At 41.2% G+C, this 57,671-nt stretch carries 56 protein-coding genes and 1 other RNA gene (2 of these 57 cut by a window edge); 46 read left to right on the top strand and 11 right to left on the bottom strand.

Annotated features, from left to right (window positions below; all coding sequences use genetic code 11):
- A protein-coding gene (locus C4B60_RS02660) for a zinc-dependent alcohol dehydrogenase (protein WP_104056445.1) crosses the window boundary here: on the top strand, nt 1-31 show its final stretch. The gene continues 1,109 nt to the left of window position 1, outside the view; 31 of the gene's 1,140 nt are visible here — the last part of the coding sequence; its start codon lies beyond the left edge, outside the window; it ends in the stop codon at nt 29-31.
- A gap of 45 nt (nt 32-76) precedes the next feature.
- Here the strand turns inward: C4B60_RS02660 and C4B60_RS02655 are convergent, their stop codons facing one another.
- On the bottom strand, nt 77-688 hold the full coding sequence (locus C4B60_RS02655) for a DUF3298 and DUF4163 domain-containing protein (protein ID WP_104056444.1): 612 nt from the start codon (nt 686-688) through the stop codon (nt 77-79).
- A 202-nt stretch (nt 689-890) separates the two neighbouring features.
- Nucleotides 891-1,316 (bottom strand): hypothetical protein, encoded by a 426-nt coding sequence (locus C4B60_RS02650; RefSeq protein WP_104056443.1) that lies wholly within the window; start codon nt 1,314-1,316, stop codon nt 891-893.
- 154 nt (nt 1,317-1,470) lie between these two features.
- On the opposite strand from C4B60_RS02650, the gene C4B60_RS02645 reads away from it, so the two are divergent.
- The 5 genes from C4B60_RS02645 to ssrS all read left to right on the top strand — a co-directional run bounded on the left by C4B60_RS02645 (nt 1,471) and on the right by ssrS (nt 4,029).
- Complete coding sequence (locus tag C4B60_RS02645) at nt 1,471-2,589, top strand: NAD(P)/FAD-dependent oxidoreductase (protein WP_104056442.1); 1,119 nt, start codon at nt 1,471-1,473, stop codon at nt 2,587-2,589.
- Nucleotides 2,590-2,933: 344 nt separating this feature from the next.
- Complete coding sequence (locus C4B60_RS21335) at nt 2,934-3,095, top strand: hypothetical protein (RefSeq protein ID WP_167578555.1); 162 nt, start codon at nt 2,934-2,936, stop codon at nt 3,093-3,095.
- Complete coding sequence (locus C4B60_RS02640) at nt 3,095-3,283, top strand: DUF3813 domain-containing protein (RefSeq protein ID WP_104056441.1); 189 nt, start codon at nt 3,095-3,097, stop codon at nt 3,281-3,283. The genes C4B60_RS21335 and C4B60_RS02640 overlap by 1 nt, the downstream gene beginning before the upstream one ends.
- Before the next feature lie 127 nt (nt 3,284-3,410).
- Nucleotides 3,411-3,785 (top strand): nucleotide excision repair endonuclease, encoded by a 375-nt coding sequence (locus C4B60_RS02635; protein ID WP_104056440.1) that lies wholly within the window; start codon nt 3,411-3,413, stop codon nt 3,783-3,785.
- 60 nt (nt 3,786-3,845) lie between these two features.
- Nucleotides 3,846-4,029, top strand: a non-coding RNA gene (gene ssrS / locus C4B60_RS02630) — 6S RNA.
- A 174-nt stretch (nt 4,030-4,203) separates the two neighbouring features.
- On the opposite strand, the gene C4B60_RS02625 is transcribed toward ssrS, so the two are convergent.
- Together C4B60_RS02625 and kynA are read right to left on the bottom strand one after the other, a co-directional pair.
- Entirely contained in the window at nt 4,204-4,575 is a 372-nt protein-coding gene (locus C4B60_RS02625) for a hypothetical protein (protein ID WP_104056439.1), read from the bottom strand.
- A gap of 97 nt (nt 4,576-4,672) precedes the next feature.
- The gene (gene kynA / locus C4B60_RS02620; RefSeq protein WP_104056438.1) at nt 4,673-5,530 is read right to left on the bottom strand and encodes a tryptophan 2,3-dioxygenase; all 858 of its coding nucleotides are present in this window, start codon (nt 5,528-5,530) and stop codon (nt 4,673-4,675) included.
- A 59-nt stretch (nt 5,531-5,589) separates the two neighbouring features.
- Here kynA and uvsE point away from each other — a divergent pair, with 59 nt between their 5' ends.
- The 24 genes from uvsE to C4B60_RS21330 all read left to right on the top strand — a co-directional run bounded on the left by uvsE (nt 5,590) and on the right by C4B60_RS21330 (nt 28,500).
- Nucleotides 5,590-6,513 (top strand): UV DNA damage repair endonuclease UvsE, encoded by a 924-nt coding sequence (uvsE, locus tag C4B60_RS02615; RefSeq protein ID WP_245153848.1) that lies wholly within the window; start codon nt 5,590-5,592, stop codon nt 6,511-6,513.
- Between the two features lie 203 nt (nt 6,514-6,716).
- Nucleotides 6,717-8,042 carry a phenylacetate--CoA ligase family protein gene (locus C4B60_RS02610; protein ID WP_104056436.1) on the top strand — a complete coding sequence of 442 codons (1,326 nt, stop codon included), beginning with the start codon at nt 6,717-6,719 and terminating at the stop codon, nt 8,040-8,042.
- Nucleotides 8,043-8,171: 129 nt separating this feature from the next.
- Nucleotides 8,172-9,089 carry a 1,2-phenylacetyl-CoA epoxidase subunit PaaA gene (gene paaA, locus C4B60_RS02605; protein ID WP_245153847.1) on the top strand — a complete coding sequence of 306 codons (918 nt, stop codon included), beginning with the start codon at nt 8,172-8,174 and terminating at the stop codon, nt 9,087-9,089.
- Between the two features lie 17 nt (nt 9,090-9,106).
- On the top strand, nt 9,107-9,460 hold the full coding sequence (gene paaB, locus C4B60_RS02600) for a 1,2-phenylacetyl-CoA epoxidase subunit PaaB (protein ID WP_104056435.1): 354 nt from the start codon (nt 9,107-9,109) through the stop codon (nt 9,458-9,460).
- Entirely contained in the window at nt 9,457-10,260 is an 804-nt protein-coding gene (paaC, locus tag C4B60_RS02595; RefSeq protein WP_104056434.1) for a 1,2-phenylacetyl-CoA epoxidase subunit PaaC, read from the top strand. Before paaB ends, paaC begins: the two co-directional genes overlap by 4 nt.
- Before the next feature lie 12 nt (nt 10,261-10,272).
- Entirely contained in the window at nt 10,273-10,782 is a 510-nt protein-coding gene (gene paaD / locus C4B60_RS02590) for a 1,2-phenylacetyl-CoA epoxidase subunit PaaD (protein ID WP_104056433.1), read from the top strand.
- A 23-nt stretch (nt 10,783-10,805) separates the two neighbouring features.
- Nucleotides 10,806-11,114, top strand: coding sequence for an EthD family reductase (locus tag C4B60_RS02585; RefSeq protein WP_104056648.1), 309 nt, complete (start codon nt 10,806-10,808; stop codon nt 11,112-11,114).
- Nucleotides 11,107-11,886 carry an enoyl-CoA hydratase/isomerase family protein gene (locus tag C4B60_RS02580; RefSeq protein ID WP_104056432.1) on the top strand — a complete coding sequence of 260 codons (780 nt, stop codon included), beginning with the start codon at nt 11,107-11,109 and terminating at the stop codon, nt 11,884-11,886. The genes C4B60_RS02585 and C4B60_RS02580 overlap by 8 nt, the downstream gene beginning before the upstream one ends.
- Nucleotides 11,887-11,896: 10 nt before the next feature.
- Nucleotides 11,897-12,670 (top strand): enoyl-CoA hydratase-related protein, encoded by a 774-nt coding sequence (locus C4B60_RS02575; protein WP_104056431.1) that lies wholly within the window; start codon nt 11,897-11,899, stop codon nt 12,668-12,670.
- A gap of 16 nt (nt 12,671-12,686) precedes the next feature.
- Nucleotides 12,687-14,204, top strand: a complete 1,518-nt coding sequence (locus tag C4B60_RS02570) for an aldehyde dehydrogenase family protein (protein WP_104056429.1) — start codon at nt 12,687-12,689, stop codon at nt 14,202-14,204.
- Nucleotides 14,205-14,289: 85 nt separating this feature from the next.
- Entirely contained in the window at nt 14,290-15,162 is an 873-nt protein-coding gene (locus C4B60_RS02565) for a 3-hydroxyacyl-CoA dehydrogenase (RefSeq protein ID WP_104056427.1), read from the top strand.
- The gene (locus C4B60_RS02560; protein ID WP_104056425.1) at nt 15,159-16,361 is read left to right on the top strand and encodes an acetyl-CoA C-acyltransferase; all 1,203 of its coding nucleotides are present in this window, start codon (nt 15,159-15,161) and stop codon (nt 16,359-16,361) included. Before C4B60_RS02565 ends, C4B60_RS02560 begins: the two co-directional genes overlap by 4 nt.
- A gap of 109 nt (nt 16,362-16,470) precedes the next feature.
- Nucleotides 16,471-17,349 (top strand): phenylacetic acid degradation operon negative regulatory protein PaaX, encoded by an 879-nt coding sequence (paaX, locus tag C4B60_RS02555; RefSeq protein WP_104056423.1) that lies wholly within the window; start codon nt 16,471-16,473, stop codon nt 17,347-17,349.
- Nucleotides 17,350-17,377: 28 nt separating this feature from the next.
- On the top strand, nt 17,378-18,328 hold the full coding sequence (locus C4B60_RS02550) for an NAD(P)H-dependent flavin oxidoreductase (protein ID WP_104056422.1): 951 nt from the start codon (nt 17,378-17,380) through the stop codon (nt 18,326-18,328).
- 129 nt (nt 18,329-18,457) lie between these two features.
- Entirely contained in the window at nt 18,458-18,838 is a 381-nt protein-coding gene (locus C4B60_RS02545) for a thioesterase family protein (protein ID WP_104056419.1), read from the top strand.
- A gap of 57 nt (nt 18,839-18,895) precedes the next feature.
- The gene (locus C4B60_RS02540) at nt 18,896-19,999 is read left to right on the top strand and encodes a Glu/Leu/Phe/Val family dehydrogenase (RefSeq protein WP_104056647.1); all 1,104 of its coding nucleotides are present in this window, start codon (nt 18,896-18,898) and stop codon (nt 19,997-19,999) included.
- A gap of 29 nt (nt 20,000-20,028) precedes the next feature.
- The gene (pdhA, locus tag C4B60_RS02535) at nt 20,029-21,096 is read left to right on the top strand and encodes a pyruvate dehydrogenase (acetyl-transferring) E1 component subunit alpha (protein WP_104056417.1); all 1,068 of its coding nucleotides are present in this window, start codon (nt 20,029-20,031) and stop codon (nt 21,094-21,096) included.
- Complete coding sequence (locus C4B60_RS02530) at nt 21,093-22,088, top strand: alpha-ketoacid dehydrogenase subunit beta (RefSeq protein ID WP_104056415.1); 996 nt, start codon at nt 21,093-21,095, stop codon at nt 22,086-22,088. Before pdhA ends, C4B60_RS02530 begins: the two co-directional genes overlap by 4 nt.
- A gap of 18 nt (nt 22,089-22,106) precedes the next feature.
- Nucleotides 22,107-23,306, top strand: coding sequence for a dihydrolipoamide acetyltransferase family protein (locus tag C4B60_RS02525; RefSeq protein WP_209020052.1), 1,200 nt, complete (start codon nt 22,107-22,109; stop codon nt 23,304-23,306).
- Nucleotides 23,306-24,769, top strand: coding sequence for a dihydrolipoyl dehydrogenase family protein (locus tag C4B60_RS02520; protein WP_104056412.1), 1,464 nt, complete (start codon nt 23,306-23,308; stop codon nt 24,767-24,769). The genes C4B60_RS02525 and C4B60_RS02520 overlap by 1 nt, the downstream gene beginning before the upstream one ends.
- Nucleotides 24,770-24,795: 26 nt before the next feature.
- Nucleotides 24,796-25,911, top strand: coding sequence for a 4-hydroxyphenylpyruvate dioxygenase (gene hppD, locus C4B60_RS02515; protein ID WP_104056410.1), 1,116 nt, complete (start codon nt 24,796-24,798; stop codon nt 25,909-25,911).
- A 118-nt stretch (nt 25,912-26,029) separates the two neighbouring features.
- Nucleotides 26,030-26,959: a fumarylacetoacetate hydrolase family protein gene (locus C4B60_RS02510; RefSeq protein ID WP_104056408.1), complete on the top strand. Its 930-nt coding sequence runs from the start codon at nt 26,030-26,032 to the stop codon at nt 26,957-26,959.
- Nucleotides 26,960-26,963: 4 nt separating this feature from the next.
- Nucleotides 26,964-28,118, top strand: a complete 1,155-nt coding sequence (locus C4B60_RS02505; protein WP_104056406.1) for a homogentisate 1,2-dioxygenase — start codon at nt 26,964-26,966, stop codon at nt 28,116-28,118.
- A gap of 211 nt (nt 28,119-28,329) precedes the next feature.
- The gene (locus C4B60_RS21330) at nt 28,330-28,500 is read left to right on the top strand and encodes a hypothetical protein (RefSeq protein ID WP_167578554.1); all 171 of its coding nucleotides are present in this window, start codon (nt 28,330-28,332) and stop codon (nt 28,498-28,500) included.
- A gap of 39 nt (nt 28,501-28,539) precedes the next feature.
- On the opposite strand, the gene C4B60_RS02500 is transcribed toward C4B60_RS21330, so the two are convergent.
- Entirely contained in the window at nt 28,540-29,793 is a 1,254-nt protein-coding gene (locus C4B60_RS02500; RefSeq protein WP_104056404.1) for a YeeE/YedE family protein, read from the bottom strand.
- 445 nt (nt 29,794-30,238) lie between these two features.
- On the opposite strand from C4B60_RS02500, the gene C4B60_RS02495 reads away from it, so the two are divergent.
- Complete coding sequence (locus C4B60_RS02495; protein WP_104056402.1) at nt 30,239-30,406, top strand: CsbD family protein; 168 nt, start codon at nt 30,239-30,241, stop codon at nt 30,404-30,406.
- 53 nt (nt 30,407-30,459) lie between these two features.
- Here C4B60_RS02495 and aldA read toward each other — a convergent pair whose 3' ends face one another.
- Both aldA and C4B60_RS02485 read right to left on the bottom strand, forming a co-directional pair.
- Nucleotides 30,460-31,905 (bottom strand): aldehyde dehydrogenase, encoded by a 1,446-nt coding sequence (aldA, locus tag C4B60_RS02490; protein WP_104056399.1) that lies wholly within the window; start codon nt 31,903-31,905, stop codon nt 30,460-30,462.
- 76 nt (nt 31,906-31,981) lie between these two features.
- Nucleotides 31,982-32,416: an SACOL1771 family peroxiredoxin gene (locus C4B60_RS02485; protein WP_104056397.1), complete on the bottom strand. Its 435-nt coding sequence runs from the start codon at nt 32,414-32,416 to the stop codon at nt 31,982-31,984.
- A gap of 153 nt (nt 32,417-32,569) precedes the next feature.
- Here C4B60_RS02485 and C4B60_RS02480 point away from each other — a divergent pair, with 153 nt between their 5' ends.
- The 3 genes from C4B60_RS02480 to C4B60_RS02470 all read left to right on the top strand — a co-directional run bounded on the left by C4B60_RS02480 (nt 32,570) and on the right by C4B60_RS02470 (nt 35,489).
- On the top strand, nt 32,570-33,271 hold the full coding sequence (locus C4B60_RS02480; RefSeq protein WP_104056395.1) for a response regulator transcription factor: 702 nt from the start codon (nt 32,570-32,572) through the stop codon (nt 33,269-33,271).
- Nucleotides 33,268-34,635 carry a sensor histidine kinase gene (locus tag C4B60_RS02475; RefSeq protein WP_104056393.1) on the top strand — a complete coding sequence of 456 codons (1,368 nt, stop codon included), beginning with the start codon at nt 33,268-33,270 and terminating at the stop codon, nt 34,633-34,635. The genes C4B60_RS02480 and C4B60_RS02475 overlap by 4 nt, the downstream gene beginning before the upstream one ends.
- Before the next feature lie 119 nt (nt 34,636-34,754).
- Nucleotides 34,755-35,489, top strand: coding sequence for a PepSY domain-containing protein (locus C4B60_RS02470; protein WP_104056391.1), 735 nt, complete (start codon nt 34,755-34,757; stop codon nt 35,487-35,489).
- 18 nt (nt 35,490-35,507) lie between these two features.
- On the opposite strand, the gene C4B60_RS02465 is transcribed toward C4B60_RS02470, so the two are convergent.
- Entirely contained in the window at nt 35,508-37,112 is a 1,605-nt protein-coding gene (locus tag C4B60_RS02465; RefSeq protein ID WP_104056390.1) for a two-component system sensor histidine kinase NtrB, read from the bottom strand.
- A gap of 137 nt (nt 37,113-37,249) precedes the next feature.
- On the opposite strand from C4B60_RS02465, the gene C4B60_RS02460 reads away from it, so the two are divergent.
- Together C4B60_RS02460 and C4B60_RS02455 are read left to right on the top strand one after the other, a co-directional pair.
- The gene (locus C4B60_RS02460; RefSeq protein WP_104056388.1) at nt 37,250-38,299 is read left to right on the top strand and encodes a M42 family metallopeptidase; all 1,050 of its coding nucleotides are present in this window, start codon (nt 37,250-37,252) and stop codon (nt 38,297-38,299) included.
- Nucleotides 38,300-38,349: 50 nt separating this feature from the next.
- Nucleotides 38,350-39,813: a UDP-N-acetylmuramoyl-L-alanyl-D-glutamate--2,6-diaminopimelate ligase gene (locus tag C4B60_RS02455; RefSeq protein ID WP_104056386.1), complete on the top strand. Its 1,464-nt coding sequence runs from the start codon at nt 38,350-38,352 to the stop codon at nt 39,811-39,813.
- Nucleotides 39,814-39,868: 55 nt separating this feature from the next.
- Here C4B60_RS02455 and C4B60_RS02450 read toward each other — a convergent pair whose 3' ends face one another.
- On the bottom strand, nt 39,869-41,089 hold the full coding sequence (locus C4B60_RS02450; protein WP_104056384.1) for a NupC/NupG family nucleoside CNT transporter: 1,221 nt from the start codon (nt 41,087-41,089) through the stop codon (nt 39,869-39,871).
- 136 nt (nt 41,090-41,225) lie between these two features.
- Between C4B60_RS02450 and C4B60_RS02445 the strand changes: the two genes are divergently transcribed.
- On the top strand, nt 41,226-41,465 hold the full coding sequence (locus C4B60_RS02445; RefSeq protein WP_104056382.1) for a YueH family protein: 240 nt from the start codon (nt 41,226-41,228) through the stop codon (nt 41,463-41,465).
- 74 nt (nt 41,466-41,539) lie between these two features.
- Here C4B60_RS02445 and C4B60_RS02440 read toward each other — a convergent pair whose 3' ends face one another.
- Entirely contained in the window at nt 41,540-42,340 is an 801-nt protein-coding gene (locus tag C4B60_RS02440) for a DUF4397 domain-containing protein (RefSeq protein WP_104056380.1), read from the bottom strand.
- 238 nt (nt 42,341-42,578) lie between these two features.
- Between C4B60_RS02440 and C4B60_RS02435 the strand changes: the two genes are divergently transcribed.
- From C4B60_RS02435 to C4B60_RS02395, 9 genes are all read left to right on the top strand, one after another.
- The gene (locus C4B60_RS02435; protein WP_104056378.1) at nt 42,579-44,147 is read left to right on the top strand and encodes a peptide chain release factor 3; all 1,569 of its coding nucleotides are present in this window, start codon (nt 42,579-42,581) and stop codon (nt 44,145-44,147) included.
- Between the two features lie 233 nt (nt 44,148-44,380).
- Nucleotides 44,381-45,412, top strand: coding sequence for an EAL domain-containing protein (locus tag C4B60_RS02430; RefSeq protein WP_104056377.1), 1,032 nt, complete (start codon nt 44,381-44,383; stop codon nt 45,410-45,412).
- 158 nt (nt 45,413-45,570) lie between these two features.
- Nucleotides 45,571-46,950 carry a Na+/H+ antiporter NhaC gene (nhaC, locus tag C4B60_RS02425; RefSeq protein WP_104056375.1) on the top strand — a complete coding sequence of 460 codons (1,380 nt, stop codon included), beginning with the start codon at nt 45,571-45,573 and terminating at the stop codon, nt 46,948-46,950.
- Nucleotides 46,951-47,119: 169 nt separating this feature from the next.
- Nucleotides 47,120-50,212 (top strand): efflux RND transporter permease subunit, encoded by a 3,093-nt coding sequence (locus C4B60_RS02420; RefSeq protein ID WP_104056373.1) that lies wholly within the window; start codon nt 47,120-47,122, stop codon nt 50,210-50,212.
- A gap of 83 nt (nt 50,213-50,295) precedes the next feature.
- The gene (locus tag C4B60_RS02415) at nt 50,296-51,387 is read left to right on the top strand and encodes an SDR family oxidoreductase (protein WP_104056371.1); all 1,092 of its coding nucleotides are present in this window, start codon (nt 50,296-50,298) and stop codon (nt 51,385-51,387) included.
- A gap of 283 nt (nt 51,388-51,670) precedes the next feature.
- Nucleotides 51,671-52,459 (top strand): TerC family protein, encoded by a 789-nt coding sequence (locus C4B60_RS02410; protein WP_104056369.1) that lies wholly within the window; start codon nt 51,671-51,673, stop codon nt 52,457-52,459.
- Nucleotides 52,460-52,632: 173 nt separating this feature from the next.
- Nucleotides 52,633-53,406, top strand: a complete 774-nt coding sequence (sigI, locus tag C4B60_RS02405; RefSeq protein ID WP_104056367.1) for an RNA polymerase sigma-I factor — start codon at nt 52,633-52,635, stop codon at nt 53,404-53,406.
- The gene (locus C4B60_RS02400; RefSeq protein ID WP_104056365.1) at nt 53,378-54,715 is read left to right on the top strand and encodes an anti-sigma factor domain-containing protein; all 1,338 of its coding nucleotides are present in this window, start codon (nt 53,378-53,380) and stop codon (nt 54,713-54,715) included. The genes sigI and C4B60_RS02400 overlap by 29 nt, the downstream gene beginning before the upstream one ends.
- A 158-nt stretch (nt 54,716-54,873) precedes the next feature.
- Nucleotides 54,874-56,223, top strand: coding sequence for a TrkH family potassium uptake protein (locus C4B60_RS02395; protein ID WP_104056364.1), 1,350 nt, complete (start codon nt 54,874-54,876; stop codon nt 56,221-56,223).
- 57 nt (nt 56,224-56,280) lie between these two features.
- Here C4B60_RS02395 and C4B60_RS02390 read toward each other — a convergent pair whose 3' ends face one another.
- Nucleotides 56,281-57,671: the 3' portion of a B12-binding domain-containing radical SAM protein gene (locus C4B60_RS02390; RefSeq protein ID WP_104056361.1), read on the bottom strand. It continues 331 nt past the right edge of the window; 1,391 of the gene's 1,722 nt are visible here — the last part of the coding sequence; its start codon lies beyond the right edge, outside the window — the gene reads right to left on this strand; it ends in the stop codon at nt 56,281-56,283.

Below are 57,671 nucleotides of genomic sequence, written 5' to 3'. Positions count from 1 at the left end.
TGAATGTGTTAAGGTTGTCTTAAAACCTTAATACTAAAGACCCCGATTTCAAAAGAAAATCGGGGTCTTTTCGTGTTTAAGTAAAGGGTAAGAGCTTGGGTAAGGGTCCTGTATCACTCATAATGTCTGTCAGATTCAGGATGGGAATTGGGAAGTAAGGGAAGCCTGCTACATAAGGAGTTATCTCATAAAGCTGAAAGAAAATAACGAGACTGTGATCAGCTAAATAAAAATCCTGATCTTTTCTGATTTGGGTAAACGGCTCGAGAAGCTGAATGTTCCAGTCATTAATTTTTTTACTTATGATCTGTGATAGCTTCTCTACATAGGGAGCATTAGGCTTAAAAAGTTCATACAGGGCATATTGTTTCCCGCTGTCAACATTAAAACTAAGAGATTTACTTAATGTAAGCCCATGAGCCCCGCCGGTATAGGAGTAAACAATCAGCAAAAGACTAAGGATCCTTCTTTCATTTGTTTTAATTTCGTAAAACCCAACCATTTCCTGAAGGTTTTGATCGTGATACCCAAGATCGAGAAGCATTCTGTTTAGTTGTTCGATAATCGCTGTATTGATCATTCTTTCAGTGACTGGATTGTTTAGCCCGGTAACCATTGGATAATGTACTCGAATATTAGCTGCAGGATTTATCAGGGATTCTGTTTTAATGGTAACTGGCAAGTCCATTTAATCCATCCTTTCAAACCAAAGCTTGTACTACTATATGTCATTGTAATAAAATAAGTAGCAATTATTTCTCCTATCCATTTATTTTTTCCTTTAATAAGAGAAAGGGGATCGCTAGAGACTTTTTGCACCAGTTTTTAGAGCCCCATGATTTTTCCAATAATAAAAGCCACTCACCTAGGCGGATGTGAGTGACTTTATTTTAATTAAAGAAGATAACCTTCATATTGTCATGGTAAAATCTGATGTTGCATGAGATATTGATAATCTGGTTATTGTGATGAATTCGTACTTCCTGATTTCCTCTCAATCCTCTTGAAAGGACAGAATGCTCAAGCTTTGTCAAAATTTCTGCTATATCATGGCGCTGACTTCCATTAGCTACCGTTAATCGATCATCAAAAGTAGGAATTGATTTATACTTAATCTGTAAAGATTTAATTTGTTCGTTAATGGTGTTGTATCGAATAGCAAATAATTGAGAGCGGTTAAAGATCTGTACAGATTCAGTATTATTTGATAGCAACTCATTATTATCAGCCTGACTTTTAACTAATTCATTTGTTAATCCAAGGATGGAGGCAGCAGCATCTATTCCGTAGACATACTCTTGTGTGTCTATTTTCATTACGGATCCCTCCTAACTACTTATCCTTTATCTTAACAGAAAATCAGCAAAAAATCCAGTTTTATAGTAAAATAATTACTAATTTTATTGTCGAGGTACTGTCTATTCTGTAGTATAAAAGCAGACAATTTACAACAAAAAGCAGGGTGATTAGATGAAATCAATCATAATTATTGGCGGCGGAATTTTGGGCGCTTCAACCGCTTACCACTTAGCTGGAAAAGGCGTAAGCGTTGCATTAGTGGACCGATTTGATAAAGGAAAGGCTACTGATGCTGCAGCTGGAATCGTTTGTCCGTGGCTTTCACAAAGAAGAAACCAGGCCTGGTATCAGCTGGCAAAAAAAGGAGCAAATTACTACGACACGTTAATTAAAATGCTAAAGGAAGATGGCGAAGAAGAAACGGGCTATAAAAAAGTAGGGGCTCTCAGTTTACATAATGATGTTATAAAGCTGGATAAGATGGAGCAGCGTGCTTGTAAAAAGAGAGAGGATGCACCAGAAATGGGCACTATTTCAAAGCTGTCAAGCGAAGGAACCAAAGAGATATTTCCACTGCTGGCTGACCATTATAGCTCGCTATACGTTTCAGGAGCGGCACGAGTGGATGGAAGAAGACTTTGTCAGTCATTAATCAGGGCAGCTGAAAGAAAAGGCGTTCAGTTTATTAAAGGAGATGCTGAACTATTTTCTCATTCAAATGGAAGAGCAGGGGTGAGAATTAATAAAGAGCAAATCGCAGCGGATGTGATTATTGTGACAGCAGGTGCCTGGGCAGGAGATCTTTTAATGCCTCTTGGGGTGGATATAGCCATGTCCTCCCAAAAAGCACAAATCGTCCACTTGAAAACTCAAGACGAACTAAATGAACGATATCCGGTAATTATGCCGCCAAATGACCAGTACCTGGTTCCATTCGGAAAAAACAAAGTGGTAATTGGGGCTACCCATGAAAATGATAGGGGGTTTGATACCCGTGTTACTGCTGGAGGGATGCATGAAATATTGGAAAAGGCACTTGATGCAGCTCCTGGCCTTATTAATGCTGAAATTACAGAAACCCGGGTAGGGCATCGTCCTTTTACTCCAGGGTTTCTCCCGGTAATAGGGGAAATACCAGGTTTTAAAGACTTGTTCTTTGCAAATGGGCTGGGGGCATCGGGATTGACTACGGGGCCATTTTTAGGTCTTCAGCTGGCGAAGCTTGCATTGAAGGAAGAGTTGGATATTGAGATTGGGCTATACCCGGTAGAAGGGGCTATTCGTAAATAAATAAAGGCTGCCGGGCACAGGCCCGGCAGCCACAAGGAAGTACACCATTGTTGTATTTCCTTGTACAAAAGCACGAATGGTTTTATCCGTCATATCCAACTATCTTTGGCAAACACCTCATTTACATGAAAATGAATTGACAGAGAGTTGATTGATGATCGTCCAAAGCCCTCACCCCATTTGGAGTTTTTCGTTCCCTTGCCTTAGTAGAATGTGTCATTTGGCTGTATTCATTCAATGAAAAATCTGCCAGCACGTATAAAAATTTCAGCTCAATTTCCCTTCGTTTTCATCCATACTATCTTTGTACGCAGCTGTACAAAAAAGGACTGGGGGAATATGTTATGGGAAAAAGAAATAAATCAAAGCGATTTGTTCAGCAGGGTAAAAATGCAGTTGAACAGCATGATAAACGATTTCCTTACCATATGACGTATTCAGAAGCTTCTTCCCGTACTGCCGATCATTCTGACGCAGTAAAAGATCCGACTCTTGGTGGCTTTTAATGTCGAAAAATCTTCTTTATCAAAAAGCCCGTGAATTTGTGGAAAAAGCACAGTTTTATAAGGGGCAGGGAGATATAGAACGGGCTAAAAACAGTCTTTCGTCTGCTTTTGCAAATTCCACTCCGGCTGAACAGGAACAGCTAAGAGGAATGCAAAAACGCATAAGTCATCTTGAGGATTCCCTTTAGCCGCTATGGCAAAAGGAAACTGGACTTCAGTTTCCTTTCTTTTTACATATGCACATGATCGGACCTATAGCCTTAAGCGGTTACTTATGATAGGATTAACTCTTATATTACGTAAGGACGTGAGCAGATGATTAAAATTGAGGTTCCAGCTATTGATGTAAGCATTACAGAAAGAAAACAATCATTTTCAAAAGGCGAGCCTGAGATTCAATCGGTCCAGGGCTTTATTGATCTTCATAAAATCCCCCGTGATAAAGGCGGTATCTTTATGTTTTACAACGTAAACGATGAACTTTTATTTGTAGGAAAAGCAAGAAAGCTCAGACAGCGGGTAAAAAAACATCTCCAGGACAATGTTTCACCTGTAAAAGAGCACCGCGATGAGATTTACCGGATTGACGTGAGTATCGTTGAAGACTCGATGGAACGGGAAATTTATGAGACCTATATCATTAATAAATTTGAATCAAAATATAATGTCGAAAAAGTATTTTTCAAATAAAATAATGACAGGTCAAATTAATTGAACCCCGCCTGAAAATCGTGTATGATATCAAAACAGGCTGCGTTGTTCGTACTAACTAAGTAAGTTTTAACCTTTAAGCTGTAATAGGGAGTTTTAAATAAAAACGGAATTGGCAGGCCTCCGTCTATATGACAAGGAGGACATACATGAATGTTTTTGCGAACACCCACTTTGAGGAGTGGTGGTTTAAAACTTTCTTAATCCATACGGCAAATGCGGCTTTAAAATTTCACACATAAAAGTCAGTCCCTTTACAGGGACTGACTTTTTTTGTTAAAGAAGGGAGCGGTGTTAACTTTTTTTCAATAAGCTTACAAAAGCCTGGAAAAGAACAATTCCGTGAAAAGTGAAAATACTGACAGCAGTTAACGAGAAAATACCAATCACGATAAGTTTAAGCCAAAACATATTTTAGACCCCTCTCAGGATGAGATTTAAGTAAAACTGCCCGTAGAGAGAAGTCCACAAATAAAGATTGAAAATAAACAGGATATAAGAAACTGAATAGATGATGATAATACCAGTCAGGCGTTCTGATCTTCCTGCAGACAAGTGCTGAAATGATAAAAAGCCATTGAGTGTTAAGATCGTAAAATAAATACCCTTTGTGTAATGGTGGTTCATTATCCCCATCACTAAAGCTTTGAAAAGAAACGGGCAGCCCGGCATTGAAGTGCTTTTTACTTGAGTCTTCATGGCTAATCCAGCTGACTGTAGATGTGGATAGGATTAGAAAAATAATACATACCCATCTTTTCCTCAGCATGCAGCGCCTCCTAAAAAAACTATAAGGCTATTATATGCGACAGCTGCCCAGCGTGTTACAACCCTCATTTAGGAGTAAATCAATTCTAGCCTTAAGATTAAATCTCAGTACGCAAATCCCAAAGCTCCGGGAAAAAACGCTGATCTAATACCTGTTTTAAATAATGCACGCCTGATGATCCTCCTGTACCGGTTTTGAAACCGATAATCCGCTCTACCGTTTTCATATGTCTAAACCTCCATTGCAAAAGCCAATCCTCTATATCTACAAGCTTTTCTCCCAGCTGATATAAATTCCAATACGTATCAACATCCCGATACACTTTCAGCCATGCCTGCTTTACAGATTCGTCTGATTGGTAGGGCTTTGTAAGATCTCTGTTTAGAATAGTCTCCTCTATGTGCAGTCCTGCCCTGGCAAGAGAATGAATGGCTGCATCGTATAAGCTTGGAGCCGTATAAGCTTTTTGCAGTTCTTTATAGAGAGCTGGCTGTTTTTCATAAATTTTTAGCACATGATTCGTTTTAAAGCCCAGGAGAAATTCGATCATCCGGTATTGGTAGGACTGAAATCCAGATGCCTGGCCGAGTGAATCCCTGAACTCACTGTATTCTGAAGGAGTCAGTGTAGCCAGGACATCCCAGGCCTGAATAATTTGTGACTGAATCCTCGAAACACGTGCAAGCCGTTTAAAGGAAGTCTCAAGCTGCCCTTGTTCAATAGCTTTAACCGCAGATTGAGTCTCGTGAAGAATCAGCTTCATCCAAAGCTCGCTTACCTGATGGATAATAATAAAAAGCATTTCATCGTGGTGGTCGGATAAACAGTTTTGTGCAGATAAAAGCTCCTCAAGACTTAAATATTCTCCATACGTCATGGAATGGGTGAAATCGGTGTGAATTCCTTTTTCATTTTGGGGAATAGAATTAGTAGTGGTAGTTAAATGCTTGTCCATTAAACAACTCTCCCTTTCAACACATCTAAAATTGAAGAAGTGCATTTTATTTATTACTCTTGCGTGAGACGAACCTAAATAAAGTGAAATTACTGACTGAGGTGTTATCAATGAAATTCGGCTATGCCTGCATCAATTTATCCATTCCGACTAAGTTCAGAACCTGCCGCTTAAAAACAGTGGAGGAAAAAGGGATTGAATACCTTAAGGAACTAACGCTTAGCAATTTCCATCAAACTCTGGACGCTGTTAAGTGGAATATTCAACATAACATTTACTTTTACCGGTTAAGCAGTGATATTGTGCCTTTTGCCACGCATCCTATTAATACATGGGAATGGTGGGAGGATGACGAGGTTTTGAGCATTACTGAACACATATATGAGCTGCAAAAGCGTTATGATCTGCGCTTGAGCTGTCATCCTGGTCAATACAATGTGTTAAACTCCCCAAACCCTTCTGTGGTTGAAAACACAAAAAAAGATCTGCGCTATCATGAACGAATCATGAACCTGGTTGGAGGCAGCGATATGATTCTCCATGTTGGAGGGGTCTATGGTGATAAAGAGTCAGCGATTGAGCGCTTTGCTGAGAATTACAATGGACTTTCAGATGGCATTAAATCATTGCTGCGCATTGAAAATGATGATAAGTCTTTTACCCTTGAGGATGTGGTAAAGGTAAATTCACTCACCGGAGCTCCTGTTTGCTTTGACATCCATCACCATAACTGCAATATGGGGGATGAGGAGCTTTTGTCCTTACTTCCTGCTGTTTGGAAGAGCTGGGGCGATAAAAAGCCTAAGTGCCATATCAGCAGCGGAAAAAGCCACTCCACTGACCGAAGCCACCACAATTTAATACTGGAAGATGATTTAAAAGCACTGTTAAGCATAATTGGTGATCAGGACGCAGATATAATGTTTGAAGCTAAACTAAAAGAGCAATCAGTGCTGCCGCATCTCCATCTTCAAAACGCATAATAGGATACGGAACTGGAGCTTCTTCATGAAGCTTCAGTTTTTTTCTGTTTAAATAATGTTCAACCGCTGGTGTTCTTGCGATTGTCTATTTATGAAACTAAATAATGATTGACTTTTCTGACAATTAAAGGTACGTTCTGTTTACAGTATAACACTAATAATATAAACGATAATATTTCGTCATACAATAAGGAGGGGTAAAAATGATTTTACATGAAGAAGAAAAATTAACCAGGCAGAAATTGGAGAAGCTTCAGCTTGAAAGACTTCGAAATACATTGGCCACGGTCTATAATAATGTTCCTTTTTATAGAAAAGTATTCGCGGAAACCTCCGGCTGTAATTTATCCATTCAGCATGTTAACGAAATAAAGAATTATCCCTTTACGACGAAGGAAGATCTGCGAACCCATTACCCATTTGGATTTTTTGCAGCTGACAAATCAAGAATTGTCAGGCTGCATGCATCCTCTGGAACAAGTGGAAAGCCGACTGTAGTAGGGTACACCAGAAAAGATATAGAGGTTTGGAGCAGCGTAGTGGCAAGGGCTATCTCCATGGCAGGGGGAAAAGAGGGGGAAATTTTACATAATGCGTATGGCTATGGGCTATTTACAGGCGGATTAGGGCTGCATTACGGCAGTGAAAAGCTTGGAATGGTAACAGTTCCGGTTTCAGGTGGTAATACTGAGCGGCAAATTCGGCTCATTCAGGATTTTAAACCCTCCATTATTTGCGGAACCCCCTCGTATACACTGAATATTGCTGAAAAAATGGAACAGGCAGGGATTTCTCCCGGGGAAAACTCGTTACGTTTCGGGATTCTTGGTGCTGAACCATGGTCTGAGAAAATGAGGAGCGTCTTGGAAAAGAAGATGGGAATCCAGGCCTGTGATATTTATGGATTAAGTGAAGTCATGGGTCCAGGTGTAGCAATGGAATGCAGTGACGGGAAAAACGGTCTGCATATAGCTGAAGACCATTTTTTAGCCGAGGTGATCGATCCGGTTACACTTGAAAATGTCGGAGATGGAGAAGACGGTGAGCTGGTCTTTACAAGTCTGACGAAAGAAGCATTGCCTCTTATTCGGTACCGCACAGGAGACATTGCTTCTATTACGAAAGAGCCTTGTATCTGCGGCAGAACAACAGCAAGAATGTCTAGAATAAAAGGAAGAATTGATGACATGCTGATCGTGAGAGGAGTAAATGTGTATCCCTCGGAGATTGAACATCAGCTGCTCACTTCTGCAGAGGTTGTGCCTCACTACCAGCTCTATGTAAATACTACAGGTTCAATGGATACTGTGACCTTGAATGTGGAGGTAACGGAAATTTTTTATAAGGAAGCAAGTTTTTCTGTTAACAGTGATCATTCTCAGAAGCTGGCTAAAAGAATCGAGCAGCAGCTGAAAGCCTCTCTAATGCTGAATATTCAAGTAGCAGTATGTGCGCCGAGTACATTACCCCGTTCAGAAGGAAAAGCTGTACGGGTCATTGACCGGAGAAAATTAAATAGTTATACATAAAAAATTCTGACTATTTTATTGACAAAGTATTACGATATTATATAATTACGTTAAAATAACGTTATATAGGTGGTGAGTAAAATCATTAATCATTCAATAAACAAGGATGAAGAAAAAATCCTTTCTTTTATGGCACGAATTGAAGCAGGGGAAAAAATTGAAGCAGATGACTGGATGCCGGATGAGTATAGAAATGTACTAATTAAGCTGATTTCTATGCATGGAATCAGCGAAATTATGGGAGCGCTTCCAGAGAAGGAATGGGTTCCAAAGGCTCCTTCGTTAAAGCGTAAACTTGGGATTATGGCAAAGGTGCAGGATGAAATGGGTCATGGCCAGCTTCTTCTTCGGGTTACGGAGGATTTAATTAAACCGCTTGGCAAAACACGCGAGGACATTATGGAGGATCTTTTTTCAGGAGATTTAAAGTTTCATAATGTCTTTCATATGGAAGCGCCGACCTGGGGAGATGCCGGTCTAATTGGCTGGCTGGTGGATGGTGCTGCAATTATTACGCAAACCAATATGCTAAGTGCCTCTTATGGACCGTATGCCAGAGCGCTAAAGCGAATATGTGCAGAAGAGGTTTTCCATGCCCAGCACGGGGAAGCCATCATTTTAGCACTTGCTGAAGGAACAGAGGCTCAAAAAGCGATGATTCAGGATTCAATTAATAGATGGTGGGAGTCGCTTTTAATGTTTTTTGGACCTGGAGATGCAAAGGCTGTAGGCACTTCAAAGCAGGATATAACGGCCAAATACAAAATCCGGTCAAAATCCAATGAAGAGCTAAGGCAGGACTTTTTCACAAAATATGTACCAAGGATCCTTTCACTCGGTTTAACAATCCCCGATCTCACCATGCATTTTGATGATCAAAAGAAAGAGTGGATTTACAGGCAGCCGGACTGGAATCGATTCAAAGAAATTGTCCGGAATAAAGGGCCTAAGTCACAGGAACGACTTCGCTTAAGAAAGCTTTCCTATGAAAATAATGAATGGGTCAGAAGTGCGTTATCATCCGGATCCGAAAACGAAGCCGGTTAAGGGAGAGGATGATTTGGATGAGTTCAAACAAAAATGATTTCTATCAAGAGTATGAGGTATTTAGCAAAAGGTCAGACACTGCCGCTATGCAGCATCAGTTCAGCCTGCTGGCTCCAAATGAAGAGCTCGCTCTCGTGCTTGCACAGGAAAATTTTATGAGAAGAGAGCCTGTTGCTGATATTTGGGTCGTCAGACGGTCGGCTGTGAGGAAGATGAATTACGCTGAAAAGCAATCCTTGCCGAGAATTGATAATAAGGAATACAGGAATACAAAAGGCTATGGCTATCTTAAAAAGAAATGGCGCCAATATGAGCAGGAGATGCTCGATGAGAAGGAAATTCTCTCCTGGGGAGGCAAGATGAAAAAATGAACGAACTCCTTTCCACAGAAGAAAAAAGAGCAGTAATTGAACTGCTTTATCAGCTGGCTGATGACGATTTTATTATTTCCTACAGAGGATCAGAATGGCTTGGGCTGGCACCTCATATTGAAGAGGATGTTGCTTTCTCATCCATCAGCCAGGATACAATGGGGCATGCGGCGATGTATTATCAGCTGCTTGAAGAGCTTGGAGAAAAAGACCGGGACTATTTATCTCATGCGAGAAAATCGAATGAACGCAAAAATGCTGTTTTGCTTGAGCTTGTGAACGGAGAAGGACATTACCTCCATGAGCCGCGCTATGATTGGGCTTTTACCGTTGTCCGCCACTATTACTATTCGCAGGCAAAAAAAGTGAAAATTGAGTCCCTAAAGCAATCCTCCTATCCTCCTCTTGCAGCAGCAGCTGTAAAAATCAGCATGGAGCTTCATTATCACTTAATGCACTGGACGGTATGGTTTACTCAATTACTTAATGCAGGGGGAGAAGCAAAAAAACGGATGCTTAAAGCGATAGCGAAGGTGGAAGCAGAGTTTGAGGATGTTCTGTCACTTGGTCCTTTGAGTAAAGAAATTGTTAAAGCACAGTTAATTGAAGAGGAAAGCAGACTTCTTTTGAGTTTCCATGCTAATATTAACGCTGTTTTCAACGATTTATCAATCCCTTATAAAGGGGAGTTTACTTCTTTATCAGGAAGAGGACGCTTCGGGGAGCACACAGAAGACTTATCGGAAGCACTGAACACACTCGGAGAAGTGTACCATTCAGACCCTGGTGCTGTGTGGTAAAGGAGGAATGAGATGAATTGGGGGAATGGTTTCACAAAGGGTGAGCAAAATCAGCTGCTGGACGTTTTGCACAAGGTTAAGGATCCCGAAATTGATTCAGTCAGCATTATTGAGCTTGGAATGGTAGAAAAAATTGATGGCGATAAGCAAGTCATTCATATTTATCTATTGCCGACCTTTATGGGATGTCCGGCTCTGGATATTATCAAATCAACAGTTTTGAAAGCGCTTGCAAGTATTGAGTGGATTCAGCATGCTAATGTTTATTATTTGAATGATCCTCCGTGGACCTCAGACAGGGTAACTCCTGAAGGAAGAGAACGACTAAAGGAATTTGGTATTGCACCCCCGCCTAAAATAGACGTAATGAAAGGGGGGTGGGAGGTATCTTGTCCTTACTGTGATTCTCTTTATACGACGATGGAAAATCTTTTCGGACCCACTGCCTGCAGAAGTATTTTGTATTGTAAAAGCTGTAAAAACCCATTTGAAGCGATGAAGCCTTTATCCACATTAATGTAAAACACTTAAGGAGATGAAAAATGATGACAAAATTAATTGCGCTTTATAAACATCCTGAAAATAAGAAGGATTTTGATGATCATTATTTTGGAACGCACAGCCCCATTACATCACAAATACCAGGGCTTAAAAAAATGACGGTTACAAAGATGACTGGAAGCCCAATGGGAGGAGAAGGAAAGTACTACTTAATGTGTGAAATGGAATATGAAAGTCAGGAAGCATTAAAAACAGCAATGAAAACAGATGAAGCAAAAGCTTCGGGTAAGGATTTAATGTCATTTGCAGGAGACTTAGTTACATTAATGATCGGTGAGGAAGTAAATGAGTAGCAGCTTTTCCACTATTTTAACTGAAACCAGTGAGGATATTGGGATGATTTCGTTAAACCGGCCAGAGGTATTAAACACTCTGAACATAAGGATGGTGGAAGAAATTGTCCAGGCTTTAGAGCAGTTTGATCAGGATCCTTTCATCAAGGTAATTGTTTTAAAAGGACAGGGAAGAGCGTTCGCTGCCGGTGCTGACATTGATGAAATGATGAATAAAAATTCAATTGAGCTTGAGCTGTTAAATCAATTTACGGTATGGGATAGAATTACCTGGATAAAAAAGCCGATCATTGGGGCAGTTCATGGCTATGTCCTTGGGGGTGGCTTTGAGCTTGCACTTTGCTGTGATATTTTGCTCTCCTCTGATGATGCTGAGTTTGGGTTTCCTGAGGTCAGCTTAGGCATTATGCCCGGCGCAGGAGGAACTCAGCGGCTGACAAAGCTTATAGGAAGATCCAATGCGATGAAACTGCTTTTATCAGGGGAACGATTTTCAGCAAAAACAGCAAAAGAACTTGGTATTGTCAGTGCTGCTGTTCCTAATGAAATAGTAGTTGAAGAGGCAATGAAGCTTGCTAGATTGCTTGCTCAAAAACCTTCTTTATCCCTTCGAATGATTAAAGAATCCGTACATAAAGCAGTAGACCTCCCATTGTTTGAAGGGATGCAGGCAGAGAGAAAAAATTTTTATCTTTTATTTTCTTCAGAGGACCAAAAAGAGGGGATGCGTGCATTCAAGGAAAAACGTGCACCTGACTTTAAAGGGAAGTGAGGGGAAGCGTATGGGGGAAGCAATTCAGTATGAATGCAGTAACAATATTGCATGGATAAGACTAAACCGGACGGATAAATTGAATTCGTTTAATGAGATTATGCACAAAGAAATGCTGTTGGCCTTAAAGGATGCAGAGCGCAATCAGGAGGTGCGCTGCATTGTGATTACAGGAAATGGGAGAGCGTTCTCTGCAGGCGAGGATCTTGAGGGAGTAACGGATGATCTGGACCACGGAGAGGTGATCAGAAGCCGCTATACACCGGTCATCCTGCAGATTTCAAGAAGTAAAAAGCCAATTGTGTCTGCAGTGAATGGGGTGGCGGCAGGCTCAGGATTAAGTCTTGCTCTTGCGTGTGATTTTCGTTTGCTGCATGAAAAAGCGAAGCTCGTTCAGGCTTTTATCCATGTAGGATTGATACCGGATTCAGGCAACTTATTCTACCTTCCTAAATTAATTGGTCATGCAAAAGCGATGGAGCTTGCTGTCTTTGGTGAGAAAATTAGTTCTCAGCAGGCAATGGAGCTTGGCCTTGCGACAAAGGTTATCACAGAGGATGCTTGGGATAACGAGGTTCAAAGTTTTGCTCTGACTCTGGCCTGCCTGCCTACAAAGGCATTCGGGCTTATTAAGGAGCAGCTGTCAAGAAGCTGGGAAATGCCATTAGATGAATTTTTGGAGGCAGAAAGCTACAGCCAGCGAATCGCAGGACTTTCTTACGATCATAAAGAGGGAGTTATAGCCTTTAAAGAAAAAAGGAAACCTGATTTTCAAGGGAACTAGATAAGGAGATGGGAGAATGTCTACAATTAAAGAGGAGAAATTTGAGCCAATGGACATGAAGCGCAGTCATTACAGCATGATTATTAACGGCGAACGCACTGAAAGCACCTCAGGAGAAACCTTTACCGTCGTGAACCCGGCTACAGGAGAAGAGATTGCTACAGTAGCAAAAGCAACTAATGAGGATGCTGAGAAGGCAATCCTTGCTGCACGTCAAGCGTTTGATCACGGAAAATGGAGACACTTTCCTGTGAATAAACGGTCAAGAATGTTAAATAAAATCGCTTCTATTATGCGGTCCCGTTTTAATGAGCTGGTGGAGCTTGAAATCCTCGATACCGGAAAATCAATTGCTGCAGCACAGGGTCAGGTGATGCAGGCGATAGAGGATTTCGAGTTTTATGCTGGTGCCATCGTCAGCCACAGAGGAAGTGTAAATTCGCTTCCCGGTGCTTTTCAAAATCATACCGAGCACGAGCCGGTCGGTGTTTGCGCACAAATTATTCCCTGGAACTACCCGCTAATGATGGCTGCCTGGAAAGTGGCGCCAGCGATTGCAACAGGCTGTTCAGTTGTCGTAAAACCTGCTTCTTTAACACCTTTAACCGCTATTGTTTTAGGAGAAATTTGTATTGAATCCGGCGTTCCGGCAGGAGTGGTCAATATTGTACCGGGCTCCGGTTCTATGGTAGGCAATTATCTGGTGGACCACGAAAAAGTGGATAAGGTGGCATTTACAGGCTCCACTCCTGTCGGCAAAAGCATTATGGAAAGGGCTTCAGCAACCTTAAAGCGCGTTACACTTGAGCTTGGCGGTAAATCTCCGAGCCTTATTTTTGAAGACGCCGATATTGATGCAGCTGTTGATGGATCTTTATTTGGAATTTTTTATAATTCAGGGCAGTCATGTGAAGCTCGGTCGCGCATCTACATCCAGGAGAGCATTTATGATGAGTTTATGGAGAAATTTATATCAAAAACGAAAAAACTTGCTCTCGGAGATCCGTTTAGTAAAGGGACGCATGTCGGTGCAATTATCAATCAAAGTCAGCTCGAGGTAATCGATGGCTTTGTTAAATCTGCTAAACAAAGCGGGGCGGTTATTGAAGCGGGAGGAGCTCCGGCATCCGTTGAGGGGTATGAAAATGGCTATTGGTACGAGCCTACTGTAATCTCAAACGTCACGCATGACATGGATGCCGTTAAGGAAGAAATATTCGGTCCTGTAGCAGTAGTAATGAAATTCAAGGATGAAAAAGAAGCAGTTGCATTGGCAAATGACAGTATTTATGGTCTTGGGTCTGCTGTCTGGACGAAGGATCACGCCCGGGCTACCAGGGTATCAAAGCAGATCCAGGCAGGCATTGTGATGGTTAATTGCCCGTTTTCTGCCTTTCCCGGGACTCCTTTTGGCGGCTATAAACAGTCGGGGTTTGGAAGAGAGTTATGTGTAGAAACACTTGATCTATATTGTGAAACCAAAAGCATTGTATCCTATTATGGTCCGAAGCCGCTAAATCCTTTAGGCGTATAGAAAAACCATGGATCCTTTGAAAAAGAGGGGGTTTCCCTGCTTTTTATGGGATCCTTCTACATTTTTGCTTAGAGGAGGCAGAAGAATGAAAAACATTATCGTGATTGGCGCGGGTGTTATGGGCAGGGAGATCGCCTATGTTGCAGCGATGAATGAATGCAGTGTTGTACTTGCTGATATTAGTGAGGAACAGTTAAAAAACGCGAAAGGGCATATTCTCTCTCTTATTAATAAAGGGATCGAGCGGGGGAAGATGTCACACGAAGAAACTGATAGAGTAAAAAATCAGCTTAAATATTCAGCTGATCTCAAGAAAGCCTGCAGTAAAGCGGACGTTATTATTGAAGCAGTACCGGAAAAAATAGAGCTGAAAAGAAACGTTTTTGAGTTAATGGATAAGCATGCACCAGCGCATGCCTTCTTTGCTACAAACACCTCAACGATGAGCCCAACTGAGATCGGTTCTTTTACCGCCAGGCCTGAAAGGGTAATTGCGATGCATTTTTTTAATCCCGTGCATAAAATGTCTCTTATTGAAATTGTCAAAGGGCTAGAAACGAGTGATGAAACAGTTGAAGAGGCATTGAGGCTTGCAGCTGCATTTGGCAAGGAAACTGTCACAGTAAATGAATTCCCAGGATTTATTACGAGCAGAATTTCAGCTTTAGTCGGAAATGAAGCCTTTTACATGCTGCAGGAAGGACTTGGTTCACCCGAAGAGATTGATAAGGCTATAAAGCTTGGTTTGCATTATCCAATGGGTCCATTTGAACTGGGGGACTTAGTAGGGCTTGATACAAGATTAAATAACTTACAGTATCTTCATTCTACCTTAGGTGAAAAATACAGACCCTCTCCGCTGCTTGTTCAATATGTAAAAGCAGGAAGATTAGGCAGGAAAACCGGCAGAGGGGTATATGACTACAGCAGCCAATACGAGGAGAGTAAGAGCACATGAGAGAAGCCGTAATCATTGATGCTGTTCGAACGCCTATAGGAAAATATAATGGCGCATTGCGCTCGGTGCGTCCTGATGATCTGGCAGCTATCGTTTTAAAACAGCTTCTTGTACGGAATCCCGCGCTTGATCCGGCCATGATCGAGGAGGTTGTGCTCGGCAACGCAAACGGGGCTGGAGAAGACAATCGAAATGTTGCAAGGATGTCTCTTTTGCTTGCCGGACTTCCGGTTGAAACTGCCGGCACAACGATTAACCGCCTTTGCGGCTCGGGACTTGATGCAGTTAATTACGCTGCCCGGGCGATTTTAGCAGGAGAAGGTGAAGTATTTATCGCCGGTGGTACAGAAAGCATGACGAGAGCTCCCTATGTTATGGGAAAGCCTGAGAAAGAGTTTGGCAGGGGAAATATGGAGCTTATTGATACCACAATCGGCTGGAGGTTTCCGAATAAAGAAATAGAAATTAAATATGGTATAGACAGCATGCCAAAAACAGCTCAAAATGTGGCTGAAGCCTACTCAATATCCAGGGAGCTTCAGGATGAATTTGCCTATAACAGTCAGTTTAAGGCCATGCGTGCGATGCAGGCAAACAGGTTTAAAGAAGAGATTGTCCCAGTTATGTATGATGATGAAAAAGGGAACAGAGTTGTCATTGATCAGGATGAGCATCCAAGGCCGGGCGTTACGATTGAAAAGCTGAGTAAGCTTAAGCCTTTATTTAAAGACGGTTCGATCACTGCAGGCAATGCATCAGGAATTAACGACGGAGCTTCTGTACTTCTTATGATGTCAAAAGAAACTGCCAAAAAACTTGGGTTGAAGCCTCTTGCACGTTATGCAGGCTCTGCCTCTGCAGGGGTTCATCCTTCTATTATGGGAATAGGTCCCGTATACTCCACCCAAAAAGCCCTCGACCGTGCAGGGTTAGACATAGGAGATATCGATCTGATCGAGTTGAATGAAGCATTCGCTTCCCAATCACTCGCTTGTATCCACCAGCTCAGTCTTGACCAGGAGAAAGTGAATGTCAATGGTGGAGCAATTGCCCTTGGTCACCCGCTTGGAGCGAGCGGTGCAAGGATATTAACGACTCTTGTTCATGAGCTTGATAAAAGAAAGGGCCGTTTTGGTCTTGCGACGATGTGTGTCGGTGTGGGACAGGGAATAACAACGTTAATCGAGAGATACAGCTAGTTTTGGAATAAAAAGATATGACTTCATGCTAATTATTCAGGAAATTTACCGCTTTAAAGTGGTAAGATAATAACATAAAAAATAGCAGGTAAGTAAAGGATGAGCATGAATGAATACCCGATCAATGATTTTCACCCTATATGGAGACTACATTAGAAATTATGGCAAAAAGATTTGGATTGGCAGTCTGATCAAGCTTCTTAATGAGTTCGGACATAATGATCAGGCTGTCAGGGCAGCAATTTCAAGAATGAACAAGCAGGGCTGGATTCAAGGAGAAAAGAAGGGAAACAAAAGCTACTATTCCCTTACTGACAGAGGCTCCAGACGAATGGATGAAGCTGCAAACCGTATCTTTAAGCTTAAGCCTGCGAATTGGGATGGGAACTGGAGAATGCTGATGTATACAATTCCTGAGGAAATCCGTTCAATTCGTGATGAACTGCGGAAGGAACTAGTGTGGAGCGGGTTTGGTTCCATGTCAACAAGCTGCTGGATATCGCCGAATCAGCTTGAAAAGCAGGTAGAGGATCTGATTGAAAAATATCAAATTGAAGAGTACGTTGATTTCTTTATTGCGCGCTATGAGGGCCCGCATACCAATGCTCATTTAGTGAGCAAAAGCTGGGATTTAAAGGAGATCAATGAAAAATACAGTCTTTTTATTACCGAATGGAGCCAGAAATACATTATAGATAAGGGGAAAATACAAAAGGGAAGCATGACAGATGCAGAATGCTTTGTGGAACGGACAAAGCTTGTTCATGAATACCGGAAGTTTTTATTTATCGACCCTGCCCTTCCAGAAGAGCTTCTTCCGGATCAATGGCTGGGAGACCATGCTGCCTCTTTATTCAGTGAATATTATAAAGAGCTTGCCGAGCCGGCGCTTCGCTTTTTTGAATCTGTGTTCAAAGAAGGGAACGAATTAACTAATAGAAATGAAAATTATGATGCGCTGGATCATCCTTTCATAAAAACTAAGTGACCATTCTTTACTTTAAAGGGGAAACAATATGAACCCATTAACAAGTATGCTGTCGATTTCGTATCCAATCATTCAGGGGGGCATGGGGAATGTCTCGAATGCTGAGCTTGCGGCTGCAGTTTCTGAAGCCGGCGGCCTTGGAATGATTGGTGCCGGTACAATGCGGCCGGAAAAGGTAGAGAAGCTGATTATTGAAACAAAAGAACGTACCCAAAAGCCGTTTGGCGTTAACCTCGCTTTAACGGTCAATCCTTACATACAGGAAATCATTCAGTTAATTTTAAAACACAAAGTAACAACAGTTTCTCTTTCAGCCGGCAACCCTGCTCCTTATCTTCCGTTGTTTAACGAGCATGGGGTAACGACGTTGTGCGTGACGGCTTCTGTAGCCCATGCTAAAAAAGCTGAAAAAGCAGGAGCCGATATTGTTATCGGAGAAGGGTATGAAGCAGCAGGAATTAATTCTCACCTTGAAACCACAACGTTTACACTCATTCCACAGCTGGCTGATGCAGTAAACGTACCAGTGGTTGCTGCCGGAGGGGTTGGAGACGGGAGAGGGTTAGCTGCAGCACTAGCGCTCGGGGCAAGCGGAGTGCAGCTTGGCACACGCCTTATCGCTACCCAGGAGTCAGGAATGCATGAAAACTACCTTTCTTCTATTCTCAGCTGTAACGATCACGGTACTGTGATTGTCGGAAAAAGTGTAGGAAGAATTAGAAGAGTATTACCGACACCTTATATTAATAAAGTTGCACAAAAAGAGTTGGAAGGGGTTAGCCTGGAAGAATATATGGATTTAACTGCAGAAATACAGCATGAGAAAGGAGCGAGGGAAGGAAAGCTCCACGAAGGCTTTATCAACGCGGGACAAGTTGCAGGACTTATCCGTGACGTCCCGACCGTGTCAGATGTGATAAAAGAGATGGCTGATGAGGCTGACACGGCCATTAAGCGTATGAAAGGGTTGCTACAGTAAAGAAAAAGATAAATTGAAAGAAAACTAAATCTTTACAATTTATTGACTATTTATCATACAAAATGTTATTATATCGTTAAATAAACGTCATATAATTTAATACATAGTTATCGAGGCTGAGGTGAAGCGATGAGGAATGGACTTACGATCGGCTCAGGCAGAAGCCTGCAATTCACTGTTACTGAAACGATGGTTCCCAATTTCGACGGGGCGGTGATTCATCCACTCTGTTCTACTGTCACGCTCGTTTACTATATGGAATGGGCTTCAAGAAAAATTATTGAGCCTTATTTGGAAGATCATGAAGAAGGCATGGGAGTTGAAATAGAAATCAAGCATATGGCAGCTGCAGCAGTAGGTGCTGAAATTGCTGTGGAAGCAACTGTTATTGCTTTAACAGAGCGCGCCATTTATACCCAGATAATTGCAAAGACAGGAAGTAAACGAATCGCAGCAGGAAAAATGAAGCAGTCTGTGCTGCCAAGAAAAGTGATCGAAAAGCTATATTAAATTTTTTTATTTTAAAATGTAAGCGTTTTCTTATAGAGGGGAGAGTTTGCTTTGCATATGTTTGACAAAATAAAGGGGCATGAACAAGTTGTTTTTTGCAACGATGAAGAGACGGGGTTAAAGGCCATAATTGCGATCCATAATACATCACTTGGGCCGGCGCTTGGAGGCTGCCGCATGCAGCCCTATGCAACAGTAGACGATGCACTCGAGGATGTACTGAGATTATCAAGAGGAATGACGTACAAATGTGCAGCAGCAGATGTGGATTTTGGAGGAGGCAAGGCTGTCATCATTGGCGACCCGGCTAAGGATAAAAGCCCAGAGCTTTTCCGCTCCTTCGGACAGTTTGTGGAATCGTTAAACGGCAGATTTTACACAGGAACAGATATGGGGACCACACCGGAGGATTTTGTTCACGCCTTAAAAGAAACAAATTGCATTGTAGGTGTGGATGAAGTTTATGGAGGCAGCGGTGATTCATCAATTCCTACAGCGCAGGGGGTGCTGTTTGGACTGCAGGCAACCAATCAGGTCTTATATGGAACTGATCTGCTTTCGGATAAAACCTATGCCATTCAAGGGCTCGGAAAGGTAGGGGCAAAGGTAGCGGACCAGCTTATGTCAGCGGGGGCAAAAAAATTATATGTAACAGATATTAACCCTTTAGCATTAATGGATGTCCAGGCGCTTGGAGTGAAAAGAAATGTAGAAATTGAGATTGTGGCAGGGGACGAGATTTTCAATACAGATGCTGATGTTTTTATTCCTTGTGCTCTTGGAGGAATTTTAAACGATAGAACAATTGATCAACTTCACGTAAAGGCAGTCGTCGGCTCAGCAAACAATCAGCTATTAAGTGAACATCATGCAGGTATGCTTAAGGAAAAAGGAATCTTATACGCTCCTGATTATATTGTGAATTCAGGCGGTCTGATACAGGTAGCAGATGAATTGTATGTACCGAATAAAGAAAGAGTGCTCAGGCAGACAAAGGCGATTTACACTTCCTTATTAAATATTTATAAAAGAGCAGAGGAAGGCGGGATGACAACTGTGGAAGCGTCCAATCTTTTTTGTGAACAGAGAATGAAATCAAGAGCCAGAAGAAACAGCTTCTTTTCCCATATGAAACGTCCCAAATGGGCGGTAAGAATATGACGCATCAAATAGAGGAGAGGGGAAGCAATTTGGAGGATCAATTTCCTGTTTTGCAGCTGCTGAGTCCGGATGGAACCTGGAACAGCGATCAGCATCTTGAGCTCCTGACTGAAGAAAGAACGAAACGCTTTTATGAGCATATGGTGCGGATCAGAACCTTTGATAAAAAAGCAGTCAGTCTTCAGCGCCAGGGCAGAATCGGCACATACGCACCCTTTGAAGGACAGGAAGCCTCCCAGGTCGGAAGTGCACTTTCTCTTTTAAAGGATGACTGGCTTTTTCCAACCTACCGGGATCATGGGGCCACCATGACCTTTGGGCATTCTCTAAAGAATATTCTTTTATTCTGGAATGGGCGCAATGAAGGCAATGTTACGCCGGAGGGGCTAAATATTTTTCCTCCTGGAATCCCGATTGCTACTCAAATTCCACATGCGGCAGGAGCAGCTTTTGCAGAGAAAATAAAAGGCACAAAAAATGCCGCAATTTCATTTTTTGGAGACGGAGCAACCTCAGAAGGAGATTTTCATGAGGGTCTTAACTTTGCAAGTGTTTTTCATGCGCCTGTCGTTTTTTTAAACCAAAATAATCAATTTGCCATTTCTGTGCCCGTTTCAAAACAAATGAAAACTAAAACGATAGCACAGAAAAGCCTCGCGTATGATATCCCTGGCGTAAGGGTGGATGGAAATGATGTATTTGCCGTTTATTATTCTGTATCAGAAGCCCTGTCAAGAGCCAGAGCCGGCGAAGGACCGACTTTAATTGAGGCTGTTACGTGGAGATACGGCGCCCACACCACAGCTGATGACCCTTCTAAATATCGCAGCCAGGAAGAGAGTGCTGAAAGAAGAGCCTATGACCCGATCAGCAGGATCGAAAAATGCTTGGAGATTTGCGGCTGGCACGATGAAAAATGGAAGAAGCATATAGCGGAAGCTGCAATGGAAGAGGTTGAAAAGGCTGTTATGGAAATGGAGCAATTTCCACCTGCTGATCCTGCTGTTATTTTTGATTACGTTTTTCAAGAACCAACGTCTTCACTTATCAGACAAAAAAAGTATCTGCTTGATGGAATAGGGGGCAGAGAGGGATGAAAACGTCAGCTAAAACGAGGTCTCTGACTATGGTTGGAGCAGTAACTGATGCGCTCGACAGCATGCTTGCAAGCGACAATTCTGTTTTAGTCATGGGGGAGGATGTCGGCGTTAATGGGGGTGTTTTCCGAGCTACTGACGGCCTGCAGGAAAAATACGGAGAAAATCGGGTCATTGATACACCGCTGAGCGAAGCAGGGTTTGTTGGTGCTGCTATCGGAATGGCTGCAAACGGATTAAAACCTGTAATTGAAATTCAGTTTCTGGGTTTTATTTATCCTGCCTATGAACAGCTGATGACTCACGCCTCAAGGCTGCGTACAAGGACGCTGGGACGTTTTTCTGTGCCGTTGGTTATAAGGGCGCCTTATGGGGCGGGAGTGCGCGCCCCTGAAATTCACTGCGACAGCACAGAGGCGCTTTTCACTCATATGCCGGGCATAAAAGTCGTCTGTCCCTCTAATCCTTATGATGCGAAAGGACTTTTAATCAGCGCAATTGAAGACCCTGATCCTGTCCTTTTTCTGGAGCCGATGAGAAGCTACAGGGCTGTAAGGGAAGAAGTGCCGGAGGACGTGTACCGGATCCCGATTGGTAAAGGAAAGCTTATCCAGGAGGGAAAGGACGTCACCATTATAACCTGGGGAGCCATGGTGCCGGTTGTCATGAACGCTGTGAACAGTCTGAAAACAGAACAGATTTCCTGTGATGTGATTGATCTTCGGACACTTTCTCCTATAGATGAAGAGATGATTGCAGCATCTGTGCAGAAAACAGGACGTACTGTCATTGTCCAGGAGGCCCATCCTTCGAGCAGTGTAGGAAATGACATTCTGTCTATTATTAATGAGTCGTCATTTTTATATCAAAAAGCTCCGGCAGAGAAAGTATCAGGATTTGATGTGCCAGTGCCATACTTTGGGTTTGAAGATTTTTATCTGCCAACTCCTGAAAGAGTCAAAAAGGCAATAGTTAAGGTGATGAGCTTTTAAGGAAAAAGGGGGATCAGGATGATTGAAGTGAAGCTTCATGATATCGGGGAGGGAATGACACAGGCTGACATAAACCATTATTTTGTTAAGCCGGGAGACCGGGTAAAGGCAGATGATCCATTGGTGGAGGTTCAGACGGATAAAATGACAGCTGAAATTCCTTCTCCCACCGCTGGTACTGTAAAGCAGATTGTTGCTGAAATCGGAGCTACTATAGCTGTAGGAACAACGATTTTATTGATTGACAGCGAAATGGAAGAATTAACTGAAAGTAAGACAAAAAGCCGGCAGGATGAAAAAAAACCCGATGCCGGGTTAAGCACGGCTAAAACTGAAAATACCTTTACATACAAAAGAATTTTAGCTTCTCCCTACACCCGAAAGCTTGCCCGGGATAATGGGATTCAGATCGAATCTATTAAGGGGACAGGTCCTTCAAACAGAATAATGGATGAGGATATATACGCAGCCATTAAAACCACGATGCCAGTGCAGGAGGAGAAACCGCAAGAGCCGGCGGTCAAAAGCACTTCTATTTCATATAAAGGAATCCGGAAACAGATTGGCAGAAAAATGGCTGAGTCCCTCATGACCATTCCGCATTGTACACATTTTGAAGAGATTGATGTGACAGAGATGGCTGCTATGAGAGAAGCATTAAAGAGTAAAGGGACCTCACTGTCAGCAAATGTCTTTTTTATAAAGGCTTTGAGTATTTGTCTGCAGGAATTTCCGATTTTCAACTCTTCACTTAATGAGAAAGAAGAAGTCATTACTCTTCATGAAACGATTCATATAGGCATGGCAACGAACACAGACGAGGGCCTGATCGTTCCTGTTTTACGAAACGCAAACAAAAAATCATTTAAGCAGCTACAGGAAGATTGTAAGAAGCTCACACAAAAAGCTCTCTCTCATTCACTGTCACTTGAAGAGATAAAAGGCAGCACATTTACCATTAGCAATGTTGGTCCTTTAGGGGGAAGCATTGGAGCCACTCCCATAATAAACCCTCCTGAAGCTGGACTGATGGCTTTTCATAAAACGAAAAAACGGCCTATGGTAAATAACAGAGATGAAATTGTCATTCGACAGATGATGAATATTTCCTTTTCCTATGACCATCGAATCATCGATGGCGGCAGCGCAGTTGCATTTACAAACCGATTTGCCGAGCTGATCGAAGAGCCGGCGATCCTGCTTATGGAGCTTTCATAATGGTAGTCGGGGAGATTATAGAAGAAAGAGAAGTCATCATTATCGGAGGAGGGCCCGGGGGATATAATGCCGCGATTAGAGCGGCACAGCTTGGAAAGCAGGTAACATTGATTGAAAAAAAAGGTCTTGGCGGTGTGTGCTTGAATGAAGGATGCATCCCTTCAAAGTTTTTTGCTGAAGCTGCAAAAAAACGCATGGAAATCGATCACTTTAAGCAATTCGGGATAAAAATAGATCAGGTGTCATTTGATCTTACCGTTTTACATAAAGAGCTGAATGAAACGATATCGGCTCTTCAAAAGGGAATAAAAAAGCTCCTGCTCGATAACGGGGTTGAAATTGTCCAGGGGACAGCTTTCTTTATGACCGAAAATCGAATAGGGGTGGAGAACGGTCATACCTTTTCTGTCTACCGTTTTCAACGGGCAGTAATTGCAGCAGGCTGTAAGAAGAACAGAAAAACGAAGGTTGATCACAAAAGAATATTCGATTTCGAGTCGATTTACTCGATTCAGGAAATACCCAGCTCTCTTCTTGTAGCGGGAAGCAGCTATCTTGCATTGGAGGCAGCTTCAACCTTTCAGCAGCTTGGTTCAGACGTAACGCTGATTATAGAGGGAACTGATTTGGGGCTTGATGGTTCTATTGAGAAAGAACTGAAACGTTTACTGAAAAAAAGAAAGATTAAACTCATCACCAATGCAAGGATAAAAGAAATCCACACAGCTCAGTCTGCCGTGATTTACTATACGAAGTCCGGCGAGGATAAGTCGATTGAAGTCTCTCATCTCGTATATGGTCCTGCATTAATTCCGGCTACAGCTGAGCTTGGTGTAGAGCGGATCGGGATGAAGCTCGATCAGAATGGTTTTATTAACATCGACCAAACAGGAAAAACCTCTGTAAAAGACATTTATGCCATTGGTGATATCACTTGCGGGATTAAAAATGCAAGTAAGGCGATTAAACAGGGGAAAGTAGCTGCTGAAATGATTTCAGGTATAGCTAGTGAGTACGATGAATCGAATCTTCCATCCATTATTCACACGATTCCTCCTATCTCCTCCGTTGGACTGACAGAGGAACAGGCTAGACAGACGTTTGAGAGAGTTAAATCTTCAACATTTCCGCTATCCGGTCTCGGCGTTTCTGCGATGTCGTCTCAAAAGGAAGGAATAATTAAGCTTGTCATAGATGCCGATCAGGAGCTGATTGTAGGGGTTCATATGATCGGGCAGGGAGCAGTTGAATTAAGCTCAGCAGCTGTCTTAGCGTTAGAGATGATCGCAAGAACGGAAGATCTGACTTTTATGCACTATCCGCATCCGAGCATCAATGAAGGCCTGCTTGAAGGGTTTGAAGCATTAGCCGGTAAAGCAATTCATTTAGCTGCAAATAAACAACAACACAACAAAACAGAATCACCGTCCCAATTACAACAGCACGAACAATACAACCTATAAAATTAACCAAAACGGAGGTAAGGAACATGAAAAGAGAATCAATTGATCGTATTTATCAGGCAGAGGATTTCTTCCCGGTAAAGGATGTGGACTACTTAGAAATCTATTCTGGAAATGCCAAACAGTCTGCTCATTATTACTGCACTGCATTCGGCTTTAAAATCGTTGCTTATTCAGGCCTCGAGACCGGCAATAGAGAAACGGTTTCCTATGTTTTGCAGCAGCACAAGGTACGTTTAGTTATAACCGGCTCACTAAATGACACTTCAGAGCCGGCTGAATTTGTTAAAAAGCATGGAGATGGTGTTAGAGATATAGCCCTGACGATGGATGATGTTGAAAAGGCATATCAAGAGGCAGTAAAGAGAGGTGCGATTGAAATAAAAGCCCCCTACGAGGTTGAAGACCATCATGGAAAAGTGAAAAAGGCTGTAATCGGAACCTATGGTGACACCATCCATACCCTGGTTGAAAGAATGAATTACAATGGTGTTTTCCTGCCCGGCTTTGAAAAATATGAATCCGCCATCCCTGTTATCGATGCAGGAATAATCGCAGTCGATCACGTTGTAGGGAATGTTGAACGGATGCAGGAGTGGACGTCCTATTATGAAAAGGTGATGGGATTCAAAGAAATGAAGCATTTTACGGATGAGGATATCAGTACTGAATATTCCTCTCTTATGTCTAAGGTTATGCATAATGGAGGCCGAATAAAATTCCCGATCAATGAGCCTGCAGAAGGCAAGAGGAAATCGCAAATACAGGAATATCTTGAGTTTTTTAATGGACCGGGCGTTCAGCATCTGGCTATTTTAACAGAGGATATCGTCAAAACAGTCGGTATTCTTAGAAGCAACGGAGTCGAGTTTTTACAAACGCCAGCAGCCTACTACGATACATTAAGTGAGAGAGTAAAAGATATTGATGAGGAAATTGAAAAACTTAAGGAATTAAATATTCTTGTCGATGGTGATGATGAAGGCTATCTTCTGCAGATTTTCACTAAGCCGATTGTGGACCGACCGACTGTATTTATTGAAGTTATTCAACGAAAAGGAGCAAAGGGTTTTGGAGAAGGGAACTTTAAAGCCCTGTTTGAATCAATTGAGCGTGAGCAGGAGCGCAGAGGTAATTTATAAGAAGAGAAGCTCATTTGGCCATGGCCAAATGAGCTGTCTTTTATCGTTAACTTTGAAGGAAGCAAGCTGTTTCGTGACCAGCAATGAACGAGCTTACCAGGAAAAAAGGAGGAATGACGTGAAATTTATTACTTTTCAACTGCCCACGGGTGAGGAAAAAGCTGGCTGGCTCCATCAGGAGAAAATGGCTGTTGATATGCACGAGCTCTCGAACGGGGAACTGCCTTCAACGCTGCTGGAATTTCTTCAAAAACATGAATTCTATACTTCTGTGCTTAACAAATGGCTTGATATTCTTACAGAAGAGCAAAAGGGAGTTTACCGCCTGCAGGAGGTAAAGCTCTCAGCTCCTGTTCCGCGCCCGGTTAGTATCCGTGATTTTTATGCGTTTGAGCAGCATGTTAAATCTGCACGTATAAAACGGGGGCTGGATATTGTTCCGGAGTGGTACAATTTTCCTGTATTTTATTTTACAAACCATCTCTCTGTAAGAGGACCAGATGACGTAATTGCCATACCTCCTAACTGCTCAGAGCTTGATTTTGAGTTAGAGATTGCTTGTGTAATCGGAAAGCAGGGAAGAAATATTCCCGCCGAAAGGGCAAAAGACTATATATTCGGTTTTTGTATCATGAATGATTGGAGCGCAAGGAACCTGCAGAGGGAAGAAATGAAGGTGGGGCTTGGTCCGGCAAAAGGAAAAGACTTTGCTACTTCGCTTGGACCGTATCTTGTTACAGCAGATGAAATGGAGAAGTACAGAAAAGATATGCATTATCAATTGAAAATGACGGCAGAAATTAACGGCAGGCAGGTGTCAGAAGGGAATGCAGGAGATCTTTATTTCACCTTTGGTCAAATGATTGAACGGGCGTCCTCCGGCGTGACCCTTTACCCAGGGGAAGTAATCGGCTCAGGAACAGTAGGGAGCGGATGCATTTTAGAACTGGGGACTGATGTACATCCATGGCTCAAGCAAAGTGATGAAGTTTCACTTTCGATTGATGGACTTGGAATATTGGTTAATCGAATAGAAGAAAGCGGGTGAAAAAATGTACTACCGTCAATTAGGAAAAATTCCGCATAAACGTCACACTCAATTTCATAAAGAAGATGGGACTCTATATCGGGAACAGGTGATGGGAACAAAAGGATTTTCCGGTACTCAATCAATTCTCTATCATCATTTTATGCCGACAGAGGTAGCAAAGTCTGAGCTTCTTGGCTCTTATCTTCCCGAGTATGAAGAGCAGGAATCACTTAAACACCGACATTTTTTCACTTCTAAAATTACTAAAAGTGGAGATGCGCTTAAGGCCAGGGAATATATTCTTGGCAATGATGATCTTCTGATCGGGACGATTGCCGTTTCTGAAGAGATGGACTCGTATTACCGGAATGGAGACGGAGATGAAATGCTTTTTGTTCATTACGGATCGGGAAAGATAGAAACGATGTTTGGAACGATCACGTATAAAAAAGGGGACTACGTCATCATTCCGATCGGCACGATTTACAGAGTCATCCCTTCTTTAGGAGAGCAAACAAAGTTCCTATTGATTGAATCAGCCAGCCAGCTGACGACACCGAGAAGATATCGAAATGAATATGGTCAGCTATTAGAGCACAGCCCTTTTTGTGAACGGGATATAAGAGGTCCTGAAGAGCTGGTTACTCACCCCCATAAAGGAGAATATACCGTATATACAAAATCAAGGAGTGTAATGAACCGACATATTCTAAATCACCATCCATTAGATGTTGTTGGATGGGACGGCTGCTTGTATCCATGGGTGTTTAATATACAGGATTTTGAGCCTATTACCGGCCGTGTTCATCAGCCTCCTCCAGTTCATCAGACCTTTGAAGGACATAATTTTGTCGTATGCTCGTTCGTGCCAAGACTATATGATTACCATCCTGAAGCCATACCTGCACCGTATTATCATAGCAACGTAAATAGTGATGAGCTACTTTATTATGTAGAAGGAAACTTTATGAGTAGAAAAGGAATCGAAAGGGGGTCAATTACGCTGCACCCGAGCGGAATTCCACATGGCCCTCATCCCGGCACAACAGAAGCGAGCATTGGGAAAAAAGAAACGCTGGAGCTTGCAGTCATGATCGATACGTTTAAGCCATTAAAGGTAGTTAAGCAAGCGAAGGAAGTAGAGGATCGAAACTATATGTTTACGTGGATGGAGTGAAAAAGAGCAGTTTTGCTCTTTTTTTGTTGCTCTTTTTAAAAAGCACTCAAATTCGTCCAATAGTATGTTATAATTGATTGATTGAGAGTTTTTTAAGAGATTCTTTTTGTATTTTTCATCAAACTCAATGTACCAATTATGAAGAATCACTATGCATCAGGATTGTGTTAATTGCTTTAATACTATCACTCAAAAAATTGGAGGCTGGACGATGAAAACATACAAGAATAAATTTATTGATGGTGAACAGGTTTTATTGAATGAGAAGATTGTGACCATAAAGCAATGGTCTTATGTGGCTAAAATGAAAAGATACTCTTATATTATCCAAGAAGATACAGGAACTTTTTATTTTGAGGAAGAATTAAATAAAATCAACTAAAAAACTGCAGCCTCATAATGGCTGCAGTTTTTTAGTTGATCAGCAAATTGAATCCTTTGGCTTAGGATTTTTCAATCCGAATAACGGCCGGATTAAAAGAGCTAAAGCAGTTCCGAGCATAGCCATAACAGCCCATACCCAACCATGAAGGCTGAATGATGCAATACCGCCGAAATAAGCACCAATATTGCAGCCGAATGCAAGACGCGAGCCATAGCCCATTAAAAGTCCGCCAATGATGGATGCTGCAGCAATTCCCGGCTTGATTTTTTTAGGTTTAAAAGTGCCGGTTGCAGCTGCTGCAATAAAGGCGCCGAGAATAATCCCGAAATTCATTACGCTTGTTGAGTCAGCAAGTATTGGCTGTGAAAGTTGTACAGCATTTGCCTGCCAGTAGCCCCAGCCTGAAACATCCATTCCAATCATTTCAAGCGCTTTTGAGCCCCATAAAGCAAAGGCTGAAGTAATTCCCCAAGGATTTCCTCTGATCGTAAGCGTTAATGCGTTCAATACTGCAAGTACAATAGCTGCTGTTACTAGCGGCCACGAGCCTCTGAAGATTTTTTTCCAGCCTGCTGTAGTAGGAAGAGGCTTCATGACAGGAGGCTTTCTTCTTTTTGCAAATTGAGCAAGACCAAAGTAAATAGCTGCAAAAAGAACCATTTGAACAGCCCATGCACCAAAAAATCCTAAATTAGTTGATTCAGCAAGGGATAAAGGAGGCAGTGCCCAGGTTTCTTCCATCCAAAAGCTAAAATGATACGCCCCTATTACGGAGCCTGCAATAAAGCTGGTTAACGTCAGAATCATGGAGGACTGTCCTCCTCCAACAGAATAAAGCGTCCCGGAAGCACAGCCGCTTCCGAGCTGCATGCCGATTCCAAATATAAATGCTCCAAGCAGGACGCTGATTCCTACAGGAGAAACATAGCCAGCTGGTTCAACTCCCGTAAAGCTGAAACCTGTACCTAAAATAATGGCAAAAAGTGTTGATGCTACAGCGAGCATGACCATATGAGCCTGAAGCCCCTGCACGTTCCCTACAGCCATTAGTCTTCTAAAAACAGAGGTAAAGCCAAAACGTGCATAAAGAAGGGTAAGTCCTAAAGCCATACCGATTATATAAAGAATACCCTGTGTCCATGTAGTGGTGAGTACAATGATGCTGAATAAGAGAATTGCGCCCATTATTCCAAGTAAAACAAGCGGCTTTTGCAGCGGAGGAAGGGAAGTGACAACGGTTGTTTTTCCTTCTTTCCAGTTGCTTGGCAGCTGAGTAGTTTGTTGAGCCATTTGATTTCCTCTTTTCCTATTAAAATAGTCGGTTTTAAATTTAGCATAGTGTTTAGCTTATGTAAATTAGTTAGCTTCGGATCTTATAGAGTTTATTGCTTTAGGAGGTTTTTCTTCTTTTAATCCACTAAAAAAGCGACCCTTTCCTCATAGGAGAGAATCGCTTTTTATGTAATATGATTGAGTCTTCTCATAGGCTTGTCATTAAAAGTAAGATAGTAGTCAGTACTCCAGTTCCGGCTAATCCTGTTAAAATGTCAGTTCGATTATATTTAATTTTTTCTTCAAACATGTCAATCATCCTCCTCGTTGTCTATATTTTTCTATTCCTTTATACACCTATTATTAAACCTCTTTATTCCTATTTTTAAACAAATTTTCATCGGTGTTTATCCCTTGCGAAGAGTGGTATAGATAAGAAATAACGATTGAAGGAGGAATCAACATGAGCGGAAATGGAGACAAAGTAAAAGGTGCAGTGAACAAGACAAAAGGTGAAGTAAAAGATCAGGTTGGAAATGCAACCAACAATCAAAGAATGCAGGATGAAGGTAAGAAGGATAAAACAAAAGGAAATGTTCAGGACAAGGTAGGGAAATTTAAAGACTTGTAACATTTTAGTAACTACATAAAACACGCTGCCTATTTTAGGCAGCGTGTTTTTCGTTATTCATCTTTGTATTGCATATAAACTGTATGTGTCACGAGAAAATCATTCAGCCCGTTTTTTCCGTCAGCCCCGCCTAATCCGGATTTGCGAAGCCCAGCATGGTATCCCTGCATCGCTTCAAAATTCTCACGGTTAACAAATGTCTCTCCAAACTTAAGTCCATTAACGGCTTTCATAGCCTCATGATAATTCTCTGTATAAATAGAGGAGGAAAGCCCATATTCTGTATCGTTGCTTAACTCAATCGCTTCTTCGATCGTTTTATAGGTCACTACTGGAATAACAGGACCAAAAATTTCTTCTTTTACAACTGTCATTGTTTGTTTGGCATTTGCAATGAGGGTCGGCTCGTAAAAGTAGCCTTTTTCGCGGTCAACAGGCTTCCCGCCATAGGCGATTTCGGCTCCTTCTTCTTTCGCCTTCTCTACCATTGAGTGGATCGTATCCAGTCTGTCTTGACTGATTAGCGGTCCAAGATCCAAATTCTGTTCTTCATTTGGATTTCCTGCTCTAGCTTTTTCCATTGCGTTTTTCATTTTTTGGGTAAATTCTTCAGCGATGCTTTCCTGAACATAAACACGCTCTGCATTCGTACAGGCCTGCCCTGAATTGGTCAGCCTGGAGGTCATAATATGTTTCACCGCCAAATCAAGATCGGCATTTTCTGTAACGATCGCTGGTGCTTTCCCTCCAAGTTCAAGGTTTACCTTTGTGATATTTTGTGCAGCAGCTTCCATTACTTTGGTGCCTGCTCCTACGCTGCCTGTCATTGTAATGATCGCTACTTTAGGATGGGAGGCAAGAGCATTTCCTAAGGTTGAGCCTGTACCCGTCAGCAGATTATAGGTTCCTTTAGGAAGTCCGTCTATTTCATGCACCAGTCTGGTGAATTCAACTGCGGTATTTGGCGTTTGCTGACTCGGCTTAAGTACAATCGAACAGCCTGCGATCAAGGCAGTAGCTACTTTTCTTGCTAAAATAAATACGGGAAAGTTCCAGGGGACAATGCCTGCTACCACACCGATTGGTTTTTTATAGATTAAAATATTTTCATTCGGCCGGTCGCTTGGAACGATTTCACCTTCAATTCTTCTTCCCCATTCTGACATATAATAAAAATACTCAATGGCTGTATCAATTTCGTCAGCAGCCTGGTCCTGCGGTTTTCCCTGTTCTTCTATAAGAAGATCGATGAATTTCTCTCTGTTTTCCTGAATTTTGTCTCCAAGCTTCCGAACAATTTTTCCTCTTTCGTTTGAAGGAACTTTTTCCCATTCTTTTTGTGCTTCAAATGCTGCATTTACCGCTTTTTCTACATCCTCTTCAGTGCCTTTAGGCGTGCGGGAAATTACCTCCTCTGTCGAGGGATTAATTATGTCAATCCATTCGTTTGAGGTTGATTCTACATATTCTCCGTTAATATACAATTGGTGCTGATTCATAATAAAATCCTCCTAATTGTGGAATACTCCATGTTTTCCACGATCAGGAGGATAAAAACATTCATTTACATATACATTAAAAAATTGCAGGCTCAACCGTTATCTCAACGTTCCCTTTTAGTGCTCTTGTGATCATGCAGCTTTCCTCTGCTTTATACATATAACGTTCCACACGCTTTTTTATCTCAGGCGAGTTTTCAACCGTGATCTTAGGACGGTGAACAATTCGTTTATACGTAATGACTCCTTTTTCAACCTCAACAAAACCTTCTGATTCAAGCTCCATGTCCTTTGTTTTAATACCTGCGCGTTCAAGCATAGCGGCAAGAGTAATGATATAACAGGTGCCTGCAGCTCCTAAAAGCATTTCGTCAGGGTTCGTTCCAATCCCGGGCCCGTCCATTTCAGGAGGTATAGAAATCTTTGTATTTAGATTTTTTGTTTCAATTGTCCCGACGTTATTGCGTCCGCCCGGCCAATTTGCTTTTAAAAAGAATGAATGGATCGCCATCGTTATTCTTCCTTTCTAAACATGATGTACTGTTATAAGTGTAACACTTTTTAAAAAAATGAAGCATTTCTGTGCTTTTGAAAGGAAAAATAGAAAGACTATTATGCTACAATTACCGTTAAGAATCCTGATTTAAAAGGAGTTTATACCATTATGGATAAAAAAGAAAAAATTCTTGTGGTGGAAGACGAGGAAAAAATAGCCCGCGTACTCGAGTTGGAGCTTGAATATGAAGGCTACTTGGTGAAAAAAGCAATGAGCGGCTATGAGGCGCTGGAGAAGTACCGAAGTGAAAAATGGGATTTGATTTTACTTGATATCATGCTTCCTGAAATGTCCGGTGTAGAGATATTAAGAAGAATTCGCAGCGATGATCGGGAAGTGCCTGTTATCCTGCTAACGGCTAAGGATTCAGTAGAGGATAAGGTTTCAGGCCTTGATCTTGGTGCAAATGATTATGTAACAAAGCCTTTTCAGATTGAAGAACTACTTGCGAGAATACGGGCTGCACTGAGACATTCCGCTGGTTTAAAGCAGGATGAACAAGATGAAGAATGGTTAAAGGTGAAGGATTTATTTTTAAATGAAAAAACGAGGGAAGTCAAAAGAGCTGAAAGACAAATTGAATTGACTCCAAGAGAATTCGATTTGCTTGTTTATTTAATGAAAAATCATCGCCAGGTGCTGAACAGGGAGCAAATATTAAATGCTGTCTGGGGGTTTGATTATTTTGGTGATACAAATGTGGTTGATGTTTATATCAGGTACTTGAGGAAAAAAGTAGACGGCATTGGCACAGATCTGCTGATTCATACAATTAGAGGAGTAGGCTACGTTTTGAGGGAAGGAAAATGAAGCTTCAAAATAAAATACATCTTTATACCTCTGCTGTGTTTGCTGCTCTTTTAGCCGTAATTAGTATATCTATTTATCTTTTGTTTTCTAATTTAACTTATTCAAGTGCTCTGGAGTCCGCTCAGTTGACTGCTAAAGGAAGCATTCCGGGGGTTAATCAGACAGTCGGACTCATTACTGATACTGAACTTCTTAGAATATTTGTGCCGCCAAATGGTGCCATGAAGATTATTACAGATGCCGGCGAGTCAATCGGATCGGCAAACTCAATGGGACAAAACCATTTAAGCGAAACACCGGATCGGTTTTATCAGGAAGAAAGAGTAGAAATCATACGCATTGAGGGAGAGAGGTATACTTTTGTCTCTATGCCAAATCCCTGGGTAGATGGAACCGTTATTAATATTCAGTATATAGAAAGCCTTGAGGCGGAAAAAAATAATTTGCAGGTGCTTAGAAATGTGTTAATTATCGTGACGTTAATAGGGATGATCCCAGTTATTTTATCTGCCAGAGTGCTAAGTAATTTAGTCATAAAACCGATTACCTCAATGATTTCCACGATGAAGGAAATTCAAGATAGCGGTGAGTTTAAACGGCTTCCTCTTGAGAATAAATCAAAGGATGAATTATATGAAATGGGTAATACCTTTAATTTAATGATGGATTTACTGGAAACAAACTTTGACAAACAGGATCAGTTTATATCAAATGCATCCCACGAATTAAAGACGCCATTAACAGTAATTGAAAGCTATGCAAATTTATTAAAGAGAAGAGGATTTGAGCAAAAGGAGCTTGCAAATGAATCAATTGAAGCCATTCATTCAGAGGCGATCAGAATGAAGGAGCTGACACAGCAGCTTCTGCTGCTTGCTAGGCAGGGAGAAAACTGGAATTTACAGCTGGAAGAAGTAATGATAGAAAAAATGACAAAGGATTCTATAAAAGCATTTCAAAACGCTTCCGAGCATGAAATTGAGTTTTTGGTTAAAGAAAAAGTAAAGACAATTGCAGATAAACAAAAGCTTAGACAGCTTCTTTATATTTTTCTTGATAATGCTCACAAGTACAGCGATGAAAAAATTACGGTGGTTGTTGGAAGAAATGGGGAAGAAGGGTATATTCGAATTGAAGACAGAGGCCAGGGAATCCCAAAGGAAGATCTTCCAAAGGTTTTTGACCGTTTTTACCGTGTAGACAAAGCACGTAACAGAAAATCAGGGGGATCAGGTCTCGGCCTTTCTCTTGCAAAAGAGCTGGCAGCTGCCATTCAGGCAAGAATTACCTTGGACAGTCTTGAAGGGGTCGGGACGATTGCAACCATTTATCTTCCGTTAAAAAAAGATGAAGCAGCAGGGTAACCTCGCACGGTTTTTGATCGGAATACTTATACAAAATAAATTTTTAATGAAGCTTTTTCTCATAGAATTCTCATATTCATCCTGTAAGCTTAAGGTAACTTTAAAAAGAGGTGATAAAAGTGACAAAACAACGGATACTCTGGATGAGCGGCGGGGCGCTATTGGCTGTTATTCTTTTTTTCATCGGAACTCAGCTTCTAACAAGCATACAGGCTGCAGAACCTTTAACAGAAGAGGGTGCAAGCGAAATGGTGCTTGAAAGATATCCGGATGGAGACATTAAAGTACTCAGCCGCCAAAGCTCAGGTTATACAGTGGAATTTGAAATTTCATCAGGACTTTATGAAATGAAAATAAATAAAGATACCGGGGAAATCGAGTCCCTGAAAGTAATTGAAAATACAGCAGAGCAAGGCGGCTCAACTACTGTAGATGAAACACCTTCAAAGGATGAGATCCTTACTGAAGATGAGGTGAAAGAAATTGCAGCAAAGCATTCAAACGGAGAACTTACATCCTTTGAAATGGTTCAAAAGCAGAACTCGGCAGCCTATGAAGCAGTAATTAAAGATAATGATAAAGTTGTCACCCTGCTAATTGACCCATCGTCAGGAGAAATAATTTCAGAAACGACAGAGATAACAGAAGCCAAAAATCCGGTTCCAATAACCGAAGATAAAGCAAAAGAGATTGCTTTAACAGAGGTAACAGGTACAGTTGATGATGTGGAACTAGAGCAGTCAGAAGAAGGTTTTTACTTTCTGGTGGAAATTGAAACAGGAGACGACAGAGAAGCAATTGTTCAGATCAATGCCATTTCAGGAAATGTAATGTCTACTACCTGGGATGATTAACTAGAAAAAGTCCGGCCATCACAAAATAGTGTGGCTGGACTCTTCTGTTTCTAAAGGTAAAGCAATTTTTATTGAGGTTCCTATATGAAGTTCACTGCTAATTTCTATAAAGCCGCCATGGGACTGGAGGATTTTATTTGAAATCATCATTCCAAGCCCAGTGCCGTTTTCTTTCGTTGAAAAAAACGGCTCTCCTATCCTTTGTAGGATTTCAGGAGGAATTCCCTTTCCGCTGTCAGAAATACTCACTGAAAGGTAAGAGGCATTATGATAAATAATTTTCTTTACGTCCAAACGGATAATTCCACCTTCAGGCATCGCTTCAGCAGCATTTTTAAATACATTCAGCATTACCTGTTTTAACTGGTTCTCATCACAGTTTATAGGAATGTTCTGTTCTTCCCAGTGCTGGTCAATCTGTATGTTTTGCAGATGGAGTTCTGATTCAAAAAGGAATACTGTTTCTTTAATAAGGTCATCGATTAAAACTTTTTTATACACAATTGCCTGTGGCTTTGAGAGAACTAAAAACTCACTGATAATTAAGTTTATCCGTTTTAATTCTGATTGCATGACCTTTGTATAGGATTGGTAAGGATTGGACGGATCTTCATTCATCATCTGGATAAAGCCGGAGATAACGGTCAGCGGGTTTCTGATTTCATGTGTAACCCCTGCTGCCATCTCTCCTGCCAGCGATAATTTTTCTGATTGGATCAAACGGCGTTCGGTTTCTTTTTTATAGGTTACATCCCGTATAATTGCTGACATCGCGATAACCTGCCCTTGTTCATCAAGTATTGGAGAGAGTGTGATCTCAACATCGATTAGCGAGCCATCTTTCTTAAGGTCCTGAGTATGCAAAGAAGGGATTCGTCCGCCGTTCAGAATTTTAATCGTTCTGACTTCGGCTTCCTTTCTTCTGGATTCCGGAATGATCGGAAGGATGTTTCCGATCGCTTCCTTTCTTGTCCAGCCGTAGATTTTCTCAAAAGCAGGGTTCACTTCAATGACCCTTTGATCTAAATCGAAAACGATAATGGCATCCTGGGCAAATTCAAATAATAGATCCTGATAGCTGTTTTTAGAATGCAGAGCTTTTTTGGCCTTTTTTTCGCTTTCCTGAAACGAGCGGTTAATCCGTTGAATATACGAAGCATGAAACAGCAGATAGACTGTCAGCAGCAGGCAAAAAAGCAAGAGATAGATTAGATCCCCCTCATTAAGGTTGGTCAGAATGGCTAAGTAATACTGTGAAAAGAAATAAGCAATGAATATAGACGTCGCGATACCCGAAAAAACAATGATGCGTTTTTTTACGTAAAGAGACGCTACAACGATGCCAAAATAAAAGAACAAAATATTAACCAGGTGAGGGTAGCTCCAATTGTAATAAAAGATATAGCAATAGGTCCCGGCTACTATAACCCACATGGCAGCAGGGGCAGAGGGAAGTTTCCAGACAAGAATTGTTATGGCAGCAATGATAAATAACCCGTAAGGCGGACTTGAGAATAATAATTTCTGTTCAGTAACGACAAATGAGATGTAGTGAAGTGAATAAGCAATCCACAATATTTTAATTAGCAGTTTATTTTTCTCTGTAATAAATTGTTTATCCACCTGGAAACCCCATTCTATATGTTCACGCTCTTTAAACGGTATAATTTTTACTTGATTTACGCTAAAACTCTCGTAATTATAGTACACTATAGTATAGTGTAAACGAAACTTGTCTTGAACTAAAGGAGAGTTTTATAATGACGGATAGCAATACAAAACAAACCATACAAATCATTAAGGATTTGGTTAAAATTCCAAGTCCTTCTGGAAATACTTCCAAGGTGATCAGCTTTGTTCAAAACTGGCTTGGGGAAAGAGGGATACCCTCAAGCAAAAATAATAAAGGAAGTTTGTTTGTTACTGTAGAGGGAAAAAATAAATCAAAGCACAGAGTCCTCACAGCACATGTGGATACACTTGGCGCAATGGTGAAGGAAATAAAGCCGAGCGGCCGTTTAAAGCTTTCAATGATTGGCGGTTTTAAGTGGAATGCAGTAGAAGGTGAATATTGTAAAATCGAAACAAGTGATGGTAAGATCGTTACAGGAACCATCCTGCTGCACCAGTCGTCGGTTCATGTTTATAAGGAGGCAGGCACTGCCCCGAGAGATGAATCAAATATAGAAGTGCGTCTTGATGAAGTCGTTCATTCAGCAGAAGACACCCGAACGCTCGGTATAGAGGTTGGGGACTTTGTGTCGTTCGACCCGAGAGTTGAAATAACAGCAAGCGGCTTTATTAAATCGAGGCATTTAGATGATAAGGCAAGTGTGGGGATGCTGATGAATGTACTGGATAAAATTCATTCAGGCAAAGAATCTCTTCCATATACCACTCATTTTATTATTGCAAATAATGAAGAAATCGGGTACGGCGGCAACTCAAATATTCCTGAAGAAACAGTGGAATATATTGCTGTTGATATGGGGGCATTGGGAGATGGACAGGCCTCTGATGAATTTACGGTTTCAATTTGCGCGAAGGACAGTTCCGGCCCCTATCATTATGGCCTTAGAAAACATTTAACAGAGCTTGCAAAGAAACATCATATCGCGTACAAAGTTGACATATATCCTTATTATGGATCTGACGCTTCAGCAGCGATTAAAGCAGGTTTTGATATTAAGCATGGTCTGATCGGAGCAGGAATTGATGCCTCACACGCCACTGAAAGAACACATGAATCATCGATATATCATACTGAATCCCTTATTTACCAGTATATTAATTCTGATTTGTCAGATTAATCAGGCGATTGCCAGTTAATAGATTCTAGGAAAATTGCGAGGAAAAATGAATGAATACTATTGATCTTTTTAAATTACTAAAACTAAAAACAATTTTTGGTGAGCTGCCTCAGACCGTGGATTACATTGAAGCAGATTCACGTAACGTGAAACCAAACTCAATCTTTTTCTGTATTAAAGGCCACACAACGGATGGCCATGATTTTGCACAGCGTGCCGTGGAAAGCGGAGCAACTGTTATTGTGGCTGAAAAAAATCTTGATATTGACTTGGAAAAAGCTGCGCTTGTGGTTGTGAGTAATACTTCTAGAGCTCTGGCTTTTGCTGCTAACCGCTTTTATCAGTATCCTTCAAAAGAAATGAATGTTATTGGGGTAACAGGAACAAACGGAAAAACATCCGTGACCAATCTGATCCATCAGCTGATTAAAAGAGGGGGAGAACATTCAGCTCTTTCAGGCACCATCGGATTTGATCTGGACGGGACCTTATTTGAAAGTGCCAATACCACCAGTGATATCCTGACAACTCAGCGAATGCTTGTGCAGGCAAAAGAAGCACAAATACAAAATATGATCTTTGAGGTTTCTTCTCATGGTTTAGTAGAAGGCCGGCTTTGGGGAGTAGATTTTGATGTTGTTACTTTTACAAATCTGAGTCATGATCACCTTGATTTTCATGGAACAATGGAAAACTACGGCTATGCGAAGGGTCTGCTGTTTTCTCAGCTGGGGCAGGATTTATCCAAGCCTAAATTTGCCGTTTTAAATCTTGATGATGAGTGGTATTCACAATATGCTGCAATGACACCTTTTGAAGTAATTAGCTACAGCATGGAGCAAAAGGCTGATTTTTGGGCCGCTGATATTAGATACCTGGATGATCGGACATTGTTCCGTCTTGAATCTCCAGAAGGATCTTTTGAAGTGGAAACACAGCTGCTTGGCACCTTTAATGTATCTAATGTCCTGGCTGCCATTGCAAGTTTATATGCAAAGGGAGAAAGCGTGGCGTCACTTGTCGAGCGCTTAAGAGAGATTCCTCCTGTATCCGGAAGAATGGAGAGAGTACATACGAGTGCCCCGTTATCTATTTATATTGATTATGCACACACACCTGATGCGATTGAGAAAGCGATTCAATCGGTTTTACCATTTAAGAAAAACCGTGTGCTTTTCTTAGTTGGAACAGGCGGTAACCGCGATAAATCGAAACGTCCGACCATGGCTGAAAAAGCTTCACTCGCGGATTATGTAGTGTTAACGACCGATGATCCCCGCTACGAAAGCTATGACAGTATCGTTAATGATTTGGGAAAAGGCATGACGCATGAGAATTTTGCTTTAATCGGGGACCGTGAAAAGGCGGTTAGGCATTTAATGGGGATAGCGGAGCCTGGTGATATTATTATATTTGCTGGTAAAGGTCATGAGGATTATCAAATTATTGAAAATGTTAAATATCCGCACAGTGACCGTGAAATTGCGTTGGAAGTAATTTCTGAGCGGTTTTAATTAAACCTAATAGAAGAAGAGCCGGCCATAATGGCCGGCTCTTCTATTTATTCTTTTAAAAAAAGAACATTCCTGCAATAGAAGCAGAAAGCATCGATGCTAAAGCACCTGCAATAACAGCACGGATTCCAAGTCGTGCGATATCCGGACGGCGTTCAGGAGCAAGATTGCCAAGACCTCCAAGCAAAATAGCCAATGAAGAAATATTGGCAAAGCCGCAAAGAGCAAAGGTAACAACTGCGACCGTTTTATCAGATAGCTGATCCATCATTGGAGCAAAATTTGCATAAGCAACAAACTCGTTTAACACCAATTTCTGGCCGATAAAGTTTCCGGCTTGAATCGCTTCGTTCCATGGGATTCCAATGGCAAAAGCGAGCGGAGCAAAGATGTATCCAAGAATTAATTCGATTGAGAGATTATTAAAGCCGAAAAATCCTCCAATTCCTCCAAGAATACCGTTAAGCATGGCAATCAGTGCAATAAAAGCAATCAGCATAGCACCGACATTCAGCACAAGCTGAAGACCTGTACTTGCACCTTTGGCAGCTGCGTCTACTACATTTGTAGCATCGTTATCTGCTGCCATTTGTAAATCCTCAGGGTCCGGGCTATCGTCTGTATCAGGGAAAAATAATTTTGCCATAATCAGTCCGGCTGGTGCTGCCATAAAACTTGCAGCTAACAAATATTCCAGCGGAACACCAAGCTGTGAATAGCCAATTAACACGGAGCCCGCTACAGAAGCAAGACCACCCGTCATAACGGCAAATAACTGCGAATTATTCATACTTGATATATACGGCTTAACAACTAGAGGAGCTTCTGTCTGCCCGACAAAGATATTTGCAGCAGCAGACATAGATTCTGCTTTTCTGGTTCCAAGAAGCCAGGAAAGTCCTCCTCCTAGGAACTTAATAACAATCTGCATAATCTTTAAATAATAGAGAACAGATATTAAAGAAGAAAAGAAAATGATGATACAAAGTACATTAATAGCAAAGACCATTCCGCCATCAGCTTCATAGCCAAACCCGCCAAGAACAAAACTAATTCCTTCATTGGCATAAGCAATAATATTATTAACCCCAAAGGTTAACATTTGTAATGCCTTGCGCCCAGGATCTGTTACCAGAACTAAAAATGCAAAGGTAAGCTGTATGGCAAGACCAACAAGTATCGGCCTCCACTTTATTGACCTCTTATTATTGGATAAAGCAAAGCCGATTCCGAGAACAACTAAAATCCCGAATAATCCCCAGAGAATATTTAACATGGTGTACCTCTCCATTCTTCTTTATAACTTGTCAAAACACCACCCTCATTCTACAATGCAAATGCAAGCGTTTCAATAATAGTCACAAAATAGTCGAATTAATGTCAGAGGTCTGACAACAGGAGGAATAATTGCCATGAAAATCAGAAACAGTATTAACGGTAATAAGGAAAGAAAAGTTTTTATCCATGAAAATAAAAGAGAAGAATCTGTTCTTGTTGCGATTCCTTCATTAAATTGGTCCATCTTATTTTCATATGATGAATTTGGAGAAGGGCTTGCTGATAAAATGAAAAAAACACTTGGACAGAAGGCTGACCAAGAGGAAGCAGAAGAGCTTGTACAACGCATACTTCAATGGACAAGAGAAATGTAAGGCTTCTTTTTAAAAAACTACTCCTGAAAGTAAAAAATCCTTCTTCTGTTTACAGAAGAAGGATTTAGCTTATTTTAGTTCATATTTAATTTTCGCAGGTATAAAAATGCGCCTGCTCCACTAATGATAGAAAAAGCAACTAAATAGGGAAGAAGTGAAGACGTTTGATTCGCCGTACCACCCATACCTGTGTTCGGCATTTCTGACGGCATTGAATGAGTGCCTGGTGCTGTTACAACAAGAGCCTCAATTGAATCTAGGCTATTCACTGCATAGACACTGTAAGTTGTACCTTCCTCTAAAGCTGTACCTGAAAGGTCTAACACCTGATCTCCTTCTGCTGTACGCACTTCGAGATCATATGTGCCTCCTTCTAATTCAGCGAAGTCTGTTACACCAGGGAAAGCCGCTCCGCTAAATACGGCGTCTCCATCAATCAGTCCAACATCAACTGCAGGTGCATCAGGAGAGAAGTGACCAGCTCGGACTTTTGTCATTCCGTCACCAAGCGTCAGGTCATCTTCAGTAAGAGAAAGATCAATGTCATCAAGAAAATTTACTGCTGCAGCCGTATAATAGGTTCCTGCTTCAACCGTTAACACAGCAGACAAGACTGCGGTTTCTGTATCTCCTGAAGGAAAGATCTCAACCTCGTGATCACCGGCAGGAAGTGCAAGATAATCTGTGAATGCCTTAAATTCAGCTCCTTCGACAACCGCTTCACCGTTGACATAAACATCTACTGCAGGTGCATCAGGGGAAGCATGAATTACTCTTACCCAGCCTTCATCGCCATGATCGTCTGCAAATGCAGCTCCGCCAAGGATTCCCAACATTAAAACCGCAGATAAGATTGAAGCAAATAACTTTTTCAACTAAGTCACTCTCCTTTTAATTTTGTATGCACAGCTAATGTGTACAATTTATTTATAATATTTGAACAACTTTTGTTCAAGTTTGAATGTGCTAAGTTGAAAATTTCTTGGCCCATTAATATAACTGCTCCTGGAGATGAAAATAAATTGATGAATTATTGGAATGTACATTTGCATTCCATAGTAGGAAGCACTATCATTTAATAGGGACAGTTTATAGAACGAGAGGAATAGTAAAATGACTACTTTAAAAAATGAAGTTTCGTCCAGAAGGACGTTTGCAATTATATCCCACCCGGATGCCGGGAAAACAACGCTGACAGAACAGCTTCTTTTATTCGGAGGAGCGATTCGGTCAGCAGGGACAGTAAAAGGGAAAAAAACAGGTAAATATGCAACGTCAGATTGGATGGAGATTGAAAAGCAGCGGGGGATTTCTGTAACTTCATCTGTTATGCAATTTGATTATGACAACAAGCGGGTAAATATCCTTGATACTCCAGGGCACCAGGACTTCAGTGAAGATACCTACCGTACGCTAATGGCGGTTGACAGTGCAGTCATGATTATAGATGCTGCAAAGGGTATTGAAGCACAAACGCTAAAACTATTTAAAGTTTGTAAAATGAGAGGAATCCCAATTTTTACATTCGTGAACAAGCTTGACCGCCAGGGAAGAGAGCCCCTTGAAATTATGGAGGAGCTTGAAGAGGTTTTGGGCATTGAATCCTACGCCATGAACTGGCCAATTGGAATGGGGAAAGAATTCTTAGGAATATACGACCGTCATAATAGAAGAATCGAGCAGTTTAGAGTAGAAGATCAGGAGCGATTTTTGCCGCTTAATGAAGACGGAGAGCTTGAAGGTGAATACGCTATTAAACAATCAGGTCTTTACGATCAGGCACTTGAGGACATCATGCTGTTGGATGAAGCAGGCAATCAATTCACAGAAGAAAGGCTTGCAAGCGGGGACATTACACCTGTATTTTTTGGCTCAGCGTTAACAAATTTTGGTGTGCAGACGTTTCTTGAGACTTATCTTCAGTTCGCCCCTTCGCCTCAGCCAAGACAGTCTGACGCTGGTGCAATTGATCCTGAAAACGAAGAATTCTCCGGGTTCGTATTTAAAATCCAGGCAAACATGAACCCTGCTCATCGCGATAGAATCGCTTTTCTCCGTATTTGCTCAGGGAAATTTGAAAGAGGCATGACAGTTCAGCTTGCCCGAACAGGAAAAACGATTAAGTTATCTTCATCTACTTCCTTTTTAGCAGATGACCGAAATACAGTTGATCAGGCAGTCAGCGGTGATATCATCGGAATTTATGACACCGGAAATTATCAGATCGGGGACACGATCACAGAAAGCAAAAAGAGCTTTCAATTTGAAAAGCTTCCACAATTTACACCAGAGCTGTTTATGCGCGTGACGGCTAAAAATGTCATGAAGCAAAAGCATTTCCATAAAGGGATTAATCAGCTTGTTCAAGAAGGTGCAATACAGCTTTATAAAACACTTCGAACGGAAGATGTTATTTTAGGTGCTGTTGGTCAGCTGCAATTTGAAGTTTTTGAACACAGAATGAAAAATGAATATAATGTTGACGTAATGATGGAAAATATAGGGTCAAAAATTGCACGATGGGTAGAGAATGAAGGGGACATTAAAGATTCGATGTCTTCAAGCAGAAGCATGCTTGTAAAAGATCGTCATGATCGATTAGTGTTCCTTTTTGAAAATGATTTTGCGATGCGATGGTTTTCTGATAAGCATCCTGGAATTAAGCTCTTTAGCTTACTGTAGGAGATTTGTTGCAAAGCGAGACATAATTATAAACAAGTATTTATTCGTAAAAACGATGACAATAGTATAAATAGCGTGAGGTGCAGGGCACCTTGTAGAGAGGCTGAGACATCCTGTTGTCGCAGCCTCTTTACTTAATTTAAAAACTAATTAAATAATAAATTCCATATTTGTTTATAATCGATTATGATAGTAATAGAACTATTTAACTATTTTAAAAGGGGGTAAAGAGGATGAATGAACTATGCGAGTATTGTGGAATTTCTATTCAGATTCCAGAATCAGGTACTATAAAGGTGGAAAATATGTTACATAAAGATATTCATCAATTTAATAATAAGCTGGATGTGACAAATGGAGTCATCAATTATACATACGAAACCCTGGCTGAAGTGGAAAAGCTGTCGGAATGGCTACTCTCACTCAGTACATCCTTTAGCACAGCAAAAACCATTATTTCGTCCGGGAATCAAACCATTTCTTCGGTTTCTTTGGATAAATTTACAGAGCAAATACGCAATAAAGAAATTATTGACTTTATTCAAAAAGGGGAACTAGTCAGCTATCTTCAGCCGATTGTCGGTACAAAAACCGGTGAAGTATACGCGTATGAATCACTTCTCAGGGCGAAGGATCCTGCTATGCAGATTTCACCTTATGAATTATTTGAAACAGCCAGAAAGACCGGTCTTCATTCGCTGTTGGATAAAAGAGCAAGAGAAGAAGCCATTAAGGCAAAAAAGAGAAAAATTAAACCTGGTACAAAGTGTTTTATTAATTTTTTGCCTTCTACGATTTACAATCCGGAGTTTTGCTTAAAGCATACATTTAATACGGTAAAGAAATATGAGGTCGCACCTGAAGATCTGGTGTTCGAAGTAGTTGAAACTGAGAAGATACTGGATGTAGACCATTTGAAATCGGTTTTCAAAACCTATAAAAGGGAAGGAATTAAAGTTGCATTAGATGATGTCGGTGCAGGCTTTTCAACAATTGAAATGCTTAAGCTTCTTGAGCCTGATTATGTGAAAATCGACCGTTCTTTTGTCACTTTTTGCGATCAGGATGAAGAAAAATCTTCTTTTCTATCTGAGGTATCTCATATCTCTCAAAATCTTGGCATAAAAGTTCTTGCAGAGGGAATTGAGCGCAAGGAAGAATTAGAGGTATGCAGTCAGGTTGGAATCGATTTATGCCAGGGGTATCTTTTTGGAAAGCCTGCAGAAAAAGCGGTAGAGCCAGACTGTAAAACAATTGTTGGATAAATAATAAGATTAGTTTTCTGAGCTGTTGATTTCCCTGTAAAATATGCTATTATAAGTAATGTCGCTTTAGTGCTTAAAAGCGTTTAAGTATCGAAGAGAACTTCTTCGTCCTTTAAGTGGACAAAGGGGTTCTTTTGCTGTATTAAGGGGGAAATAATATGACAACTGAACCAATTATTAAGCCATCGAAATTAGAGTCCAGCGTACTGCTGGTCTTAATTGTTCTTATTATAAGCCTGAGTATGATTGTAATTGGAACTGTCCCGCATATTCCAATTCTGGGAAGTATTTTGATGTTATTTACTTTCGGAATTCTGAAAAAGGCTTCGTTTCACGATCTGCAAAAAGGAATGTCATCAGGAGCAGCTTCAGGAATGAACGCAATATTTTTATTTTTCTTCATCGGTATGATCATCAGCGCCTTTATGATCTCAGGCACCATTCCGACACTTATGTACGCAGGTCTAAGCATTGCTGACTGGCCTTATTATTTTGCGATCGTCTTTGTTGTAACAGCACTAATAGGAATCAGCATCGGCAGCTCCTTAACTACTGCAGCTACTCTAGGAGTTGCATTTATAGGAATATCTTCATCACTTGATTTTTCACTCGCACTGACTGCGGGTGCGGTAGTATCCGGGGCCTTTTTTGGCGATAAAATGTCCCCGTTATCCGATACAACGAATTTGGCCTCTTCTGTCGTCGATGTGGATTTGTTCGAGCACATAAGAAATATGGCTTGGACGACTGTTCCCGCCTTTTTGTTATCAATCGTTGGGTATGGGCTGCTGTCTCCTGAAAGAGAAGTACAGCTGCCGCTCGGACAGATTGAACGCATGCAGGAGCTTCTTGCGGAAACCGGCCTGATTCATTGGTATTCTATTCTTCCCATTTTGCTGTTGTTTTTACTTGCTATTAAAAAAGTGCCGGCCTTGTTGTCACTTTCTGCTGCAATTTTAGTTAGTATAAGTATCTCTTTTTTCCATGACAGCGTCTCTGCTGGACAACTGGCCGCGATTTTATTTGATGGTTATGAATCTGCAACCGGAGTGGAGGAAATTGATTCACTTTTAACACGCGGAGGAATTTCATCGATGATGTTTACTGTATCCCTGGTTATTTTGGCATTAGGACTTGGCGGTCTTCTTTTTAAGCTTGGTATTATCCAGACGGTTCTTTCTATGATGGAAAGCGGCTTAAAAAATACTTCTTCTGTCCTTTTATCTGCAGCAGGTGCTGCATTTAGCATAAATGTTGTTATAGGTGAACAGTATTTATCCATCCTGCTTGCAGGGGAGTCTTTTAAAAGGCATGCTGATGAGGTTAAATTAGCCAGAAAAAATCTTTCAAGAGCTCTAGAGGACGCCGGAACCGTCATTAACCCTCTGATTCCTTGGGGGGTGTGCGGGGTTTTCTTAACAAATGTCCTTGAAGTGCCTACGCTGGATTATCTTCCTTATGCATTCTTTTGTTTAATTTGTCCTGTCCTTACAGTGATCTACAGTAAAACCGGCTGGACAATTTCCCCACAAAAATAGTTCGTTTGCAGCTCCCTTTGTTCATAATGGAATGAAGGGAGCTAATTTTGTTTATATTGTGAACGGCAGCGTTAAAGATTGAAGCGCGACACATTTGTCAGTATAGTTAATGGATATAGTATTATAGTTGGACAAGCCTTGCTTTAGTCCAGCGGGAGGAGCGTTACGGTTGAGGTTAAGTCAATTTTCAATAAGAAGACCGGTTTTTACTATCGTCACTATGCTTTTAGTTATTCTACTCGGAACGATATCATTAACAAGAATCCCTATTAAGCTGATCCCGGATATTAACCCGCCGGTAGCAGTTATTGTCACCTCTTACCCCGGAGCAAGTCCTACAGAGGTTTTAGAGAAGGTAACAAAACCAATAGAATCACAGGTTGCTTTATTGCCCGGACTAAAAAATGTTCAGTCAACCTCAGAGGAAGGCTCAAACCTGGTATTTTTGGAGTTTACATTCGCAACGGATATAGATGAAGCAGAGGGAAATATTCAGCAGGCTATCCAGCAGGTAGATCTGCCTGATGATGCCAATACACCCCGCGTGTTAAAGTTTGATCCATCTCAATTCCCCGTGATTCAACTCAGTTTAAGGTCTTCGGATGAAACAACTGACATACGCCAGCTCGCTGAGGAACTTGAGCAGGAGCTGACGCGAACGGAAGGTGTGGCAAGTGTAGACATTTCAAACTCCTTGATGGAGGAAGTAAGAATTCAGCTCGATCAGGAACAATTAGAAGAATACGGTCTTACGCAGGAAGACGTGTTAAATGCCATTCAGGCGAATAATATTTCATTTCCTGGTGATACCGTAGAAACTGAAGGAAAGAGCCTGACAACGAGAATATTAAGCACGCTTACGACCGTAGAGGATATTGAAAATCTGACTATTACGGTCAACCCAGCAGATGGAGAAAATATTGTTGTAAGCGATTTGGCAGAGGTAACGTTCGGTGAGCCTGATTCAGATATCATCACAAGGGCGAATGACGAGCAGGCCGTTTTAATCAGTGTGCTGCAGGAATCAGACGCGAATACAGCCGATGTATCCACTGCTTTTAAAAATGAACTGGACCGACTTCTTGAAGAAGACCGTTATGAATCCATAACAGCAGATGTCCTATTTGATCAGGGCGACTATATTCAGCTGGCAATTAAAAATATAGGGAATGCTCTAATTGTCGGTGGATTATTTGCCATGGTCGTGCTGTTTTTCTTTTTGAGAAACGTAAAAAGTCCGATTATAATCGGTGTAGCCATACCATATTCTGTTATCGTTACATTCGTTTTAATGTTCTTTTCTGATTTCTCCCTAAATATCTTTACCCTCGGGGCATTAGCGCTTGGAATCGGCATGCTGGTCGATAATTCCATCGTAGTGCTTGAAAATATATTCAGGCATTTGTCCATGAAAAAAGACCCGAAGGAAGCAGCCAGGGACGGAGCCAAAGAGGTGGCAAGCGCTATTACTGCTTCCACTCTTACTACTGTAGCTGTTTTTATTCCTGTTGTATTTATTGAAGGGCTCATAGGAGATTTATTCACTGAATTTGCTCTGACCATTTCATTCAGTTTGTTTGCGTCCCTGGTGGTTGCCTTAACGGTAGTGCCGATGCTTGCAAGCAGAATGTTAAAAGAGCCGCCTAAAAATAATGAAGCTGAAAGAAAACAGTCGTCATTTATAAAGGGCTTTGAGCGGACCATAAAATGGTCACTGCGGAAAAGATGGGTTCCTCTTCTCCTTACTCTCCTGCTATTAACTGGAGGAGGGCTTGGTGTGATGCAGGTAGGTACGCAATTTTTACCTGCTACAGATGAAGGATTTTTTAGTGTCCGAGTTTCCACGGAAAATGGAACTTCACTTGAAGAAACTGAAAAAGTGGTTAATGCAGTCGAAGAAGAGCTTAGAAATGAAGAAGCAATTGATGTATATGTAAGTCAGGTAGGCGCCACTCAACAGGGATCCTTTGATGGTTCATCCGATGGCAGCAGAGCTGATATTTCAGTAAAAATGCTTCCATTAGGAGATCGTGATATTTCTGTATTCCAGCTTGTTGAGGATCTTACGCCAGCCCTTGAACGCGCGGCAGCTGATGTTAATGAAACGGCAGAAGTAACAGTAAACCTGCAAACAGCAACCGGCACCTCTCCACAAACCCTGTCTTTTTCTGTAAGGGACTCAAATGAAGCCCGCTTGGAGCAGGCTGTGGAGGAAATACAGGATGCTCTGGTAAAGGTTGATCATATTACAGAAGTTGAAACCGATTTAGAGGATACAGTTGAAGAAGTACAACTGACAATTGACCGGGAAAGTGCTCAGGAATATGGATTTGTTCCAGCTCAGATTGCACAATCTGTTAATAATGTGACAAGAGGCGCATTTGCGACTCAGATCATCTCAGAGGATTCACAGGTTTACAGTGTATTCGTGCAATATGAAGAGGAGATTGCCAATACCCTTGATGGATTAAGGTCCTTATCGCTAAGAGCACCGAGCGGCCAATTTGTGGAGCTTCAGGAGATTGCTGATATTGAAATTTCAGAAGGGCCTGTGTCGCTGCAGCGTATTGATCAGCAATCAGCGGTTGGCTTTACAGCAGGGTATTCCTCAGGGACAAACTTAGGAGCCATTTCAGCAGAGGTTGACGCAGCAATTGATGAGTTGAATCTTGCAGATGAAACGGAAATTGTCTTTGGAGGAGACCGGGAGCTATTAGAGGATTCTATGAACGATATGCTCCTTGCAGTGGTCCTTGCGATTGTATTAGTTTACTTTGTCATGGCGGCTCAATTTGAATCCTTCAAATATCCATTTGTCATTATGTTTACAGTTCCATTGATGATTATAGGGGTTGCCGTCGCATTATTTGTTACTCAAACACCTGTCAGTGTGACAGCTATTATCGGGCTGCTTGTTCTTTCAGGAATTGTGGTGAATAACGGTATCGTGCTGGTTGACTATATAAATCAGCGAAAGCAGGAGGGCATGAAGAGCTATGAAGCAATTGTGACCTCAGTTAGAGACAGAGTGCGTCCGATATTAATGACTGCACTTACCACGATACTCGGTCTTCTTCCGCTTGCCCTTGGAATAGGGGAAGGAACAGAGATTAATCAGCCTATGGCCATTACAGTTATCGGAGGATTAATCAGCTCCACCTTCCTGACCCTCTATATTGTTCCGATCGTTTACAGCTTTTTAGATCCGGAAACTAGAAAAATGAACCGGAAAAAGAAGCAGGCAGTAAAAGAAACCTCATAAATAAAGGAAGGGTTCAGCCAAAAATGGTTGAACCCTTCTTTTATAGATTTTAGTATAATAAACAAAAAGAGAGGCGGGAGAAAATGAAAAAGGGGTATTTTGTTACAGGATTTCCGGGGTTCCTAAGCGAGCAGCTACTGAAATTATGGCTAAATGATAACGAGGATAAGCATATTTATTTATTGGTTTTGCCTTCCATGGTGACAAAAGCCGGCAAGAAGATGGAAGAACTGAAAAGTGCTGCACACAATAATTCAACCATACAAATGATTGAAGGTGACATTACAAAAGAAAACCTAGGGTTGCCCGGTCCTACTTTATCATATTTAACAGATAAAATTACATATGTTTGGCATCTTGCAGCCATTTATGACCTGGCTGTTGATCGATCAATCGCATTTAAGGTAAACGTAACAGGCACCTATCATCTGAATGAATGGATTCAGAAGTTAACCGGACTTAAAAGATACGTTTATTTCAGCACTGCTTATGTAGCCGGAAAACGGGAAGGGGTGTTAAAGGCAGATGAGCTGGTGAGACCAAGGGAATTTCATAATTTTTACGAGGAAACTAAATATGAAGCTGAAGTTCTGGTGGAAAGTCTGAAAAACAAGCTTCCTGTGACCATTATCAGGCCGTCAATTGTAAAAGGAACCGTTACCGGGGGAGAAACCTCAAAATTTGACGGAGCATATTATATGATGAATATTATTGATAATTTAAAGCTGAGCCCTGTTATCCCGTACATTGGAAAAAGCTCAGCAAGATTAAATATTGTCCCTTCAGATTATGTAGTCAGAGCGGCAAATTGGCTGGGGCATTCCGATTCAGGTGAGGGGAAAACGTATCATATAACAGATCCTAATCCCTATCCTTCAAGAGAACTGTTCAGGTTTGTTATGCTTGCTCAGATTGGCAGAAAGCCTGTCTTTACGATTCCCGCATCCTTTGCCGAAAAGCTGCTTTCATTTTCCCAGGCAAGAAAGCTTTTGAAAGTGGAAAAGCAGGCGGTAACGTACTTTAATTGGCATGGACGCTTTGATCAAACGGATACAGAAAAGGATCTGGCAGGATCACAGATTTCATGTCCGGATTTTCTGGACGGAATCGGCCCAATGGTGCGTTTTTATGAGCAAAATAAAAGGAATAAAGCGCTTCATCCACCTGTCGTCTAATGAAGAAATTTAAGAAGAAAAATAACTGTACAAATTTTACTGTGGTGGTATAATAAATTGAAATTAAATATTTCTTTGACGTTCAGTCAAAGGGGAGTAGCTATAGTCACGCACGCTTGTGACTAATTACTGGTCGTCATTACATGGATACTTGTCCATCGGCCTTAATGGCATATAAAAATGCTTAGCAAGACCTTTGCCTTTTATTAGGCAGAGGTCTTTTTTGTTTTTCTGCATAATGCCCCCCGATTATTGGCGACAATGAAATAAAGGAGGAAATAAAATGGATGCAGCTTTATTATTGGAATATGGCTGGGTATTGCTCATTCTTGTTGGATTAGAAGGAATATTGGCAGCTGATAATGCAGTTGTAATGGCGGTTATGGTTAAACATTTACCTCCTGAACAACGAAAAAAAGCATTGTTTTACGGATTGTTTGGTGCATTTATATTCAGATTCGCTTCCCTGTTCCTGATTGCTGTCTTAATTGACGTGTGGCAGGTGCAGGCACTCGGGGCTCTTTATTTGCTGTATATCTCAATCAGTCATATTGTTAAACAGGTACGCTCTTCTAAGGACCGGCTGGAGAACGTAGAAAAAGCAGAAGAAGAAGTAAAAGGTTCAGGCTTTTGGATGACTGTTTTAAAGGTGGAAATTGCAGATATTGCATTTGCTATAGATTCAATGCTTGCAGCGGTGGCGCTTGCCCTGACACTGCCAGCTGTTGGAGCTTTTCAAATCGGTGGAATTGACGGAGCGCAATTCATTGTCATTTTCCTTGGTGGACTGATCGGACTAATTATTATGAGATTTGCTGCTCACTGGTTCGTCCGTCTTCTTGGCAAATACCCGCTGCTTGAAACAACCGCTTTCTTGATTGTCGGATGGGTAGGCGTTAAATTGGCCGTTCTGACACTTGGGCATCCGGGTGTTCAGATTATTGACCCGCACTTTCCACACTCTACTACCTGGAAGTTAATTTTCTGGAGCGTGCTGGTTATTATCGCAGTAGGAGGCTATATTATTGCGAAAAAAAGGGGAGCCCAGGAATCCGGTCATCCTTCAATATAATTTACCTTGAAGACACCTTCTGAATTCAGAGGGTGTTTTTTTCATCCTCTACGTACTTATAAATGTGGGATGCAGCGTATTACTTTGTGAGAATAATAGATCTTCCTTTCAATCCGGAGTGAATATATGTACAATTCAACCATGAAGATAGTTGAATTGAGGTGTGGCTAGTGATGCCATTATCATATAAATTTATTAAAAAGTCCGGTGTTAATACATTGGAAGATAAAGTACTGGCTATTCAAAATGGCAACGAGCAGCTTTTGACTGATGTCATAAATGCCTATAAGCCTTTTATTAAAAAAACAGTATCCTCTGTTTGTAAAAGATACATATACGAGCAGGACGAAGAATACAGCATTGGTTTGCTGGCTTTTCATGAAGCTATTATGAAATATGAGGAGTGCAAGGGAGCTTCCCTTTTAGCTTTTTCGGAGGTGGTTATTACTCGCAAGGTAATCGATTTTATTCGAAAAAGCCAGCGCAATCAATCAGATCCTTATCACTTTTCACCTGCAGTGCAGGATGAAGATTCATATTCATCGAAGATTGAGACCGTTAAAGCAATGCACAATTATCAGGATAATGAACTTGCGATTGAACGAAAGAATGAAATTGTATTTTATACTACGCTTCTAAAACAATACGGTCTTTCATTTGAAGAAGTTGTAAAACATTCACCAAAGCATGAAGATGCGAGGGAAAATGCAATAAATGTCGCTAATATAGTAGCAGAAAACCCTGAATGGCTCAGTTATTTAAAAAAGAAAAAACGTCTGCCATTAAAAGAAATAGAACAAAAGGTTTTGCTGAGCAGAAAAACATTGGAACGCAATCGTAAATATATCATTGCGATCGTTCTACTTTTAGATGGGGATTTTGAAAGTCTTCAGCAGTATATGAAGGAGCGGTTCACCTATGAAAAAAGGTATAGTAATGCAGATTGAAAAAAAGCATATTGTGGTGCTTACGAGAGAAGGTGAGTTTCTTCATCTTCAAAAGCCCTCCTTTCCTGTGCAAATTGGGGAAGAAGTTAAATCTGGGGATATATCTATACGCAAAAGCCATAAAAAATGGGTTTCCTCCATTGCTTTAGCTGCTGTCTTAATGCTTTCATTTTTTCTTCTAACTCCTTTCTTTGAAAAGCAAACCTATGCCTATTTGGCTGTCGATATAAATCCGAGTTTTCAATTTGAAATCGGCCCCGATGGAGAGGTTCTTCAGTTAACAGAGCTGAATGAAGATGCCATAGGGCTCGCAGATGATGTTGACTGGGAAAATCAGACGCTTGAGGATACAGTAAGCCAAATTATTAGTGAAACCAGGGAAAAGGGATTTTTAAATTCTGCAGAGCAAACGGTTATAGTCTCCTCGGTTTATACAGAGCATGCATCAAAAGATTATATCGATTCGTTTAATGCTGACCTGAAAAAATGGGTATTAAAAGCAAAGAATAATCTGCATCTTGATAAAATCTCACTTCAGAACGGAACGATTGATGACTATGAAAATGCTGTAAATGAAGGAATATCCTTTGGGCGGTACATAGAGCAAAAAAATAATAATCATGATCTGAAAAATGAAATAAAAGATAATAATGAGCCTTCCGAACCTGAATTAGAAGGGGAAAGTGAAGAAAATAGTGAGACTGAGAATAAAGAAAGAGATCCGGAAGCAGAATTAGAAAAAGATACAAAAACAGAGGGAAGTCCTGATGAAAGTAGTATTGTTCCTGCACAACGAGAAAATAAACCGGTAAAAAAAGAAAACTCACATGATTCAACTCCGGTCACACCGGAAGAGAAAAACAAAACTGGCGAAGAAAAAAAGAGTAATCAATCTGAGAAAGACACCAAAAAAAGTCCCGTGGAATCTAAGCAGGAAAAACCATATGAAAATAAAAAGGATGATACAACGAAGCAGGATAAACCTAAACCAGATGACCAAAAGCACGACCAAAAAAGTGAAAATATTCATACTGATTCCCAGGATGAAAAATTGGAAACCCAAAGTAATAACGGAAGCGACGGAAATAATGGATCAAATGGAAACAACCGCAGTAACGGAAGCAATGGGGATAGAGGTAACAATGGAAACAGCGGAAACAACGGAAACAGCGGAAACAACGGAAACAACGGAAACAGCGGAAACAGCGGAAACAACGGAAACAACGGAAACAACGGAAACAACGGAAACAACGATAATAACGGCAACAATCGAAACAACGGAAACAACGGTCATGATGATGATCAGTAAACTGCAAATTATTTATACTTAAAAAGATTAGTGAAAAAGCTAATCTTTTTTAAATGACCTTAAAGCAGCTTGACAGAGGTCTAAAAAAAGCCATTTCTTTTATCCCGGAAATCGGCTAAGCTATATCAATAGACTATGGTTTTTGAAAGGATATAGTTATGTGGTCAAAATTTAAATTTAGAATTCGGATGTTAAAGCCGGCCCAGCTGATTGTACTATATTATTTTATTGCAATCAGCCTTTCATTTATTTTATTAAGGCTCCCTGGAGTGCATCAAAACGAAGAATATATTCCTGTCATTGATTCCTTATTTACGGCTGTTAGTGCGGTAAGTGTCACAGGATTAACGGTTATAAGCATCTCTGAGGTCTATACCACTTTTGGCATCGTTATGATTATGCTTATCCTTCAGCTTGGCGGAATTGGAATCATGTCGCTTGGTACCTTTGTATGGCTTCTCGTAGGTAAGAAAATAGGACTTAGAGAAAGACAGCTCATTATGATCGACCATAACCAGTATAATTTATCCGGAGTTGTAAAGCTGATTATTGATATTATCAAAATCCTCCTTTTAATTGAAGCTGTGGGAGCCCTGCTTCTTGCAGTTTATTTTACCCAGTTTTATGAAACATTTAGTGAAGCGCTGCTGCATGGGGTCTTTGCTTCTGTATCTGCAACTACAAATGGAGGATTTGATATTACCGGACAGTCTATGCTGCCTTATGCTGATGACTATTTTGTACAATCCATAACGATCCTGCTGATTATTCTTGGCGCAATTGGTTTTCCTGTGTTAATTGAATTAAAACAGTTTTTATCAAATAAAGATGGTGCTTTCCGTTTTTCGTTATTTACGAAGCTTACAACCATCACTTTTGGTATACTGCTGGCAGTTGGAACGTTAATGATTTTTCTTATGGAATTTAACAACCGCTTTGAAGGTGTATCCTGGCACAAGGCTTTATTTTATTCGTTGTTTCAATCAACATCAACCCGCTCAGGAGGTTTGGTTACCCTCGATGTAAGTTCATTTACAGAACCCACCCAGCTTGTGTTAAGCCTTTTAATGTTTATTGGAGCTTCACCAAGCTCAGTCGGAGGCGGGATCAGAACGACTACGCTTGCGATCGCTGTCTTATTTCTCATTCACTTTTCCAAAGGGAATAATCAGATACAGGTGTTTGGAAGAGAAATTCATTTAATTGATGTTTTCCGTTCCTATGTGGTCATTATCCTGGCTGCACTCATGTCGATGGCGTCTATTATTACGATTATGATGCTTGATTCGCATGATCTAATGGCTGTGGTTTTTGAAGTAACCTCCGCATTTGGAACCTCGGGGATGTCAATGGGTATAACACCGGAGCTTTCAACGCCAAGCAAATTCATTATTATGATGCTGATGTTCATCGGACGAGTGGGACTGATCTCCTTCTTATTCATGATAGGGGGCAACAATAAAAAAGCTAAATACCATTATCCGAAAGAAAGAGTTATTATCGGTTAATAGGGTGTGCTTAAACCAATATAAAACGCCTGAGGCAATTATGCTCCAGGCGTTTTTTTAGGCTGTGAATTCAAATAATACCGGCTTTCCGTCTTTTGGGTTGTAATAAGCCATAAGAAAAGAGGGGGAGCACTTGCCGTCCTCTTCTGCCACGAGGCTTTTTTCTAAAATGGTGTGCTTATGCAAATCCTTCTGATGCAGATTAAGCTCGGCAAAACCGGCTCCTGCAATCGACGGGTCAGCAAGCAGTTTTTGATAAATTTCTTTATACGTATCCTTATCTTTTGTTTCCCACCAAAGTTTTCTTGGCTTAAATTTCTGATTTAGTAAATAGTCTTTTTTCATTAAGGACTCTACAATGTCCAGGTGCGGCACCTGATGCGCTATCAGGAAGGAGTGAAGCCGCTTGAACAGGTCTTCAAGCTGATGCCCAATTCTTGCCCAGCCCTGCTGCTCCCAATAAGTGCCAAAGGCCTGGAAAAAATCAAATGGGGTGTCGAAACATTTCTCTGTCAAATAATCTACCGTCAGATCCATTCGGTGATCGTTCCAGTATTTTTCAAGCACATCCTCTACATGCTTTATACGGACTATGTCTTCAAACGAGAGCAGGTTGTTTCCTACTATTTCGTACGGAGCATGATCCATGTAAATATAATCATGTTTCGCTGCATTAATTCGTAATCCGGTGCCTCTGAGCATTTTTAAGAACCCAAGCTGAAGCTCTTCCGGACGCATTTCGAATACATCATTAAACGTTTTACGGAAGGAGGTGTAATCTTCCTGAGGCAGACCTGCAATTAAGTCAAGATGCTGATCGATTTTTTGGCCATTTTTCACCATGGTCACAGTGCGTTTTAGTTTTTCCCAGTTCTGTTTTCTCATAACCAGTTCGTTCGTTTCATCGTTCGTTGACTGAACACCTATTTCAAACCTGAATAACCCTTTTGGTGCATGGTCATTTAAATATTGAATGACCTCAGGCCTCATAATATCTGCTGTAATTTCAAACTGAAAAACGGTGCCCGGCAGATGCTCGGAAATGAGAAATTCAAACATCTCCATTGCATAGCTTCTGCTGATATTGAAGGTCCTGTCTACAAACTTAATTATTTTGGCCCCGTTCTCCATCAAGTAACGTATTTCTTCTTTTATGGCTTCCCGGTCAAAATAACGAACGCCTACTTCAATGGATGACAGGCAAAACTGGCAGCGGAAGGGGCAGCCTCTGCTAGTTTCAATATATACGATGCGCTTTGACAGATTTTTTTTATCTTCTTCAAAGCGGAAAGGGGAGGGCAGTGTCCGCAAGTCCAGCTTGTTGGTTTGCGGATGTATCACTGGTTTTTGCTCATTCTGATAGGCAATCCCGTTTACCTCTTCAATCGGCAGCTGGCCCGATAAAGCTGTTAAAAGCTGCTTAAACGTTTCTTCTCCTTCACCTACTA

The organism is Jeotgalibacillus proteolyticus, from assembly GCF_002926065.1.
GTDB classification, from domain to species: Bacteria; Bacillota; Bacilli; order Bacillales; family Jeotgalibacillaceae; genus Jeotgalibacillus; species Jeotgalibacillus proteolyticus.
This window is presented reverse-complemented; position numbering and strand designations above follow the sequence as displayed.

Excerpts from the sequence above, each read along its gene's own strand:
- paaX (WP_104056423.1), top strand. The coding sequence starts at position 16,471 with ATGAATACCCGATCAATGATTTTCACCCTATATGGAGACTACATTAGA.
- paaC (WP_104056434.1), top strand. The coding sequence starts at position 9,457 with ATGAACGAACTCCTTTCCACAGAAGAAAAAAGAGCAGTAATTGAACTG.
- C4B60_RS02570 (WP_104056429.1), top strand. The coding sequence starts at position 12,687 with ATGTCTACAATTAAAGAGGAGAAATTTGAGCCAATGGACATGAAGCGC.
- C4B60_RS02610 (WP_104056436.1), top strand. The coding sequence starts at position 6,717 with ATGATTTTACATGAAGAAGAAAAATTAACCAGGCAGAAATTGGAGAAG.
- C4B60_RS02475 (WP_104056393.1), top strand. The coding sequence starts at position 33,268 with ATGAAGCTTCAAAATAAAATACATCTTTATACCTCTGCTGTGTTTGCT.
- C4B60_RS02655 (WP_104056444.1), bottom strand. The coding sequence starts at position 688 with ATGGACTTGCCAGTTACCATTAAAACAGAATCCCTGATAAATCCTGCA.
- C4B60_RS02575 (WP_104056431.1), top strand. The coding sequence starts at position 11,897 with ATGGGGGAAGCAATTCAGTATGAATGCAGTAACAATATTGCATGGATA.
- paaD (WP_104056433.1), top strand. The coding sequence starts at position 10,273 with ATGAATTGGGGGAATGGTTTCACAAAGGGTGAGCAAAATCAGCTGCTG.
- C4B60_RS02625 (WP_104056439.1), bottom strand. The coding sequence starts at position 4,575 with ATGCTGAGGAAAAGATGGGTATGTATTATTTTTCTAATCCTATCCACA.
- C4B60_RS02640 (WP_104056441.1), top strand. The coding sequence starts at position 3,095 with ATGTCGAAAAATCTTCTTTATCAAAAAGCCCGTGAATTTGTGGAAAAA.
- sigI (WP_104056367.1), top strand. The coding sequence starts at position 52,633 with ATGCCATTATCATATAAATTTATTAAAAAGTCCGGTGTTAATACATTG.
- C4B60_RS02550 (WP_104056422.1), top strand. The coding sequence starts at position 17,378 with ATGAACCCATTAACAAGTATGCTGTCGATTTCGTATCCAATCATTCAG.
- C4B60_RS21330 (WP_167578554.1), top strand. The coding sequence starts at position 28,330 with ATGAAAACATACAAGAATAAATTTATTGATGGTGAACAGGTTTTATTG.
- C4B60_RS02450 (WP_104056384.1), bottom strand. The coding sequence starts at position 41,089 with ATGTTAAATATTCTCTGGGGATTATTCGGGATTTTAGTTGTTCTCGGA.
- C4B60_RS02635 (WP_104056440.1), top strand. The coding sequence starts at position 3,411 with ATGATTAAAATTGAGGTTCCAGCTATTGATGTAAGCATTACAGAAAGA.
- C4B60_RS21335 (WP_167578555.1), top strand. The coding sequence starts at position 2,934 with ATGGGAAAAAGAAATAAATCAAAGCGATTTGTTCAGCAGGGTAAAAAT.
- C4B60_RS02445 (WP_104056382.1), top strand. The coding sequence starts at position 41,226 with ATGAAAATCAGAAACAGTATTAACGGTAATAAGGAAAGAAAAGTTTTT.
- C4B60_RS02435 (WP_104056378.1), top strand. The coding sequence starts at position 42,579 with ATGACTACTTTAAAAAATGAAGTTTCGTCCAGAAGGACGTTTGCAATT.
- C4B60_RS02545 (WP_104056419.1), top strand. The coding sequence starts at position 18,458 with ATGAGGAATGGACTTACGATCGGCTCAGGCAGAAGCCTGCAATTCACT.
- C4B60_RS02650 (WP_104056443.1), bottom strand. The coding sequence starts at position 1,316 with ATGAAAATAGACACACAAGAGTATGTCTACGGAATAGATGCTGCTGCC.
- hppD (WP_104056410.1), top strand. The coding sequence starts at position 24,796 with ATGAAAAGAGAATCAATTGATCGTATTTATCAGGCAGAGGATTTCTTC.
- C4B60_RS02520 (WP_104056412.1), top strand. The coding sequence starts at position 23,306 with ATGGTAGTCGGGGAGATTATAGAAGAAAGAGAAGTCATCATTATCGGA.
- paaA (WP_245153847.1), top strand. The coding sequence starts at position 8,172 with ATGGCACGAATTGAAGCAGGGGAAAAAATTGAAGCAGATGACTGGATG.
- C4B60_RS02400 (WP_104056365.1), top strand. The coding sequence starts at position 53,378 with ATGAAAAAAGGTATAGTAATGCAGATTGAAAAAAAGCATATTGTGGTG.
- C4B60_RS02580 (WP_104056432.1), top strand. The coding sequence starts at position 11,107 with ATGAGTAGCAGCTTTTCCACTATTTTAACTGAAACCAGTGAGGATATT.
- C4B60_RS02395 (WP_104056364.1), top strand. The coding sequence starts at position 54,874 with ATGTGGTCAAAATTTAAATTTAGAATTCGGATGTTAAAGCCGGCCCAG.
- paaB (WP_104056435.1), top strand. The coding sequence starts at position 9,107 with ATGAGTTCAAACAAAAATGATTTCTATCAAGAGTATGAGGTATTTAGC.
- aldA (WP_104056399.1), bottom strand. The coding sequence starts at position 31,905 with ATGAATCAGCACCAATTGTATATTAACGGAGAATATGTAGAATCAACC.
- C4B60_RS02645 (WP_104056442.1), top strand. The coding sequence starts at position 1,471 with ATGAAATCAATCATAATTATTGGCGGCGGAATTTTGGGCGCTTCAACC.
- C4B60_RS02530 (WP_104056415.1), top strand. The coding sequence starts at position 21,093 with ATGAAAACGTCAGCTAAAACGAGGTCTCTGACTATGGTTGGAGCAGTA.
- C4B60_RS02500 (WP_104056404.1), bottom strand. The coding sequence starts at position 29,793 with ATGGCTCAACAAACTACTCAGCTGCCAAGCAACTGGAAAGAAGGAAAA.
- kynA (WP_104056438.1), bottom strand. The coding sequence starts at position 5,530 with ATGGACAAGCATTTAACTACCACTACTAATTCTATTCCCCAAAATGAA.
- C4B60_RS02565 (WP_104056427.1), top strand. The coding sequence starts at position 14,290 with ATGAAAAACATTATCGTGATTGGCGCGGGTGTTATGGGCAGGGAGATC.
- C4B60_RS02495 (WP_104056402.1), top strand. The coding sequence starts at position 30,239 with ATGAGCGGAAATGGAGACAAAGTAAAAGGTGCAGTGAACAAGACAAAA.
- C4B60_RS02460 (WP_104056388.1), top strand. The coding sequence starts at position 37,250 with ATGACGGATAGCAATACAAAACAAACCATACAAATCATTAAGGATTTG.
- C4B60_RS02480 (WP_104056395.1), top strand. The coding sequence starts at position 32,570 with ATGGATAAAAAAGAAAAAATTCTTGTGGTGGAAGACGAGGAAAAAATA.
- nhaC (WP_104056375.1), top strand. The coding sequence starts at position 45,571 with ATGACAACTGAACCAATTATTAAGCCATCGAAATTAGAGTCCAGCGTA.
- C4B60_RS02505 (WP_104056406.1), top strand. The coding sequence starts at position 26,964 with ATGTACTACCGTCAATTAGGAAAAATTCCGCATAAACGTCACACTCAA.
- C4B60_RS02485 (WP_104056397.1), bottom strand. The coding sequence starts at position 32,416 with ATGGCGATCCATTCATTCTTTTTAAAAGCAAATTGGCCGGGCGGACGC.
- C4B60_RS02455 (WP_104056386.1), top strand. The coding sequence starts at position 38,350 with ATGAATACTATTGATCTTTTTAAATTACTAAAACTAAAAACAATTTTT.
- C4B60_RS02410 (WP_104056369.1), top strand. The coding sequence starts at position 51,671 with ATGGATGCAGCTTTATTATTGGAATATGGCTGGGTATTGCTCATTCTT.
- C4B60_RS02540 (WP_104056647.1), top strand. The coding sequence starts at position 18,896 with ATGTTTGACAAAATAAAGGGGCATGAACAAGTTGTTTTTTGCAACGAT.
- C4B60_RS02430 (WP_104056377.1), top strand. The coding sequence starts at position 44,381 with ATGAATGAACTATGCGAGTATTGTGGAATTTCTATTCAGATTCCAGAA.
- C4B60_RS02415 (WP_104056371.1), top strand. The coding sequence starts at position 50,296 with ATGAAAAAGGGGTATTTTGTTACAGGATTTCCGGGGTTCCTAAGCGAG.
- C4B60_RS02585 (WP_104056648.1), top strand. The coding sequence starts at position 10,806 with ATGACAAAATTAATTGCGCTTTATAAACATCCTGAAAATAAGAAGGAT.
- C4B60_RS02560 (WP_104056425.1), top strand. The coding sequence starts at position 15,159 with ATGAGAGAAGCCGTAATCATTGATGCTGTTCGAACGCCTATAGGAAAA.
- C4B60_RS02525 (WP_209020052.1), top strand. The coding sequence starts at position 22,107 with ATGATTGAAGTGAAGCTTCATGATATCGGGGAGGGAATGACACAGGCT.